Source organism: Alsobacter metallidurans, from assembly GCF_014636935.1.
GTDB lineage: Bacteria > Pseudomonadota > Alphaproteobacteria > Rhizobiales > Beijerinckiaceae > Alsobacter > Alsobacter metallidurans.
Genome location: NZ_BMES01000002.1, coordinates 1,817,733 through 1,873,478 on the forward strand (window position 1 = coordinate 1,817,733; position 55,746 = coordinate 1,873,478).

General features: G+C 68.2%; 55 protein-coding genes (1 of these 55 cut by a window edge). 27 read left to right on the forward strand and 28 right to left on the reverse strand.

The window, feature by feature from the left end; all coding sequences use genetic code 11:
- The 9 genes from IEV99_RS18870 to IEV99_RS18910 all read left to right on the forward strand — a co-directional run.
- Positions 1 to 500, forward strand: partial view of a DUF1285 domain-containing protein gene (locus IEV99_RS18870; RefSeq protein WP_188519255.1) — the 3' portion only. 88 nt of this gene lie to the left of the window's left edge; the window shows 500 of its 588 coding nt (coding positions 89–588); its start codon lies beyond the left edge, outside the window; its stop codon occupies positions 498 to 500.
- A 23-nt stretch (positions 501 to 523) separates the two neighbouring features.
- Entirely contained in the window at positions 524 to 1,180 is a 657-nt protein-coding gene (locus IEV99_RS18875; protein WP_188519256.1) for a CoA pyrophosphatase, read from the forward strand.
- The gene (locus IEV99_RS18880; protein ID WP_188519257.1) at positions 1,177 to 1,434 is read left to right on the forward strand and encodes a DUF6111 family protein; all 258 of its coding nucleotides are present in this window, start codon (positions 1,177 to 1,179) and stop codon (positions 1,432 to 1,434) included. The genes IEV99_RS18875 and IEV99_RS18880 overlap by 4 nt, the downstream gene beginning before the upstream one ends.
- Positions 1,431 to 2,663, forward strand: a complete 1,233-nt coding sequence (locus IEV99_RS18885) for a CCA tRNA nucleotidyltransferase (RefSeq protein ID WP_188519258.1) — start codon at positions 1,431 to 1,433, stop codon at positions 2,661 to 2,663. The genes IEV99_RS18880 and IEV99_RS18885 overlap by 4 nt, the downstream gene beginning before the upstream one ends.
- Before the next feature lie 110 nt (positions 2,664 to 2,773).
- The gene (locus IEV99_RS18890) at positions 2,774 to 3,040 is read left to right on the forward strand and encodes a hypothetical protein (protein ID WP_188519259.1); all 267 of its coding nucleotides are present in this window, start codon (positions 2,774 to 2,776) and stop codon (positions 3,038 to 3,040) included.
- 329 nt (positions 3,041 to 3,369) lie between these two features.
- Positions 3,370 to 4,374, forward strand: coding sequence for an AAA family ATPase (locus IEV99_RS18895; RefSeq protein WP_188519260.1), 1,005 nt, complete (start codon positions 3,370 to 3,372; stop codon positions 4,372 to 4,374).
- A gap of 10 nt (positions 4,375 to 4,384) precedes the next feature.
- Positions 4,385 to 5,326 carry a DUF58 domain-containing protein gene (locus IEV99_RS18900; RefSeq protein ID WP_188519261.1) on the forward strand — a complete coding sequence of 314 codons (942 nt, stop codon included), beginning with the start codon at positions 4,385 to 4,387 and terminating at the stop codon, positions 5,324 to 5,326.
- 3 nt (positions 5,327 to 5,329) lie between these two features.
- Complete coding sequence (locus tag IEV99_RS18905; RefSeq protein WP_188519262.1) at positions 5,330 to 8,140, forward strand: DUF4159 domain-containing protein; 2,811 nt, start codon at positions 5,330 to 5,332, stop codon at positions 8,138 to 8,140.
- 7 nt (positions 8,141 to 8,147) lie between these two features.
- Positions 8,148 to 10,232 carry a hypothetical protein gene (locus tag IEV99_RS18910; protein WP_188519263.1) on the forward strand — a complete coding sequence of 695 codons (2,085 nt, stop codon included), beginning with the start codon at positions 8,148 to 8,150 and terminating at the stop codon, positions 10,230 to 10,232.
- Here the strand turns inward: IEV99_RS18910 and IEV99_RS18915 are convergent.
- Together IEV99_RS18915 and IEV99_RS18920 are read right to left on the reverse strand one after the other, a co-directional pair.
- On the reverse strand, positions 10,229 to 10,729 hold the full coding sequence (locus tag IEV99_RS18915) for a GNAT family N-acetyltransferase (protein WP_188519264.1): 501 nt from the start codon (positions 10,727 to 10,729) through the stop codon (positions 10,229 to 10,231). The two genes, IEV99_RS18910 and IEV99_RS18915, sit on opposite strands and share 4 nt — an antisense overlap.
- Before the next feature lie 179 nt (positions 10,730 to 10,908).
- On the reverse strand, positions 10,909 to 11,310 hold the full coding sequence (locus IEV99_RS18920) for an NUDIX domain-containing protein (protein ID WP_244643985.1): 402 nt from the start codon (positions 11,308 to 11,310) through the stop codon (positions 10,909 to 10,911).
- 231 nt (positions 11,311 to 11,541) lie between these two features.
- Here IEV99_RS18920 and mbfA point away from each other — a divergent pair, with 231 nt between their 5' ends.
- Together mbfA and IEV99_RS18930 are read left to right on the forward strand one after the other, a co-directional pair.
- Positions 11,542 to 12,513 carry an iron exporter MbfA gene (mbfA, locus tag IEV99_RS18925; RefSeq protein ID WP_188519746.1) on the forward strand — a complete coding sequence of 324 codons (972 nt, stop codon included), beginning with the start codon at positions 11,542 to 11,544 and terminating at the stop codon, positions 12,511 to 12,513.
- A 34-nt stretch (positions 12,514 to 12,547) separates the two neighbouring features.
- Complete coding sequence (locus IEV99_RS18930; RefSeq protein ID WP_188519266.1) at positions 12,548 to 13,432, forward strand: metallophosphoesterase family protein; 885 nt, start codon at positions 12,548 to 12,550, stop codon at positions 13,430 to 13,432.
- A 17-nt stretch (positions 13,433 to 13,449) separates the two neighbouring features.
- Here the strand turns inward: IEV99_RS18930 and IEV99_RS18935 are convergent, their stop codons facing one another.
- The 11 genes from IEV99_RS18935 to IEV99_RS18985 all read right to left on the reverse strand — a co-directional run bounded on the left by IEV99_RS18935 (position 13,450) and on the right by IEV99_RS18985 (position 27,273).
- A complete protein-coding gene (locus tag IEV99_RS18935; protein WP_188519267.1) occupies positions 13,450 to 14,082 on the reverse strand; it encodes a hypothetical protein in 633 nt (210 codons plus the stop codon).
- A 286-nt stretch (positions 14,083 to 14,368) separates the two neighbouring features.
- On the reverse strand, positions 14,369 to 16,093 hold the full coding sequence (locus IEV99_RS18940; protein WP_188519268.1) for a hypothetical protein: 1,725 nt from the start codon (positions 16,091 to 16,093) through the stop codon (positions 14,369 to 14,371).
- Positions 16,094 to 16,203: 110 nt separating this feature from the next.
- Complete coding sequence (gene ccoS / locus IEV99_RS18945) at positions 16,204 to 16,356, reverse strand: cbb3-type cytochrome oxidase assembly protein CcoS (protein ID WP_188519269.1); 153 nt, start codon at positions 16,354 to 16,356, stop codon at positions 16,204 to 16,206.
- Entirely contained in the window at positions 16,353 to 18,629 is a 2,277-nt protein-coding gene (locus IEV99_RS18950) for a heavy metal translocating P-type ATPase (RefSeq protein WP_244643933.1), read from the reverse strand. The genes ccoS and IEV99_RS18950 overlap by 4 nt, the downstream gene beginning before the upstream one ends.
- Before the next feature lie 23 nt (positions 18,630 to 18,652).
- Positions 18,653 to 19,159, reverse strand: coding sequence for a FixH family protein (locus IEV99_RS18955; RefSeq protein ID WP_210318675.1), 507 nt, complete (start codon positions 19,157 to 19,159; stop codon positions 18,653 to 18,655).
- Entirely contained in the window at positions 19,156 to 20,643 is a 1,488-nt protein-coding gene (gene ccoG / locus IEV99_RS18960) for a cytochrome c oxidase accessory protein CcoG (RefSeq protein ID WP_188519271.1), read from the reverse strand. Before ccoG ends, IEV99_RS18955 begins: the two co-directional genes overlap by 4 nt.
- Before the next feature lie 104 nt (positions 20,644 to 20,747).
- Positions 20,748 to 21,620, reverse strand: coding sequence for a cytochrome-c oxidase, cbb3-type subunit III (ccoP, locus tag IEV99_RS18965; protein ID WP_188519272.1), 873 nt, complete (start codon positions 21,618 to 21,620; stop codon positions 20,748 to 20,750).
- 4 nt (positions 21,621 to 21,624) lie between these two features.
- The gene (locus IEV99_RS18970) at positions 21,625 to 21,774 is read right to left on the reverse strand and encodes a cbb3-type cytochrome c oxidase subunit 3 (RefSeq protein WP_188519273.1); all 150 of its coding nucleotides are present in this window, start codon (positions 21,772 to 21,774) and stop codon (positions 21,625 to 21,627) included.
- Positions 21,775 to 21,784: 10 nt separating this feature from the next.
- On the reverse strand, positions 21,785 to 22,519 hold the full coding sequence (gene ccoO, locus IEV99_RS18975; protein WP_188519274.1) for a cytochrome-c oxidase, cbb3-type subunit II: 735 nt from the start codon (positions 22,517 to 22,519) through the stop codon (positions 21,785 to 21,787).
- A gap of 11 nt (positions 22,520 to 22,530) precedes the next feature.
- Positions 22,531 to 24,189 carry a cytochrome-c oxidase, cbb3-type subunit I gene (ccoN, locus tag IEV99_RS18980; protein ID WP_188519275.1) on the reverse strand — a complete coding sequence of 553 codons (1,659 nt, stop codon included), beginning with the start codon at positions 24,187 to 24,189 and terminating at the stop codon, positions 22,531 to 22,533.
- A gap of 303 nt (positions 24,190 to 24,492) precedes the next feature.
- A complete protein-coding gene (locus IEV99_RS18985) occupies positions 24,493 to 27,273 on the reverse strand; it encodes an ATP-binding protein (RefSeq protein WP_188519276.1) in 2,781 nt (926 codons plus the stop codon).
- A 217-nt stretch (positions 27,274 to 27,490) separates the two neighbouring features.
- Between IEV99_RS18985 and IEV99_RS18990 the strand changes: the two genes are divergently transcribed.
- The 3 genes from IEV99_RS18990 to IEV99_RS19000 all read left to right on the forward strand — a co-directional run bounded on the left by IEV99_RS18990 (position 27,491) and on the right by IEV99_RS19000 (position 30,507).
- Positions 27,491 to 27,937: a response regulator gene (locus IEV99_RS18990; protein WP_188519277.1), complete on the forward strand. Its 447-nt coding sequence runs from the start codon at positions 27,491 to 27,493 to the stop codon at positions 27,935 to 27,937.
- Positions 27,934 to 29,343, forward strand: a complete 1,410-nt coding sequence (locus tag IEV99_RS18995) for a pilus assembly protein TadG-related protein (RefSeq protein WP_188519278.1) — start codon at positions 27,934 to 27,936, stop codon at positions 29,341 to 29,343. Before IEV99_RS18990 ends, IEV99_RS18995 begins: the two co-directional genes overlap by 4 nt.
- Positions 29,344 to 29,409: 66 nt before the next feature.
- A complete protein-coding gene (locus IEV99_RS19000; RefSeq protein ID WP_188519279.1) occupies positions 29,410 to 30,507 on the forward strand; it encodes an ATP-dependent DNA helicase in 1,098 nt (365 codons plus the stop codon).
- Positions 30,508 to 30,545: 38 nt separating this feature from the next.
- Here IEV99_RS19000 and IEV99_RS19005 read toward each other — a convergent pair whose 3' ends face one another.
- The 4 genes from IEV99_RS19005 to IEV99_RS19020 all read right to left on the reverse strand — a co-directional run bounded on the left by IEV99_RS19005 (position 30,546) and on the right by IEV99_RS19020 (position 34,532).
- A complete protein-coding gene (locus tag IEV99_RS19005; protein WP_188519280.1) occupies positions 30,546 to 31,520 on the reverse strand; it encodes a D-2-hydroxyacid dehydrogenase in 975 nt (324 codons plus the stop codon).
- Between the two features lie 109 nt (positions 31,521 to 31,629).
- Positions 31,630 to 32,544 carry a LysR family transcriptional regulator gene (locus IEV99_RS19010; protein WP_188519281.1) on the reverse strand — a complete coding sequence of 305 codons (915 nt, stop codon included), beginning with the start codon at positions 32,542 to 32,544 and terminating at the stop codon, positions 31,630 to 31,632.
- A complete protein-coding gene (gene trxB, locus IEV99_RS19015) occupies positions 32,544 to 33,506 on the reverse strand; it encodes a thioredoxin-disulfide reductase (protein ID WP_188519282.1) in 963 nt (320 codons plus the stop codon). Before trxB ends, IEV99_RS19010 begins: the two co-directional genes overlap by 1 nt.
- A gap of 39 nt (positions 33,507 to 33,545) precedes the next feature.
- Positions 33,546 to 34,532, reverse strand: coding sequence for a mitochondrial fission ELM1 family protein (locus tag IEV99_RS19020; RefSeq protein ID WP_188519283.1), 987 nt, complete (start codon positions 34,530 to 34,532; stop codon positions 33,546 to 33,548).
- Positions 34,533 to 34,640: 108 nt separating this feature from the next.
- On the opposite strand from IEV99_RS19020, the gene IEV99_RS19025 reads away from it, so the two are divergent.
- The 7 genes from IEV99_RS19025 (at position 34,641) to IEV99_RS19055 (ending at position 42,581) form a co-directional block, all read left to right on the forward strand.
- On the forward strand, positions 34,641 to 35,102 hold the full coding sequence (locus IEV99_RS19025) for an Lrp/AsnC family transcriptional regulator (RefSeq protein WP_188519284.1): 462 nt from the start codon (positions 34,641 to 34,643) through the stop codon (positions 35,100 to 35,102).
- Positions 35,103 to 35,212: 110 nt separating this feature from the next.
- The gene (locus IEV99_RS19030) at positions 35,213 to 36,304 is read left to right on the forward strand and encodes an ABC transporter substrate-binding protein (protein WP_188519285.1); all 1,092 of its coding nucleotides are present in this window, start codon (positions 35,213 to 35,215) and stop codon (positions 36,302 to 36,304) included.
- A gap of 266 nt (positions 36,305 to 36,570) precedes the next feature.
- Positions 36,571 to 38,244, forward strand: a complete 1,674-nt coding sequence (locus IEV99_RS19035) for an ABC transporter permease (protein ID WP_210318676.1) — start codon at positions 36,571 to 36,573, stop codon at positions 38,242 to 38,244.
- Complete coding sequence (locus IEV99_RS19040) at positions 38,237 to 39,298, forward strand: ABC transporter ATP-binding protein (RefSeq protein WP_188519287.1); 1,062 nt, start codon at positions 38,237 to 38,239, stop codon at positions 39,296 to 39,298. The genes IEV99_RS19035 and IEV99_RS19040 overlap by 8 nt, the downstream gene beginning before the upstream one ends.
- 101 nt (positions 39,299 to 39,399) lie before the next feature.
- The gene (locus IEV99_RS19045) at positions 39,400 to 41,166 is read left to right on the forward strand and encodes a M14 family metallopeptidase (RefSeq protein WP_210318677.1); all 1,767 of its coding nucleotides are present in this window, start codon (positions 39,400 to 39,402) and stop codon (positions 41,164 to 41,166) included.
- Between the two features lie 96 nt (positions 41,167 to 41,262).
- Positions 41,263 to 42,009 (forward strand): RodZ family helix-turn-helix domain-containing protein, encoded by a 747-nt coding sequence (locus tag IEV99_RS19050; RefSeq protein ID WP_188519289.1) that lies wholly within the window; start codon positions 41,263 to 41,265, stop codon positions 42,007 to 42,009.
- A gap of 119 nt (positions 42,010 to 42,128) precedes the next feature.
- On the forward strand, positions 42,129 to 42,581 hold the full coding sequence (locus IEV99_RS19055) for a BLUF domain-containing protein (protein WP_188519290.1): 453 nt from the start codon (positions 42,129 to 42,131) through the stop codon (positions 42,579 to 42,581).
- Positions 42,582 to 42,587: 6 nt separating this feature from the next.
- Here IEV99_RS19055 and flbD read toward each other — a convergent pair whose 3' ends face one another.
- The 7 genes from flbD to IEV99_RS19090 form a co-directional block, all read right to left on the reverse strand.
- On the reverse strand, positions 42,588 to 43,949 hold the full coding sequence (gene flbD / locus IEV99_RS19060; protein ID WP_188519291.1) for a sigma-54-dependent transcriptional regulator FlbD: 1,362 nt from the start codon (positions 43,947 to 43,949) through the stop codon (positions 42,588 to 42,590).
- 11 nt (positions 43,950 to 43,960) lie between these two features.
- The gene (fliN, locus tag IEV99_RS19065; protein WP_188519292.1) at positions 43,961 to 44,311 is read right to left on the reverse strand and encodes a flagellar motor switch protein FliN; all 351 of its coding nucleotides are present in this window, start codon (positions 44,309 to 44,311) and stop codon (positions 43,961 to 43,963) included.
- Positions 44,312 to 44,326: 15 nt separating this feature from the next.
- Positions 44,327 to 44,944, reverse strand: coding sequence for a FliH/SctL family protein (locus IEV99_RS19070; protein WP_188519293.1), 618 nt, complete (start codon positions 44,942 to 44,944; stop codon positions 44,327 to 44,329).
- Positions 44,945 to 44,981: 37 nt separating this feature from the next.
- The gene (gene fliF / locus IEV99_RS19075) at positions 44,982 to 46,631 is read right to left on the reverse strand and encodes a flagellar basal-body MS-ring/collar protein FliF (RefSeq protein WP_188519294.1); all 1,650 of its coding nucleotides are present in this window, start codon (positions 46,629 to 46,631) and stop codon (positions 44,982 to 44,984) included.
- Positions 46,632 to 46,795: 164 nt separating this feature from the next.
- Positions 46,796 to 47,071, reverse strand: a complete 276-nt coding sequence (sciP, locus tag IEV99_RS19080) for a CtrA inhibitor SciP (RefSeq protein ID WP_188519295.1) — start codon at positions 47,069 to 47,071, stop codon at positions 46,796 to 46,798.
- A 111-nt stretch (positions 47,072 to 47,182) separates the two neighbouring features.
- Complete coding sequence (locus IEV99_RS19085) at positions 47,183 to 47,854, reverse strand: flagellar hook assembly protein FlgD (RefSeq protein WP_188519296.1); 672 nt, start codon at positions 47,852 to 47,854, stop codon at positions 47,183 to 47,185.
- 17 nt (positions 47,855 to 47,871) lie between these two features.
- Positions 47,872 to 49,053, reverse strand: a complete 1,182-nt coding sequence (locus tag IEV99_RS19090; protein WP_188519297.1) for a flagellar hook-length control protein FliK — start codon at positions 49,051 to 49,053, stop codon at positions 47,872 to 47,874.
- 726 nt (positions 49,054 to 49,779) lie between these two features.
- On the opposite strand from IEV99_RS19090, the gene mnmA reads away from it, so the two are divergent.
- Genes mnmA through spdA form a run of 3 tightly spaced genes read left to right on the forward strand, consistent with a single transcriptional unit; the run spans position 49,780 to position 52,392 of the window.
- On the forward strand, positions 49,780 to 50,961 hold the full coding sequence (gene mnmA, locus IEV99_RS19095) for a tRNA 2-thiouridine(34) synthase MnmA (RefSeq protein WP_188519298.1): 1,182 nt from the start codon (positions 49,780 to 49,782) through the stop codon (positions 50,959 to 50,961).
- Between the two features lies 1 nt (position 50,962).
- Positions 50,963 to 51,607 (forward strand): class I SAM-dependent methyltransferase, encoded by a 645-nt coding sequence (locus IEV99_RS19100; RefSeq protein ID WP_244643934.1) that lies wholly within the window; start codon positions 50,963 to 50,965, stop codon positions 51,605 to 51,607.
- Positions 51,604 to 52,392, forward strand: a complete 789-nt coding sequence (gene spdA / locus IEV99_RS19105) for a 2', 3'cyclic nucleotide phosphodiesterase SpdA (protein WP_188519299.1) — start codon at positions 51,604 to 51,606, stop codon at positions 52,390 to 52,392. Before IEV99_RS19100 ends, spdA begins: the two co-directional genes overlap by 4 nt.
- Here the strand turns inward: spdA and IEV99_RS19110 are convergent.
- Positions 52,389 to 52,667 (reverse strand): hypothetical protein, encoded by a 279-nt coding sequence (locus tag IEV99_RS19110; protein ID WP_194483080.1) that lies wholly within the window; start codon positions 52,665 to 52,667, stop codon positions 52,389 to 52,391. The genes spdA and IEV99_RS19110 overlap by 4 nt on opposite strands.
- Before the next feature lie 147 nt (positions 52,668 to 52,814).
- Here IEV99_RS19110 and IEV99_RS19115 point away from each other — a divergent pair, with 147 nt between their 5' ends.
- Positions 52,815 to 53,060 (forward strand): hypothetical protein, encoded by a 246-nt coding sequence (locus tag IEV99_RS19115; protein ID WP_188519301.1) that lies wholly within the window; start codon positions 52,815 to 52,817, stop codon positions 53,058 to 53,060.
- Positions 53,061 to 53,063: 3 nt separating this feature from the next.
- On the opposite strand, the gene IEV99_RS19120 is transcribed toward IEV99_RS19115, so the two are convergent.
- Positions 53,064 to 53,471 (reverse strand): (R)-mandelonitrile lyase, encoded by a 408-nt coding sequence (locus tag IEV99_RS19120; RefSeq protein ID WP_188519302.1) that lies wholly within the window; start codon positions 53,469 to 53,471, stop codon positions 53,064 to 53,066.
- A gap of 122 nt (positions 53,472 to 53,593) precedes the next feature.
- Positions 53,594 to 54,106: a response regulator gene (locus tag IEV99_RS19125; protein WP_188519303.1), complete on the reverse strand. Its 513-nt coding sequence runs from the start codon at positions 54,104 to 54,106 to the stop codon at positions 53,594 to 53,596.
- A gap of 155 nt (positions 54,107 to 54,261) precedes the next feature.
- Here IEV99_RS19125 and IEV99_RS19130 point away from each other — a divergent pair, with 155 nt between their 5' ends.
- Positions 54,262 to 54,492: a hypothetical protein gene (locus IEV99_RS19130; RefSeq protein ID WP_188519776.1), complete on the forward strand. Its 231-nt coding sequence runs from the start codon at positions 54,262 to 54,264 to the stop codon at positions 54,490 to 54,492.
- Between the two features lie 45 nt (positions 54,493 to 54,537).
- On the opposite strand, the gene IEV99_RS19135 is transcribed toward IEV99_RS19130, so the two are convergent.
- On the reverse strand, positions 54,538 to 54,822 hold the full coding sequence (locus IEV99_RS19135) for a hypothetical protein (protein ID WP_188519304.1): 285 nt from the start codon (positions 54,820 to 54,822) through the stop codon (positions 54,538 to 54,540).
- Positions 54,823 to 55,011: 189 nt separating this feature from the next.
- Here IEV99_RS19135 and minC point away from each other — a divergent pair, with 189 nt between their 5' ends.
- A complete protein-coding gene (gene minC, locus IEV99_RS19140) occupies positions 55,012 to 55,719 on the forward strand; it encodes a septum site-determining protein MinC (protein WP_188519305.1) in 708 nt (235 codons plus the stop codon).
- Positions 55,720 to 55,746: the final 27 nt, after the last annotated feature.

A 55,746-nucleotide genomic window follows, 5' to 3' on the forward strand; every position in this document is an offset into this window, starting at 1 on the left:
GGAACCCGCCCTACTGCGGCGAGATCGACATGCGCATCGCCGCCGACGGAACCTGGTTCTATGGCGGCACGCCGATCGGCCGCCCTGCCCTGGTGAGGCTCTTCGCTTCCGTGCTGCGGCGTGATCCCGAACGCTTCGTGCTGGTGACGCCCGTCGAGATGGTCGGCATCACGGTCGAGGACGCGCCATTCATGGCGGTCGAAATGACTGCGGAAGGCGACGGCGACGCCCGGCGCATCGGGCTGCGCACCAATGTGGACGACTGGGTGACGGTGGACGCCGAGCACCCGCTGCGCTTCGTGCGCGAGGCCACGGACGGGCTGCGTCCGTACGTGCGCGTGCGCGGGGGCCTGGAAGCGCGCCTCACCCGAACGCTGTTCTACGATCTCGTCGCGCTCGGCGAAGAGCGTGTGATCGACGGCGTCGCCAAGTTCGGCGTCGCAGCAGGCGGCTCGTTCTTCGCAATGGCGGACGCGTCCGAGATCGAGGGTTTGGCGTGACCCGGGCAAGCCAGGAGCCCGGCATGCCCGTGATCGCGACGCCGTTTGCACCCGAGGCGCTCGAAACGCGCGCGCGCCAGCGTCTGAGCATGGAGCCGCCCCTGCACGCCTTCGACCCCGGCCGCACGCCGGAGCGGGGCGACCACCAGCTCGCGCCCTCGTTGGCCCCGGCCGATGGCGCGCTTCATCGCCCCGCGGCGGTGCTGATCCCCGTGATCGCCCATCCCGAGAACGCCAGCATCCTGTTGACCCGTCGGGCTTCGCACCTGCGCGACCACTCGGGCCAGGTCGCCTTCCCGGGCGGCAAGATCGACGCCGCCGACGCGTCCCCGATGGCGGCGGCCATTCGCGAGGCGCGCGAGGAGATCGGGTTGACCGCCGATCGCATCAAGCCGCTCGGCTACCTGGACGCCTATCTCACCTCCACGGGCTTTCGCGTCGTGCCCGTGCTGGCCGTGGTCGAGCCCGGTTTCGAGCTGGCGCTCAACGCCGACGAGGTTGATGCGGTGTTCGAGACCCCCCTGTCGTTCCTTATGGATCCCGCCAACCACGAGCAGCACGCAAGGGAGTGGAAAGGAGCCCTGCGCCATTATTATGCGATGCCGTATGGGGATCACTACATCTGGGGCGTGACCGCAGGCATCCTGCGGAACATGTACGAGAGGCTTTACGCCGAATGACGCGCGCCTTCGTTGAAGAGTTTCTGCTCTTCCTGGTCCCGTTCGCACTCTACGCGCTCTGGCTCGTGGCACGCCGCCGCACGCCGCTCGCCAAGGTGCACTGGGAAGGGAGCCTGTCCTGGCTGGTCCTCGCCGGCCTCGCGCTCGCAAGCGCGTCGCTCGTGCTGACCGGCTTCGAGGCCCCGCGCGGCGCCGGAGCCTATGTGCCCGCCCATATGGAGAACGGGCGCTTCGTGCCCGGCAAGCTGGAATGAGCCAGAGCCGGCCGGCCCTCGCAACGGCGCGGATCGATAGCGCCGGGGTTCTCGACAGGCCGGAGCTTCAGCGCCTGCTTGCCGTTCTCGATTGCGACGGCGAGGAAGCGCGCGTGGTTGGCGGCGCCGTGCGCAACGCGCTGCTGGGCTTGCCGCCCGGCGACATCGACATCGCCACCACGGCGCTCCCGGCCGAAACGACCCGCCGGGCCGAGGAGGCCGGATTCCGGGCGGCCCCCACCGGCATCGAGCACGGCACCGTAACGGTGGTGGTCGACCACCATCCCTTCGAGGTGACGACGCTGCGCGAGGATGTCGAGACCGACGGCCGCCGCGCCGTGGTCGCCTTCGGCCGCGACTTCGCGCGCGATGCCGAACGGCGGGATTTCACCATCAACGCGCTCTATGCGGCCGCCGATGGAACCGTGATCGACCTCGTCGGCGGCCTCGACGACCTCGCGGCGCGGCGCGTGCGCTTCATCGGCTCGGCCCATACCCGCATTCGCGAGGATTATCTGCGCATCCTCCGCCTGTTTCGCTTCCACTCCGAATATGGCGAGGGGCCGCTCGACAGGGACGCGCTTTCGGCCGCGATCGCGCTCCGCGGCGGTTTGGCCCAATTGTCGCACGAGCGCGTCCGCGTCGAGCTGCTGAAGCTCCTCGCCAGCCGCCGGGCGCCCGAGACTGTCGAGGCCATCGCGGAATGCGGGTTCCTGGACCGGCTGCTAGGCCTCGTTCCCGATGTGAGGGCCTTTCAGGCGGTTGCGAGACCAGATCCGATCCTGCGCCTCGCTGCCCTGGCTCTTCGCGTGCGCGAGGACGCGGGGCTGCTTGCCGAACGTCTCCGGCTATCCAACGCGGAAGCGCTGCGGCTCTCAAAGGCCGCGACGCTGCTCGAAATGCTGCACGGGGCCCAGGCGCCCCGATCGGCGCACGACTGGCGCTTGCTCGCCTATCGAAACGGCGCTTCGGCGCTGGGCGACGCGGTCGCGATTGAGGCAGTCCGCGGCGCCGACGCGGCGTCCCTGGCGGTGGCTGCGGCGGCGCTGGCCGAACCCGTTCCCCGGCTCCCCTGGAGCGGACGCGACGTGGTGGCCCTCGGGTTGGCCCCGGGACGCGCCATCGGCGAAGCGCTGGCGCGCGCCGAAGCCCTCTGGATCGAGGCGGATTTCCCATCAGATGATGCGACCCTTTCCATGATCATTCGGAAAGCAGTCCCGCAGGCGTGAGCGCGACAGGTCCGGACGGCTACGGCGTTGAATTGACTCCCGTTTCGGCCGTTTCCGGTCTAGATTGCCGGCGGGAGCGACGGCGCGCTCTCGTGTGAGGCGTGCATCCGATGAGCCGACTGCCTCTTCGACCTGCGGACGTGGCCCATCGGCTCTCCCAGCGAGCGGCCGATCCTGCGCGTTCTGGCCGAACTGCGCAAAGCGACGCCTGGAAGCGAGAAACCTTCACGCTGCCGCGCGACGAGGCCCGCGCCAAGGCGCGCGAGGCGTTCTCACGTTTTCCCAAGGCTGCTTACATGACCGAGATCGAGTGGTGGCGCGAACTCGACGATGGTCAGATCGAGTTCACGATCCGGCGCCTTCCGACAGCCGACTAGGGCATCGTCCCAGGACACTAATAGCGGTTCGTGGACGTGGATCGCGGCCCTCCGACGACAATACTGAACCAGACCGGCGGACCTGGCGGCATGAGGCCGGACCGCGCATGGCGAGCCTTCTCCGGAACAACACCGAACCTTCTTGCCTGTCGCCACGTTTTCGCCTCAGGACGCCGTGAGCCTGCTTGCCGGCGGCTACGCGCACGCAAACGTGCGGGGAACAATCGCGCCGCGGCATCGTGTCGGGCTTGAACCCAACGCCATTCGCGCGCGATGCTGGCCGCCAGTTGTGTGACGCCGTGGCGTCAGACCCGCACCGAGGGCCATCGATGACCGACGCCAACGCCGCCGCCAGCCTCGACACGATGATCGTGCGCTCCGCCGATGCGGCGCTCGAGCAGATCACCCGGGCCCGGGAGGCGATCGGAACCGTCGTGTTCGGCCAGGCGCAGGTGGTTGAGAACACGCTGATCACCGTGCTGTCGGGCGGCCACGGCCTGCTTGTCGGCGTGCCGGGCCTCGCCAAGACCAAGCTCGTCGACACCATGGGCACGGTGCTCGGCCTCGACAACCGTCGCATCCAGTTCACGCCGGACCTGATGCCGTCCGACATCCTTGGCTCCGAGGTGCTGGAGGAAACCACCGACAAGCGCCGCGCTTTCCGCTTCGTGCGCGGCCCGATCTTCGCGCAGCTGCTGCTGGCCGACGAGATCAACCGCGCCAGCCCACGCACGCAGTCGGCGCTACTGCAGGCGATGCAGGAATACCACGTCACCGTGGCGGGCGAACCGCATGACCTGCCCCGCCCCTTCCACGTGCTCGCGACCCAGAACCCTATCGAGCAGGAGGGCACCTATCCGCTGCCGGAAGCCCAGCTCGACCGCTTCGTCATGCAGATCGACGTCGGCTACCCGGACGCCGCCACCGAGCGCCGCATTCTCCTGGAGACCACCGGCGACGCGCCCGCCCGGCCGAAAGCCGCCATGACGGCCGACGACCTGCTGGCCGCCCAGCGCCTCTTGCGCCGCCTGCCGGTTGGCGAGAGCGTTGTGGAGGCCATCTTGCACCTTGTGCGCTCCGCCCGTCCGGGCGAGGGCGACCCCGCCATCGCGGGCCACCTCGCGTGGGGCCCAGGCCCGCGCGCCGGCCAGTCGCTGATGCTGGCCGTGCGCGCCCGCGCGCTGGTGCAGGGCCGGCTGGCTCCGTCGCTGGACGACGTGGCGGCGCTCGCCGAGCCGGTGCTGAAGCACCGCATGGCGCTGACCTTCGCGGCGCGGGCCGAGGGCGAAAGCATCAGCGGCCTGATCCGACGCCTCGCCGAACGCGTCGGCTAGGGCGCACCGCATGGTCAAGGTCCGGGTTCTCGACACGACGGAACGGGCGGTCGGGAACCGGCACGCCACAGGCGCGCTGGACCTCGCCCGCCGCCTGCCGCGGCTCGCCATCGAGGCTCGCCGCATCGCCGCCACGGCGGCGCACGGCATCCACGGACGAAGGCAGGCCGGTTCGGGCGAAGCCTTCTGGCAGTTCCGGGCCTTCATGCCGGGCGAACCGGCGCATCGCGTCGACTGGCGTCGCTCGGCCCGCGACGACGAGCGCTACTACGTCCGCGAGCGCGAGTGGGAAGCCGCCCACACGGTGTGGCTCTGGATCGACCGCTCCGCCTCCATGGGATTCAGCTCGGCGCTCGCGCAGGCGCCCAAGGTGGACCGCGCCGTCGTGCTCGGCCTCGCGCTGGCCGACCTGCTCGTTCGCGGCGGCGAACGCGTCGGCCATATCGGCCTCACCAACCCGCAGGCGTCGCGCTCCATCGTGGACCGCGTGGCCGAAGCGCTGGCGGCCGACAAGGGCGCGCCCGCGGACCTGCCTCCGCCCTTGCCTCTTGCGCCGCTTACCGAGGCCGTGCTGATCAGCGATTTTCTGACCCCCGCCCCGCGCATCAAGGACGCCATCGAGCGCATGGCGGCGCGTGGCGCCGGCGGCCATCTCGTGATGGTTCTGGACCCCGTGGAGGAGACATTCCCGTTCGAAGGGCAGGCCGTGCTCGCCGAGCTCGAAGGCCCGCAGACCCTGCGCGTCGGCGACGCCGGCAGTTTCGGCGCGCTGGTGCGCGAGCGCATGGCGGCGCATCGCGACGCCATCCGGGAAGCCTGCGCGCGCCGCGGTTGGACCTTCGCGGTGCATCGCACCGACCGGCCGGCCTCCGAGGCGCTGCTGTCGCTGGCCGCGCGCATCGCCGAACGCGACGCCGGCATGGCGGGCGCGCGCATCGGCGCGGGGACCTGAGCCATGTTCGAGTCCCTGTCCCTCGGCTTCACGGCTCCGGCGGTTCTGCTGGCCCTCACGGCGCTGCCCGCGCTCTGGCTGCTGCTGCGCGTCACCCCGCCACAACCGCGCCGGATCGACTTCCCACCCCTGCGCCTGATCCTGGACCTCATTCCCCAGCAGGAAAGCCCGGCCCGCACGCCGTGGTGGCTGCTGTTGCTGCGCCTCGTAGTCGCCGGGTTGGTGATCGTCGCCATGGCGGGCCCGGTCTGGAACGCATTGAAGCAGGCGATTGGCCGCACGGGCCCGATTGCGCTGGTGATCGACGCCGGCTGGGCGGCCGCCCCGGACTGGCGCGAGCGCATGAACGCCGCCGAGGAGATCGTACGCGGAGCCGCCCGCGATGACCGGCCCGTGGCGGTGATCGCGACCGGCGCGCCGCTCGCGGACGTGCAACTCGGCGACGCCGGCGCGGCGCTGGAAAAGCTACGGGCCCTGAAGCCGGCCCCGCACGCGCCGGACCGCGCCGCCATCCTCCCCCCGCTGGGACGTTTCCTGGATCGCGAGAAAGCCGCCGAGGTCGTCTGGATCGCAGACGGCGTCGCGACCGGCGACCAGGCCGCCTTCCGGGACGGCTTCCGCAAGCTCACGGACGGCCGGCCGCTCACCGTCGTGGCGGGCCCGGCCGCACGGCCGCTGGCGCTGGCCAATGTCGAGAACGCGGCCGCCGGCATGAGCGTCCGCGTGCTCCGGGCCGAGCCGAACGGCCGCGACTCCGGCGTCGTGCGGGCGCTGGACAAGCGCGGCCTGCCGCTCGGCGAGGCGCCGTTCAGCTTCGGCGGCGGCGAAACCGAGACCCGCGCCAACGTGACCCTGCCGGTCGACCTGCGCAACGAGATCGCCCGCCTCGACATCGCCGAGGAGCGCACCGCCGGCGCGGTGGCGCTCGTGGACGAATCGAGCCGCCGGCGCCGCATCGGGCTCGTGTCCGGCGCTACGGCGGACACGGCCCAGCCGCTGCTGTCCCCGACCTATTACGTGTCGCGCGCCCTCACCCCCTATGCGGACGTGCGCGAACCCCGCATGGGCCCCAACGAGGCGATCAGCGCGCTAATCGACGAAAAGGTCTCGATGATCGTGATGGCGGATGTGGGCGCGCCGCCTCCGGACATCCGGCAAAAGCTCGCCGCATTCGTGGAAAAGGGCGGCCTGCTGTTGCGCTTCGCAGGCTCGCGCCTCGCGTCCGCGACCGGCGACGAGTTGTCGCCCGTCAGGCTGCGTCGCGGAGGCCGGGCTCTTGGCGGCGCGCTCTCATGGGAAAGCCCGCGCACGCTGGCGCCGTTTGACCAGGCGAGCCCCTTCTTCGGGCTGACACTGCCCAGGGACGTCGCGATCACGCGGCAACTGTTGGCCGAACCCGACGCCGAGCTCAGCCGCAAGACCTGGGCCGCGCTGGCCGACGGCACGCCCATCATTACGGCCGAACGCCGGGGCCAGGGCCTCCTCGTCCTTGTCCACGTCACTGCCGACACGACCTGGTCGAACCTGCCGCTTTCGGGCCTTTTCGTCGACATGCTCCGCCGCATGGCCGCGCTGGCCGGAACCGCAGACGCGCCGACGCAGGCTTCTGCAGGGGGTCAGGCCGTGACGGTCTCGCCGCTGCGCACGCTCGATGGGTTCGGGACTTTCCAGGCCCCGCCCGCGACGGCCCGGCCCATTGCGGTGACGGGCGCGCTCGTGGCGTCGCTCGACCATCCACCCGGCTTCTACGGCGCGCCGGATACTCCCGTGGCCGTCAACACGCTCGCGCCTGACGCGACCCTGAGCCGGCTCGACACCACCGGCCTCGGCGCAAGCTTCCAGCCGCTCACCCGCGAGCCGCCGGTCGACCTCCGCCCCTGGATGATCGCGCTCGCGCTGCTGGGTTTCGCGCTCGACACCCTGGCGGTGCTCTGGCTCAGCGGGCGCCTCACCTTCGGCCGCGCCCGCCGGGCTTCGTCCGCGGCCGCGATCCTGGCCCTGGCGGTCGTCTCGATCCTGGCTGCAGGCGCTCCCGTCGTTCAAGCGGCCGAGCCGCGCCCTCCTGTGAGCCCCAAGGAGCTTGACGCCGCGCTGACGACCCGCTTCGCCTATGTGCTGTCCGGAGACGCCAATGTCGACGAGATCAGCCGCGCCGGCCTCGCCGGCCTGAGCAGCTTCCTGGGCGCGCGCACGGCGCTTTCGCCCGGCGAACCGGCCGGCGTCGACCCCACGCGGGACGAGCTCGCCGTCTACCCGGTGATCTACTGGCCCATTGTGGCCGGCCGCCCCGCCCCGGGCGACGCCGCCGTGCGCAAGCTCGACGACTTCATGAAAGGGGGCGGCACCGTGATCTTCGACACGCGCGACGCGCTGTCGAACCGCCCCGGCGCGCCGCCGACCCCCGAGACGCAGACGCTCCGGCAGATATTGGCCGGCGTCGCGGTGCCGCAGCTCGAAACCGTGCCGCGCGACCACGTCGTGACCAAAGCCTTCTACCTGATCGACACGTTCCCGGGCCGCTACGCCGACGGCCAGACCTGGATCGAGGCGCTGCCCCGCGAAGGCCCGGACGCCGAGCGGCCGGCCCGCGCCGGCGACGGCGTGTCGCCCATCATCATCACGTCCAACGACCTCGCGGCCGCCTGGGCCACCGGCCGGCGCGGCGAGCCGCTCTACCCGCTCACCCCTGGGGGCGCGCGTCAGCGCGAGCTGTCGTTCCGCGCCGGCGTGAACATCGTGATGTACGCCCTCACGGGCAACTACAAGGCCGACCAGGTGCACGTGCCCGCGCTGCTCGAGCGCCTCGGCCAATGAGGACAGCATGACGAGCGTCGACTGGTCTCCCCTGCTGCCGCTGCCAGTGCTGGTTCTGCTCGCCATCGTGGCGGGCGGCGCCGCCGTACTGGCGTTGCTGCTGCGCCAGCGCGGATCGGTGCTGCGCGCGCTGGCCGTGGCGTTCTTTCTCGCCGCCCTGGTCAACCCCTCGTTCGTGCGCGAGGACCGCGAGCGCCTGAAGGACGTGGCCGCCGTGGTGGTGGACCGCTCCGCCTCGCAGGGCCTCGCCGACCGAGCCGCGCAGACGACCGCCGTGGTGGACGCCCTGCGCAAGCGTCTTGACGCACTGGGCGACGTCGAGACCCGCATCATCGACGTCGCCGAGGCAGGCGGCGGCGCCGACGGCACACGCCTGTTCTCGGCGCTGGAGTCCGGCCTCTCGGACGTTCCGCCCGACCGCGTTGCGGGCGCTGTCATGGTGACGGATGGCGTGGTCCACGACATTCCCGAGCAGGTCGCCGCCATGGGCTTCCGCGCGCCCCTGCACGCGCTGGTGACCGGCCACCCGGGCGAGCGCGACCGGCGCATCGCTCTCCTCGACACGCCGCGCTTTGGCATCGTCGGCAAGGACGCGGTGATCCGTCTGCGGGTGGACGATCCCGGCCAGAGCGAGCCGGTCCGCGTCGTGGTGCGCCGCGACGGCGTCGTCGTCACGGAGCGTCGCGCCGCCCCCGGCGAGGTGCTGCGGCTGCCGATCCGCATCGAGCATGGCGGCCAGAATGTCGTTGAGATCGAGGCCGATGAAGCCGCTGGCGAGCTTACGGCCTACAACAACAAGGCCGTGGTCCCGATCGAGGGCATCCGCGAGAAGCTGCGGGTGCTGCTGGTCTCCGGGCAGCCGAACGCGGGCGAGCGTACCTGGCGCAACATCCTGAAGTCGGACGCCAATGTCGACCTCGTCCACTTCACCATCCTGCGCCCGCCCGAGAAGCAGGATGGCACGCCCATCAACGAGCTGTCGCTGATCGCCTTTCCGACGCGCGAGCTGTTCGAGACCAAGATCAACGAGTTCGACCTGATCATCTTCGATCGCTACGCCAATCAGTCGATCCTGCCCGGCGTCTATTTCGCCAATATGGTCCGCTATGTCCGTGACGGCGGCGCCGTGCTGGTGGCGGCCGGCCCGGAATTCGCCGGCCGCGCCGGCCTCGCCGGCACGCCTCTCGCCGCCGCCATCCCGGCGACGCCGGACGGCAAGCTGATCGAGCGGCCGTTCCTCGCCCATGTGACGCCTACCGGCGCCAAGCACCCCGTCACCCGCAACCTGCCGGGCTCCGACACCGAGCCGCCGAGCTGGGGCGAGTGGCTGCGGCTGATCTCGGCCGACGTCCGCTCCGGCTCGGCCGTGATGGCGGGCGCGGATGAAAAGCCCCTGCTCGTGCTCTCGCGCGAAGGGAAGGGCCGCGTGGCGTTGCTCCTCTCCGACCACTCCTGGCTCTGGGCCCGCAACTTTCGCGGCGGCGGCCCGCATCAGGATCTGCTGCGCCGTCTCGGCCACTGGCTCATGAAGGAGCCCGACCTCGAGGAAGAAGCCCTGCGCGCCACCGCACGCGGCAATGTGGTGACGGTCGAGCGCCAGACGCTTGCGGATGCGGTCGAGCCCGTCCAACTCACCGGGCCGACGGGCGAAACCCGCACCACCACTCTTGCGGCCGCCAGCCCCGGCCTTTGGCGCTCGACGGTGGAGATTGCCCAGCCGGGCCTCTACCGCCTCACGGACGGCAAGCTCACGGCCTTCGTGAGCGTTGGCCCGCCAAACCCGCGCGAATTCCAGGAGGTCATGTCCACGACCGAGAAGCTCGCCGCCATCACGGCCGCGACCGGCGGCTCTGTGCGCCGCGTTTCCGACCGCGCCGGAGACGCGCCGCGCATTCCCACCGTGTTGACGCTTGCCTCCGGCGCGCGATTCTCCGGCAGCGACTACATCGCGCTGCGCAACACCGAGGCGCATGCGGTGCGCGGCGTGTCCGTCTTCCCTGTGTTCCTGGGCTTCGTCGGCCTGGTGTTGCTGCTCGCCAGCCTGCTCAGCACATGGCTGGGCGAATCTCGCCTGGGACGGCCGGCGCGCTAGGCGCGCCGCGTCACAGGGCCGCTGACGCCTTCGAAGGCGCCGGGTTCAAGCTCAAGGATCAGCACCCGGGCCGGGTCGACCGGTCCCGGCAGGCTCAGCCGACCGTACGGGACGCGGCGAAAGCCGGCCCGCGCATAGAACGGTTCGTCGCCGACCAGCAGCACCAGCCGGTGACCCTCAGACTTCGCGGCCTCGATCGAGCGGCGCACCAACGCCATGCCGATGCCGCGGCCCATGAAGGCCGGCTCGACGGTGACCGGACCCAGAAGCAAACCGTCCGCACCGCCGATGCAGATGCGGGTCAAGCGGATCGATCCCACCACCAGCGTGCCCACCAGCGCCGTGAAGGACAGCGTGGGCTCGTGCGGCTGGCCTTCCCGCAGCCGAAAGGCTGTACGCGCGAAGCGGCCGGGCCCGAACGCGCGCTCGTGCAGCTTGTCGATGGTGGAAGCTTCGCTGGCGACTTCGGGCCGAATGGCGAGAGACAGATCGGTCATGTCGAGAGAACTCGGCGAAAAGGTGCGCCGGGCGGCGCGGGACGGACGGAACGGCCGCTCAAGGGCGGGCCAGCGTCTCTCGTCGTCGATCCCGCCTCAGCGGCATGTCGCCTCTCCGGCCGCGTGGCGCAGCGTCGGAACCCGTACAGGATTTTGGCGCGCGCGCAACCGCTCACGGCTCACCAGAATGGCGAAGCGGGCGCCCCGTCGACGATCTCGGCCAACCGCGCGCGCGTGCCGCGGGTGATTTCGGTGGGAAGCGCGTCGAGGGCGAAGAACCGCCCTTCCCGGATCTCGGCGTTTGGCGCGCGTGGCGCCCCCTCCCGAAACGTACGCACCACGTACACGGCGACGTGGTCCCGGTTGGAGACGTAGCGGTTGAAGAAGAGGCCATGCAGCGCCGCCGGCCCGACCGGCTCGATGTGGGTCTCTTCCGACAATTCCCGCACCATCGCGTCGTAGATCGTCTCGCCCGCATCGACGCCGCCGCCCGGCATCTGCCAGCCCGACACGTAGCCATGGCGCACCAGGAACACCCCCCGGTCGGGGTGCAGCACCGCCGCGCGGACGCCAAGCGTCATCGGTCGTGTGAATCGCCAATACAGGTGCAGCAGGCGGCGCAGGCCACCAGGCCCGCGCAGCGCTTCCTCGGCCGCGGCGTGCGGGCCTCCGGTAGTCTGGGGCGCGGGGTTCTGGTCCGGAATCATGCCCGAACATAGCAGATCCGACCGAAACGCTCTTGTGCCAGCGCTCACATAGATTAGAAGCATTCCAATCTGGAAAGCGCCGCCTGCGGGAGCCACGCCATGCCGATGAAGACCTTCGCCGAACTCACCGAACGTGAGGTGCTCACCTTGGCGATCACCGGCGAGGAAGAGGACTCCCGCATCTACCAGACATTCGCGGACTCGGTTCGCGACGCGTATCCCCATTCGGCCGCGCTGTTTGACGGCATGGCCGAGGAGGAACGCAGCCATCGCGGCATGCTGTACGACCTCTACCGCAAGAAGTTCGGCGAGCACCTGCCGCCGATCCGGCGCGAAGACGTCAAGGGCTTCCTGAAACGCCGCCCGATCTGGCTCACCAAGAACCTCTCCGTCGAGAAGATGCGGCAGGAAGCCGAGATCATGGAGATGCAGGCCTACCGCTTCTACGACAAGGCGGCCGCCCAGACGCTGGACGTCTCGGTGCGCGAACTGCTGCACACCCTCGCGGAAGCCGAGCGCGGTCATGAGCGGCGGGCCGGCGAGCTCGCTGACGCCAACCTGGGCGGCGACGCCAAGGCCGAGGAGGAGAAGACCCGCCGGCGCATGTTCGTGCTGCAATATGTCCAGCCCGGCCTGGCGGGCCTCATGGACGGATCGGTCTCGACCCTGGCGCCGCTTTTCGCCGCGGCTTTCGCCACCCAAAATAATTGGGAGACGTTTCTGGTGGGCCTGGCGGCCTCCATCGGCGCCGGCATCAGCATGGGGTTCGCCGAGGCGCTCTCCGATGACGGCTCGCTGACAGGCCGCGGAACGCCGTGGATGCGCGGCCTGATCTGCGGGCTCATGACCACGGTCGGAGGCATCGGCCATACGATGCCTTATCTCGTTCCCGACAGCATGCCCAACGCCTTTATGGTCGCCACGTCCATCGCGGCCGTGATCGTCTTGATCGAGCTGTGGGCGATCGCGTGGATACGGGCGCGCTTCATGGATACGCCCTTCCTGCAGGCGGCTTTCCAGGTCGTGCTTGGCGGCGTCCTCGTGTTCCTGACGGGAATTCTCATCGGCAGCGCTTGACCGGCGGGCGCGCGCGGGGGAGAGGTGTCGCCCGATGTTCAGGCTCGCCCACCTCTCCGACCCCCATCTCGGCCCGATCCCCAAGCCTCGCCTGCGTGAACTCGCCGGCAAGCGCATGACCGGCTACATGAACTGGCGTCGTGGACGCGACCGCATTCACGACATGGGCGTGATGGAGCGGCTCATCGCCGACATGAAGAGCTTCGAGCCGGACCACATCGCGTGTACGGGCGACCTCATCAACATTGGTCTGCACGGGGAATTCCAGGTCGCCCGCGAGTTCCTGGAGGATCTCGGGGCGCCCGACAAGGTCAGCTTCGTGCCGGGCAACCACGACGCCTATGTGCGCACCACCCTGCGCGACATCGAGCGCTTCCTGTCACCCTGGATGACCTCCGACAACGGCAAGTTCGAGGGCTTTCCGTATGTGCGGCTGGTCGGTCCCATCGCGATCGTCGGCCTATCGTCAGCCGTTCCCACGGGTCCGTTCGTGGCCTCGGGCACGCTCGGGCGTGAGCAGCGCGAGAAGGTCGCCAATGTGCTCGCCTTTCTGGCCCAGCAGCCGCTCGCGCGCGTTGTGCTGATCCACCACCCGCCCCATCGCAGCGGCAGCCTCACGGGGCGCGGCCTCACGGATGCGAGCGCCCTCGAGGAGATTCTCGGCCAGACCGGAGCAGATCTGATCCTGCATGGGCATAATCACGTCACCTCGGTGAACCGCATCGCGGGCCCTGGCGGCAAGCCCATTCCGGTCGTCGGCGTTCCGTCCTGCTCGGCCATCCGCGGCGCTCTCACGCACCGCGCGGGCTACCACCTCTTCGACATCGATCTCACCGAGAGCGGCCCCACCATCACGGGACGCACCCGGGGGCTGACATCCGCCGGCGAGATCGTAGACCTGGGCGAATTGCCACTTTAGCGCCTCAATCCACTCAATCACCCCAGGCCTGGCATGCCCAGCCAGGCGAAGCCGCCGCGCGACTTCCACCAGGCGGCCAACAGCAGCAGGTTCGCGCCCACGATCGCGCCGAGCACGAAGGCGAACACGAGGTCGCCGACGACATAGCGGCGATCTCCGGCTGGCGAAGCGCCGCGCGCCGCATGGGCCGGCTGGGGCGTCGGGACCGCGATCTCGCCCGCTTGCGCGCGTTCGCGCTCTACGAGCCTGCGCCCCAGATACGCCGTGACGGCTTCGACCAGCGGCTCCACCCGCTCACTCTCAGCGAGCACGAGGCGGCCGCCGCGCGTGTCCTGGATGAAGCGGAAAGTCCGGCGGTCCCGTCCCATCTCGACGAAAGCCACCATGTCGACAAATAGGCGCGGCTTTTCGGTTCCCACTAGGCCGAAGTCGAACATGTCGACGTCGTCGGGCAATTGCGAGAAAACCGGCGCCAATTCGTCCTTCAGGAGCTCGAGCCGCGCCAATTCGGCTCCGCGCAGTTCAGCCACCGCGGAGGATCTCTCCGCCTCTTCGATGCGCGCTTTGCGCATCGCGCCTTTCAGATCGGCTGTTTTCAGGTCGGATCCGGCATGCCGTCTCGTCGGAAACGCGAAAACGGGATCTTCCATGGCCGGCCTCAAACGCTGTCACACAGTGAACAGAGAGTAAACGGTCTGCGCTAAACCCGTAAAGCACGCTGAGGTTGCCGCCTTCAATCATCCCGCCCATTGGAGGTGCACCATGAGCAGCCGGGATTCCGGCGCTTTCCGGGCGCGAGTGTGAACTACTTCACACATTGCAACCCAGGCTGCCGGTTAGATTGCGGCGGGCGGCCTTGACCAGCCGCTCATGTGCTCGAATAACCACCTTCGGCCGGCCCTGTTGGGGCCGGCCGCTTTTGTTTGTGCGGGACGTTCAACGGAGGACGAAAAGGCGCGCCGCAGTTCCGGTCTCGATGGCGCTGAGCCAGGGCGGAACGACATCGTTTTCGAGCGCCCGCGCGAGTGAACCGGGCGCCCGGACATTCGGCACGGGGCCGCACATCACCACGGCCACGACGCCGCGCGCACGCAGAAGCGCTTCAGCCTTGTCGACGCCAGCGCTCAGGAGCGTGTACGACGCCAGGATGCCGTCCACGTTGCGGTGATAGGGAGCGCCGAGCACGGAGTGCGTCGGCGAGGATGCGAGCAGGAACGGTCCGAGGTCGATGCCGGCGAGCACGACGCCGGGCGCAACGTTTCGAATGGCCTTGTAGGTGGCGGGCTCGGCGCATCCGAGAAGCCCCGAGCTGTCAGCGGCCGCCGAAGCTGGCCGAGAGCTGGCTTGCGCGGGATCGGGAGTGATCGCCTTGGCGATGAAGCTGCAGCTTGAAATCACGATGATGGCCGCAAGGGTGAGCGCGTTGCGATGGCCGGACGGAACGCGAAGCATGCCCTGCAGGGCGACCACGCCGGCCGCGATCAACGGCGCCGCGAACGCATTGGCGTAGTACACGCCGCGGATCTGCCCGAGCGCGACCAGGAACGCCACGGCCTGCAACGTCGCGACGAGCGCCAGGGCGTTCCGACGCCGGGCGTCAGCGAAGCGCCAGGCCAAGACGACTGCAACGAGGCCCAGGCCCAGGTAGCCGACGCTCCCCACCGCCAGTCTGTCGCCTCTGGCGAACGCCGGCCACAGCGGCTCCATCTCCTGAACCCCGTTCAGCCAGATCGGCAGGAGCCGGGGATCGATCTCGGAGACCGGGCCTCGCAGGCAGGCGGGCCCGAAGAAAGCTACCGCGGCGGCCACCGCGGCCCCGACGGCGGCCAGCGTGATCCAGCGCCCGATCGCCGGAAAGCCGGCGCCCAGGAGCGCCATCCCGGCGAGCCCAAGGCCGCCCACGATCGCGGCGGCCAGATACGGCGCCGAGATTGCGTCGCAATGGGCGGCGGCGATCTGTGCTGACGGAATCGTCAAGGCCGTGAGGGCCACCGATCCAAGAGCGATCCACAAGCCGAACGCCATTGCGCCGGCACGATATCTCACCGGGTCTCCGGCCAGCAGCAGGCCCACAGCGGCGCACAGAACAACGAGCACGGGCAGGGTCTCGATGCCGACAGAGAGCATAACCGCCGCCCCCAACCCGGCGACGACGCCGCCGGCGCGCCCGCCGTCCAGCCGCAACATAGCGGCGGCCGTGACCAGGCAGGCGAGCAATTGGACGTTATGGTGGTCGATGCGACCGGGATAGAACTGCGCCCCCGCAGGCCCGATCAGGCAGAACAGGATCACGCCGAGCGGCATCGCGCGCCGACCGCCCAGACGCTCGGCGATGGCCGCGACCGCCACCAGGGCGGGGCCCAGCAGCAGCGTCGGCCAGAGAGCTCCCGCCGCACGTTCGGCGAGGTCCGGCGGGAATACCGTTCCGAAGAAGAGGATGAGGGATGCAATGCCGAGGTCGACGATCCGCGACCAGTGCATGATCAGCCCGTCGGGAGCGACGCGATGCTGCACGAGGTCGAACCATCCCTGGCCGCCCAGCAGATCGCGCACCTGCACGAGCCGCATCACGTCGTCGGAGTCCAGATTGCGAACGCCGAACAGAGCTTCGGACTTGGCCGCGAAGACGATCGTCGCCACCGCCCAGACAACTAAGACCATGCTGCGGACGGAGGTCCGCCCAGTCAGGAAATGTGTGAGTGAAAACATGCCGCACCCGGGAACAACTGCGCCCAGTGTGCGTCGGGTGCCCTTAACAAAGGGCGCTAGACCTAGTTCCGGCGCACGTCGTCGTCGTCGAGGATGCGCACGGCGGCGCCGTCCAGGTCATCGTACTGACCGCTCTTGAGCGACCACAGGAATGCGCCCAGGCCAAGCAGGCCGAGGCTAAGCGCGATGGGGAGCAGATAGACCAGGACGTTCATGGCGCGGCTCTGGCCGGACGCTGTGTCGAAACGAAGGGCCGCGTCGGCGTGGCGGAAACCGGCGAGCCCTGCTCGGGTTCCCTGCCCGGCAGTCGCGCCCTGAGCGCATTCAGCGTGACGATGATGGACGAGCCGGACATGGCCGCCGCCGCGATCAGCGGCGTGACATGCCCCATGATGGCCAGCGGCACCGCGATCAGGTTGTAGACGACCGCAATGCCGAGGTTCTGGCGCATCACCGCATGCGCCGTACGGGCGAGCACGACCGCGTCCGCGACCGGCCTGAGGCGCTCGCCCAGAAACAGCGCGTCCGCGGACGACTGCGCGAGGTGAGCGGCGGTGACGGGCGAAATGGACGCGTGCGCGGCCGCGAGCGCCGGCGCGTCGTTCAGGCCGTCGCCCACCATCAGGACCCGCCGCCCTTGCGCCGCCATGGCGGCCAGAGCGTCGATCTTGCCGCCCGGCTTCAGACCTGAGCGCCATTCATCCACGCCGAGCGCCTGGGCGGCGTCCGCCACCGGCTGCTCACGATCGCCCGACAAAATCGCGATCCGGAAGCCGCGGCGCCTGAGATCGGCGACGACCGCCGCGGCGTCCGGGCGCAGCACCTGATGCATCAGCATCACGGCCCGCCGCTCGCCTACCCGCACGGCGATCACGGTCGCGTCCGGGGCGCCCGCCAGAGCGGCCGTGGCTTGCGCCTCCGCGCCGCAAAAGGTCGGGCTGCCCAGCCTGGCCTCGATGGCGCCAGGCTCCGGCCCGAGCTGCGCGACGACGCCATGCCCGGCCTCTTCGCGCGCGCCCGGGAACGGCGAGCGGCCAAGCGCCTGGCCGGCCAGCGCGGCCGCAAGCGGGTGCCGGCTCGACAGGGCGAGCCTGCAGGCCGCTTCCAGCAGGTCGGGCGCGATCTCGCCGGCGTTGACGACGCGCGGCTCCGGCGTGGTGAGCGTGCCGGTCTTGTCGAACACGATGGTGTCGCAAGCCGCCATGCGCTCGATGGCGTCGCCGGTCTGAAGCAGCACGCCGGCGCGGAACAGCGACCCGGACGCGACCACCTGGGTCGCCGGGACCGCCAGCGCCAGCGCGCACGGGCAGGTGATGATCAGCACCGCGATGGCGGTGATCAGGGCGTCGTGCAGGCCCGCGCCCAGCAGCATCCAGCCGATCGCGGTTGCGAGCGCGGTGACGTGCACGATCGGCGAATAGATCCGCGCCGCCCGGTCGGCGAGCCGCAAATAGCGCGACCGCGCGTTGGCGGCCGTCTCCACCAGCCGGTTGACCTCGTCCAGCAGCGTGCCCTCGGCCGCGGCCGTCACTTGGACGGTCAGCGCGCCATCGAGGTTCACCGCGCCGGCATAAACCAGCGCGCCTGGCCCAACGGGCGCGTGCGCGGTCTCGCCCGTCACCAGGCTGGCGTCAACGCTGGAAGAGCCGTCCAGCACGATCCCGTCCACAGACACGCGGTCGCCCGGCAGCACGAGGACGCGATCGCCAGGCCGTACGGCCTTGAGAGGAACCTCGCGCGCAGCCCCGCCATCGCCCAGCACGACGGCAGTCTCGCCCCGCAAGGCCAGCAGATTGCCGGCGACGGCGCGCGTCTTGCGCCGCATCACCTGGTCCAGCACGCGGCCGAGCAGCAGAAAGAACAGCAGCATTACGGCGGAATCGAAATAGGCGTGGTGAGCGTGATGGATTGTCTCGTAGAGCGACATGCCAAGCGCGAGCGTGACCCCCAGCGAGATCGGCACGTCCATCGTCATGCTGCGGGCCCGGATGGCCCGAAACGCGTTGCGGAAGAACGGCTGCCCCGCATAGGCGGCGGTCGGCAGCGCGATCAGGGCCGAGATCCAGTGAAAGAAATCCCGCGTCTCTTCCGTGATGTCGCTGGCGTTGCCGGACCACACCGAGACGGACAGCAGCATGATGTTCATGGCCGCGAAGCCCGCCACCGCGAGGCAGCGCAGCAGGAAGCGCATCTCGGCCGCCTCGATCTCCTCCTCGCGCGAGGGCTCGAACGGGTGCGCCTTGTAGCCGAGCTCCGCCAGGCGGGAGATCACCCGCATTGGATCGAAATCGGCGACGCGCCACTCGGCCGCGAGGCGGCGATTCGTGTAGTTCAGCCGCGCCTTCTCGAGTTCGGGCAGGCAGGCCAAGCCCCGCTCGATGTCGCCGATGCAGGCCGCGCAGGTGATCCCCTCGATCACGAGGTCGAGGTGACGCACGCCGTCGGGGCGGGTTTCAACAAGGGCGGAGTAGTCGAACGCGGGGGACACGTTGTTCTCCTCGGGAGGCCGAGCTAGCGCAGCACGATCCGGCTGCGGGACTTGAACACGCGCTCGTCCGCGCGCGTCATCTCGATCACGAGGTCCCATTGGCCGGCGGCGACATCCTCGAGCTCTGCGGCGAAGCGCCCGCCGCCCAGCTCGCGCATCTCAGCGCCGCGATCGGCGCGCTTTTCGGCCGGACGCTCCAGCACGGCGTGAACCGTCACGTCCGAAACGCCCATCCCGCCCGCGTCGCGCGCGTCAACCGAAACGACCGCCCTGCCATCCGCGCCACGCGTCACATGGGCGTTCACGGTCCAGCCAAGCGCGGCCTGCCTTTTGCCGCCCGCGATTTCGGTGTTGTAGGCCAGGCCGTTCTTGTAAGGCGTCGCGCTCTCCACCCCGCTGAACGTCATGATGGCGACCCGCATCATGTAGGCGTTCACGGCGAAGACCACGGCGAAGAAGCCGATCAGCATCATGAGCACGTGGCGGCCCGTAAGGCGGAAACCGTTGTCGATCATGCTGGCGTCGCTCATGGGGCGCTCCCGGGGCCTTTAAAGAAATCGTCCGTGTAGGCGGTTGCGCCCGTCACCACGTCGGTGAGCCGGAAACGGATGGTCCGGGACGCCGCCGCGTCCCCCTTCGGCGCGGTGACGAGCACGCGGAGTTCCCGGGTCTGGTCGGGAAGCACCTCCAGCAGCGCCGATTGCTCGGCCGTGGACGGCATGCCGACGACGTCCAGGTGCGCCCCGGCCAACCCGATCAACTCGAGCCGGAAAGGCCGCGCCTCGAGGCTCTTGTTGGTGAGCCGCATCGTGAAGCCGTTGCGAATGGAGCCATCCGCAAGCGTTACGAACACGGGGTTGCGATCATGCAGCGCGCTGAGGCCTAGTGACGTGCGGGTCGCGAGCGTGAACGTCATCAACGCCCCGATGCCGACGATCAGGACCGAGTAGAGCACCGTCCGGGCGCGCACGAGCTTGTAGGTCGGCTCCTCGCGGGCGATGCGCCGCTGCACGTTCACATCCGTGTCGTAGCCGATCAGTCCTGTCGGGCGTCCGATCTTGGCCATCACGTTGTCACAGGCGTCGATGCACAAGCCGCACTGGATGCAGCCGAGCTGGAGCCCGTCGCGGATGTCCACTCCTGTGGGGCAGACGTTCACGCACTGGTGGCAATCGACGCAGTCGCCCGCGGGTTCGCCCCGCGCCCTCGCGGCCTCGGCCTTCTTCACCGACATGCGCTGCTCGCCGCGGTCGTACCGGTAGGTGACGTTCAGCGCGTACTCGTCCGTGAGCGCCGCCTGAATGCGCGGCCACGGGCACATGTACAGGCAGACCTGCTCGCGCATGAAGCCGGCGAGCACATAGGTCGTGAAGGTCAGGATGCCGATCCACACATAGGCGACGACAGGCGCCTGGAAGGTCACCAAATCGAGCACCAGCGTGGGCGCGTCAGCGAAATAGAGCACCCAGGCGCCGCCGGTCCACCACGCGATCAGAAGCCACAGGGAATGCTTCAGAATCTTCTGAGCGATCCGCTCCAGGTCCCAGGGTCCCTGCGCCTTCTTCATCTGCTCGCGGCGATCGCCCTCGATCAGGCGTTCAACCGCATAGAACAGGTCCGTCCAGACCGTCTGCGGGCAAAGGTAGCCGCACCACATGCGGCCCGCGACGGCGTTCATCAGGAACAGCCCCAGCGCGGCGATCACCATCAGGCCGGTAATGTAGTAGAGTTCCTGCGGCCAGATCTCGATCGGGAAGAAATAGAACCGCCCGTTGGCGAGGTCGATCAGCACGGCCTGATCGGGCGCATTCGGACCACGATCCCAGCGAACGAACGGCAGAAAATAATAGATGCCCAGCGTGACGAGGAGGATCGCCCACTTGATGGTCCTGAAACGACCCTGGACGGCCGCCGGATAGATCTCCTTGCGGGCCTCGTAGAGGGGAATGTCCTCGTCCAACCCGCCCACGACGGGGCTGAGGGGCGGACGGGCGCCGGATTCGGCGGTGCTCATGGCGGGACGCCTTGGTGAAATTCGGGGGATGTCCGGCCCGGCGCCGCAAGGCGTCGGGTCAATTCAGCGGCTGGAGCCGCCGGGCAAGGCTGATGGCGGCCGCCCTATTGTCCGCCGCCGAGCGAGTGCACGTACACGGTGAGCGCCTTGATGGTCGGCTCGTCGAGACGGCCGTTCCAGGCCGGCATCACGCCGCCGCGGCCATTGGTGATCGTGTCCTCGATGGTCGCCTGGTCCCCGCCATACAGCCAGATGTTGGCGGTCAGGTTGGGCGCGCCCATCTCCGGATTGCCCTTGCCGGCTTCGCCATGGCAGGCCGCGCAGTTCTCGGCGAACAGCGCCTTGCCCTTTGCGGCGTCGCCGCGCTCGGGCTTATTGCCCGCCAGCGTGCGCACGAAGGCGGCCAGGTGCGGGACATCGTCCTTCTTCAGGATGCCGTCTTTGACGAAAGCAGGCATGGGCCCGACGCGGGATTCGGCGTCCTCGTTGCGGATGCCGTGCGTGATGGTCTGCTTGATGGCGTCGAGGGAGCCGCCCCAGATCCACTGGTCGTCGTTGAGGTTGGGGTAGTTCTTCGCCCCCTGTGCGCCCTGGCCGTGGCAGGGAGCGCAGTTGTTGCCGAACGACGCCTTGCCGATCGCGCGGGCCACGGTGAGCAGCGCCGGGTCTTTCTCGATCTCGGCGAGTGGCTTGGCGGCGATCTTGGCCACATTGTCGCCGCGCAGGACCTGAAGGGCCGCCATGTCCTGCTCGATCGCTGTGCGGGTCTGGTAGCCCAGAACACCCTTGGTGTAGCTCGTGGCCAGCGGCCAAGCCGGGTAGGCGATCCAGTAGCCGAACGCCCAGACGATGCAGGCGTAGAAGCTCCACAGCCACCAGCGCGGCAGCGGCGTGTTCAGTTCCTGGATGCCGTCCCAGTCGTGGCCGGTGGTGGCGACGCCAGTGACGGCGTCCAGCTTGTTGTGATCGGGAGTCATGACGTCAGTCCTTTTCGAGCGGCATCTTTGCGGCCGCATCGAACTGGGTGCGGTTCTTCGGATTGAGCGCGTAGATGAGCGCCAGCGCGAACATCAGGACGAAAAAGACCGTCCCCCAGGTCTGCGCGATGGATGCGAGTGTTTCGTAGTTCACGGCCGCCTCCTCAGCGCACGTTCGCCTTGTCGTCGTAGGTCTTGAAGTCGACCATCGTGCCCAGCACCTGCAGGTACGCGACGAGCGCGTCCATTTCGGTCACCTCGCCGGGGTTGCCGTCGAAGTCGCGGGCGAGCGCCTTGGGGTAGCGCTTGGCCAGGTCGGCCGCGCCCGGGTCGTCCGTGGTCGCCTGCGTGACGATGTCGGACTTGGCCTTGGCGATCATGTCGGCCGTGTAGGGCACACCCACCACCGCCTGCGCCTGGAGCTCGTCCGCGATGTGCTCGTAGTCGAGCGGCGTCGTCGCCAGGAAGGGGTAGCCCGGCATGATCGAGACCGGCGCGACGGAGCGCGGGTTGATCAGATGCGCGCGCTGCCACTCGTCCGAATACTTGCCGCCCACGCGGGCGAGGTCCGGACCAGTGCGCTTGGAGCCCCACTGGAAGGGGTGGTCGTACATGCTCTCGGCCGCCAGCGAGTAGTGGCCGTAGCGCTCCACCTCGTCGCGCAGCGGACGGATCATCTGCGAGTGGCAGTTGTAGCAGCCCTCGCGGACGTAGATGTTGCGACCCGCGAGCTCGAGAGGCGTGTAGGGCCGCATGCCCTGCACGGTCTCGATGGTGCTCTTCAGGTAGTAGAGAGGGGCGACTTCCACGAGGCCGCCGATGGCGACCACGACGAGAATGCCCAGAAGAAGAACGATGGAGTTCTTCTCGAAGATTTGGTGCTTGGCCCAGACCGACATCGTTGGTCCCCTTACTCGGCCGGAACCAGCTGGGGACGGACGGCCGCGACCGTTTCGGTCTCAGGCGACGTGATCGTCTTCCAGATGTTGAAGGCCATGATGAGCGCGCCGGCGAGGAACAGGCCGCCGCCCAGAGCGCGAATGACGTAGAATGGGTGCATCGCCTCGACGGTCTCGATGAACGAGTATTCGAGGAAGCCCAGGCTGGTGTAGGCGCGCCACATCAGGCCCTGCAGGATGCCCGAGACCCACATCGCCGAGATGTACAGGACGATGCCGATCGTCGAGACCCAGAAGTGCCAGTTGACGAGCTTCAGCGAATACAGCCGCGACCGGTTGAACACCCATGGCACCAGGCAGTAGATCGCCCCGAAGGAGACGTAGCCGACCCAACCCAGCGCGCCCGAATGCACGTGGCCGATGGTCCAGTCCGTGTAGTGGCTGAGCGAGTTCACCGCCTTGATGGACATGAGCGGACCCTCGAAGGTCGACATGCCGTAGAAGGCGACCGAGACCACCATCATGCGCAGCACCGGGTCGGTGCGCAGCTTGTCCCAGGCGCCCTGCAGCGTCATGAGTCCGTTGATCATGCCGCCCCAGGAGGGCATCCACAGGATCACCGAGAAGGTCATGCCGAGCGTCTGCGCCCAGTCCGGCAGCGCCGTGTAGTGCAGGTGATGCGGGCCGGCCCAGATGTAGATGAAGATCAGCGCCCAGAAGTGGACGATGGAGAGCCGGTACGAATACACCGGGCGCTCGGCCCTTTTCGGGATGAAGTAGTACATGATGGCCAGGAAGCCGGCGGTCAGGAAGAACCCGACTGCGTTATGGCCGTACCACCACTGCACCATGGCGTCCTGAACGCCCGACCAGGCGATGTAGGACTTCGGCGAGTAGATCGACACCGGCACGGCGGCGTTGTTGCCAAGGTGCAGCAGCGCGATGGTGACGATGAAGGCGAGATAGAACCAGTTCGCCACGTAGATGTGGGGTTCCTTGCGCTTCCACAGCGTGGTGAGGAACACCAGCAGATACGCAACCCACACGACGGTCAGCCACAGGTCGGCGTACCACTCGGGCTCGGCGTATTCCTTACCCTGCGTGATGCCGAGCAGGTAGCCCGTGCCGGCGATGACGATAAAGAAGTTGTAGCCGAGGATTACGAACCAGGGCGCGATGTCGCCGGCGAGGCGCGCGTGGCAGGTGCGCTGGACCACGTAGAAGGAGGTCGCCAGAAGCACGTTGCCGCCGAACGCGAAGATCACCGCGGAGGTGTGCAGCGGCCGCAGCCGGCCGAAATTGATCAGGCCGAAATCGAAGTTCAGCGCCGGGAAGGCAAGTTCGAGCGCGGCGTACAGGCCGACCGTGAAGCCCGCGATGCCCCAGAACACCGACGCGATGGTGGCGAACTGGATCGGACCGTAGTTGTAGTTCGGCTTGCCGTCGATCTCCTGAGGCGGGGCCTCGGCCGGACGGTTGTAATACCGATTGAAGATCGCGAAGACCGACGCGACGCTGGCGGCCGCGAACAGGTAGGCGTGAAACGCGTAAGCCGGGGTCCACGCCTTGGCGGCGATCAGGATCGACAACGCCGCGAGGGCCGCGAAGGCGATCGCCGAGCCGCCTTCTCCGATCGTTAGATGCTTGTTGACCGACGCCGTCTGCGCCATGTGCTCCCCCTTGGGACCGCGATCCCCTGTCGGGCCTCGCCGCGCAGAGCTCCTGGCATGGGCCAAGCGCCGCGCGGTCCGGCTGAATTCGACGCACCATGGTGGCGCAGGGGGGTGGGAGCGTTGACCTGGATCAATGGGGCGGGGGCCGGGCGTGCCGCCGGCCGGCCGAGCGACGCCAGAAACTTCGCTAAGTGATTGAATTTACGGCCCGCGCGGTGCGGGTGCGAAGGAGTACGTAGGGTACAAGGCGGATATGCCCTTTTGGGCAGGCAGGCGCCCGTTGCGCCTGCTTGGCGGGCCCTAGGCGGCGGCGGTGGCTTGCGGGGGCAGCTTGCCCCGCAGCGCGATCGCGGTGGCGTCGACCAGCGCGCGCAGGCGGTCGGCGTCCGCTTGCACGAGCGCCTTACCGTGTTCGCGGACCTGCGCCTCGCAGGCGCCGGCGGCCTTTGCGACCTGAATCGCCCCGATGTTGTAGCTCATCGACTTCAGCGCATGGGCGGCCTTGGCTTGGTCCTCGGGATCGCCCGCCAGCGCCTCCTCGAGTTGGACCAGCGTCTTGGGCGCATGCTCGAGATAGAGCCCGACGACGCGTGCGAGGAACACGCCTCCATCCGCCTCCGCCATCATCTCCAGCTGGCCGAACGTGTCCATGTCGAGCAGACCGTCCGGCTCCGGCGCCGTCTCGGTTGACGCTTCCACGAATGTTGGCTCCTTCGGTGCGTCTACCGGTTCGTTGCCCACGCTCAGGTAAGGCGCGAGACAATCCGCCATCGAGGCGATCGTGAACGGCTTGTGCAGGATGCCGTCCATCCCGGCGGTCTTCCACAGGTCCGCGGCCGACCCGACCACATGCGCGGTCAGCGCCACGATGGGCAGGCGCGGAGCCCCGCGGCGCGCTTCCTCGTCGCGAATGAACCGCGCCGCCTCGAAGCCGTCCAGCTCCGGCATGCTGCCGTCCATCAAAATCAGGTCGTAGCCGCCGCGGCGCGCCGCCTCCACGGCCTCGCGGCCGTCCGCCGCCACATCCGCGCTTGCGCCAAGCCGCGACAAGGCCTCCACGGCGACTTCGCGATTCACCGCGCTGTCGTCCGCCACCAGCACGCGCCGGCCCGTGAAGCGCGGCAGCGAATCCTGGCGCGCACGCCTTTCGCCGTGGAAACCCGCGAGGTCGAGCCCGGCCGCCAGCCGCGCGCCAAGGCCGTCGAGCTCCGCCTGCGCGAGCGGGCGCACCAGCACGGCGTCAGCGCGCGAGCCCGCCGCCAGTTGACGCTCGGAGCCGTCGCCCATGGTGGTGAGCGCGATCACGCGCGCCGGCCGAGCGCCGCTGGACTGCGCCAGCACCGAGCCTTCCATGAACAGGAGATCACAGGCAGGCAAACCGGTGCGCGCGATGTCGTCGGGATCGCGGCGCTCGACGCCGTAGCCGCAGGCGGCGAAGTGATCGGCCGCGACGCGCGCGGTGGCGTCTCCACGCACCGCCACGATCGCGGTCGGAAGCCGGCTCGCGATAGGCTGCACGCGCGCAACGGGCCGGGCCTCGTCCGCGCCCGGGATCGGGATCGAGAACGCGAAGGTCGAGCCACGGTCGATCTCGCTGGTCACCCGGAACGAGCCGCCCATCGCTTCCACGAGCCGCTTGCAGATCGCGAGGCCAAGCCCCGTCCCGCCGAACTTGCGCGTGGTGGTCTGGTCGACCTGCGCGAAGGCCGAGAACAGCTTGTCGACCTTGTGCTCGGGAATGCCGATGCCCGTATCAGTCACGGCGAAGCGCAGGCGCGAGGGATCGTGCGGATCGCGCCCGATCGACACCAGCACGTGGCCCTTTTCGGTGAACTTGAGCGCGTTGTTGACCAGGTTGCCGATCACCTGGTTAAGCCGGACCGGGTCGGACATGATGTGGCGCGGCACGTCAGGGGCCACGTGGGCGGCGAGGTCCAGCCCCTTCTTTTGCGCCCTCTCCCAGAACAGGCTCAGCACCGTGTCGGCTGTCTCGGTCGGGTCCACCGGGATGTGCTCGATGTCCATCTTTCCGGCTTCGACCTTCGAGAAGTCGAGGATGTCGTTGATGATGGCGAGCAGGCTCTGCCCTGAGCGGGCGATCACCTCGGCGTAGCGGCGCTGCCGGGTGGGCAGCTCGCCGGCGGTCAGCAGCTCGGCCATCACCAGCATGCCGTTCATCGGCGTCCGGATTTCGTGGCTCATGGTGGCCAGGAAGTCGGACTTCGCCGCGTTGGCGTTCTCGGCCGCGAGCTTGGCGAGGTGCAGGTCCCGCGTCCTGTCCGCAACCTGATGCTCCAGGTTCTCACGGTGCTCCGCGAGCTTGTCGTCCCGCTCGCGGATGCCCGCGATCATGGTGTTGAAGCTGGTGACGAGCTCGCCGACCTCGTCGTTGCTGCTGACGTCGGCTTCCACGTGAAAGTCGTTGCCGACCCGCACCCGCGCCATCGTGGCCGCGAGGTCGACGACCGGGCGCGTGATCGCCCGTTCCAGGCGGGCTGCGGCCAGCAACCCGAGCGCCATGGCGGCGACCCCGGCCGCCACGCTGACCAGCAGGGTCTGCCTGAGCGCGTCCATCAGCCCGGTGATCTGCTTGATGATCACGATGCGGCCAATAGGCTCATGGCCGGGTAAGCCAACGGGCTCCACGGCTTCCAAAGTGTGGCTCGTCACCACGGTCCAGAACGAGGGCGCCTCGCCCCGGCCCACCGACGCGTCCGAAAGCAACCGGGGCGCGGCCCCGAGATCCGCCAGCGCCCGGCCGTTCAGGTCCTCCACGCCCACATAGTCGATCCGGTCGGCGGCCGTTCCCTCGAAGGCCCGCATCCCGATCAGCGCATTGTAGATCGCCGCCTCGTCCTTTTCGACGACGCCCTTGGTGACCGCAGCCGCAAAGACCCGCGCGGTGCTCACCAGGATGCTCCGCTCGCTGCTCACCACCATGTGGGTGGTATGCGCCAGCGCCAGAACAGTGCTAGCCAGCACCGCAGCCCCGATGGCCAAAGCAACCAGCAGGCTGATCTTGGTGCGGATCGACCGGAAGTTTCCGGCTGGCCGGAGCCGAGGATTGGATGCGTTTTCCATTCCTACAACTCTGGATTCGCCGCTGTTGAGATCGGGTTAACGACATGTATTTCTAGACAAAAATCAACTTTGGATACGTCGGCGAGTTGCGCTCTGTACGGTTTCATTACCTGGCTACGGCTAATCTGGGAAAGAAAAGCTTCATAGTTTGGCACTACTCTGCCGTTGAGAGCAAAAGGCGAAAACAATGCTTCTGGGGCAGAGAAATCCCCTCGGGATGGGTTTCATCGTTGATGACGGGGCGAAGATCCTGGTGGCGGATGATGATCCGATCATGCGGGAGTTCGCTGTCCTGCACATGTCGTCTCCGCAGGTGATTGTCGAAACCGCGGAAGATGGGCAGCAGGCCTGGGACATGCTCGAGCAGGGCGATTTCGACCTCGCCATGCTCGATCTGGATATGCCTCGCCTGGACGGCCTCGGCCTGATCATGCGCATCCGCGCCGACGAACGGCTCGCGGCCTTGCCGGTCGTCGTCGCCACGGGCCGCGACGACCTTTTCGCGATCGACCGCGCCTATGAGGTGGGGGCGACCTCCTACGTCACCAAGCCCATCAACTGGCGGCTCCTCACCTACCAGCTCCGGTTCGTCCTGCGCGCCGACCGCGCCGCCAAGGCCGCCGCGCTCGCGTCCCATTCGTCCTCCGGAGTGGCTGCGGCGTGACCGTGTGGAGTTGGTTAGAGACGAAAGTCCGCCGGTTTGCGGGCGATCCGAATGCGGGCGTCGGCATCGCCTTCGCCGTCGCGCTTCCAGCCTTGGCCAGCGCCGGCATGTTCGCCGTCGACATGAGCAAGATCTACCAGCAGCGCAGCATCCTGCAGGCGGCCGCCGATAGCGCCGCCATCGCGAGCGCCACCGAGTTGCGCATCGCCAGCGCCGACTCCCGCCGCGTGGCTGGCGTTGCGATCGCTTATGTGGCCAGCAAGCTGTCGATGGACGCGCCTCCGATCCAGCCGACCACGGCCTATTCGACGCCAACGAAAGCAGGCGATTCCGGGCCGCAGACCACCAGCGCGACGCTCTCCGGCAACGGCGACAGCGTGCTCGTGACGACGACCTACGACAGCTCAAACGCAACCGTGGAGGTGCGGGTCAAGGAGGCGGTCAGCACCTACATGGCCGGTATTCTCTCGCAGACCATGACGCAGATCGAAGTTGCGTCCACGGCGCGCATGATGGGCGCTTCGCCGCTCTGCATGGTGGCGCTCGACGAAGCCTCCAAAGATACGCTGCGTCTCGAGAAGTCGTCCCGCGTGACCGGAAACGGTTGCGCGGTCTACTCGAACTCATCTTCCCCGTCCGGCCTCGCCGTCGACGCCAGTTCGAGTCTCATGGCGAGCCGCATCTGCAGCGTCACGACCCCGGGCGGGAAGGTGAACTCCACCCCGGCTCCCATCGCGTGCCCGGCCCTGAAGCCGGATCCGCTGAGCTACCGCAAGGCGCTGTTCGCGACCTGCCCGCTCACGCTTCCGCCGCTGGTGATCCTGGGGTCGATGACCGTGGTGCTCCCGCCGGGATTGTATTGCGGTGGCATCGTCGTGAAGGACAACGCCACCGTCATTCTGAGCGGAACGTCGGGTGCGCCGGGTGGAATCTACGTCATGGGCGGCGATCTCGTCGTCAAGGACAAAGCCACGCTGAAGATGCTGGATTCTGGAGCGGGGGCCGCATTCTACTTCACGGGCCAGAAATCCCGGTTCGATTTCGACGACGAGGCCCAGGTCTCGCTCGTCGCGCCGCGCACCGGTGAACTTGCCGGATTTCTGTTCTTCGAAGATCCGGGCCGCGCCGATGCCGGACAAGCGCCGCTCACCTATGAGATCACAAGCAAGTCCGTAAGCCAATTACTCGGCACCGTGTACCTGAAGAACGGAATTCTGAAGATCGACCTCGACACGAAAGGCCCCGGCGCACTGGCGGACAAATCGGCATTCACGGTCGTGGTCACACGTCGCGTGCAACTCAAGGACGGCCCTAACCTCGTGCTGAACAGCAACTATGCAGGCTCGTCCGTGCCGGTGCCGCAGGGCGTCGGCCCCACCGGCGGCGTCATCGCGATGACGAAATAGCCCGGGCTGGCGCAATTCATCCAAAAATCGTCTAGTGTTCCTGTTTTGGACACGAGGATTCGTTGGATGGATTGGTCTCCCCAGCAGGAGGACGCGCTGCGCCAGGTGAACGCCTGGTTGAAGCGCGGCAGCCCGCAGGTGTTCAGGATGTTCGGCTACGCCGGCGCGGGCAAGACCACCCTCGCCCGCCATTTCGCCGAGGGCGTGGACGGCGAAGTCGCGTTCGGGGCCTACACGGGTAAGGCCGCGCATGTGCTGCGCCAGAAGGGCTGCCCCGACGCCGGCACCATCCACAGCCTGATCTACCGGCCCAAGGCCATGGAGGAGGAGGAAGCGCCCTCCTTCGTGATTAACCGCGAAAGCACGGCCAGCAAGGCCGACCTCATCATCATCGACGAATGCTCGATGGTGGACGAGGAGCTTGGCCGCGATCTGCTCTCCTTTGGCGTGCCCGTGCTGGTGCTGGGCGATCCGGCCCAGTTGCCGCCCGTGAAGGGCGGCGGCTTCTTCACCGAGCACGAGCCCGACGTGATGCTCACCGAGGTGCATCGCCAGGCCCAGGACAACCCGATCATCCGCCTCTCCATGCAGGTGCGCGAGGGCGTGGAAAGGCTGCCCGCCGGCGAGTACGGGGACAGCCGCGTGATCCGCCGCGGCGACATCAACGCCGACATGGTGATGGATTGCGACCAGGTGCTGGTCGGCCTCAACAAGACTCGTCGGCTCTACAACCGGCGCATGCGCGAGTTGAAGGGTTTTCGCGACCCCATGCCGGCCGTGGGCGAGAAGCTCGTCTGCCTGCGCAACGACAAGAAAAAAGGGCTGCTGAATGGCGGCATGTGGACCGTCAAGGCCTTGCGCGAGCCTCTGAAGGGCTTCATCCGCCTTGAAATTCTTCCCGAGGACGAGGGCCGCCGGAAAGCCGCCAAGGTGAAGATCTTGCGCGAGTTCTTTGACGGCGACGCCGACGCGATCCCGTTCATCATGCGACGCGAGTCGGACGAGTTCGACTACGGCTACGCCATGACGGTGCACAAGTCGCAGGGCTCGCAATGGGACGACGTCGTGCTCTTCGACGAGAGCTACGCCTTCCGAGAACACCGCTCACGCTGGCTGTACACCGGGCTGACCCGCGCCGCCAAGCGCGTCACGATCGTGGCCTAGAGCCATGGTCCGGGGACAAGGCCCGCCCTGGACGGATGTCAAGCCACCGCGTTGCGAAGCTCGCTCTCGCCGCGCCAGAGGCGGCCGAGATTGTCCATCAGGATGTCGAGCACGTTCGCTTCGTAGCGCCGGGTCTCGCCGGCGGAATGCGGCGTCACGATCACGTGCGGCATGGCCCAGAGCGGCGATCCGGCCGGCAGCGGCTCGTCGTGGAAACAATCCAGCGCAGCGCCGGCAATGCGGCCCTTCGAGAGGACGTCGATGAGCGCCGCCTCATCCACCACTTTACCGCGAGCCACGTTGATCAGGTAGGCGCCGGGCCGCATCGCCGCGATTGCGTCGGCCCCCATCAGGCCCTGCGTTTCGGGCGTGAGCGGGCACGTCAGGACCACAAAGTCCGCGTGTGCGACGGCCTCGCGAAGGCCCTCCGTGGCCACGACCTCGTCGGCCGCCTCCGCACCCGTGGATGGGTTCCGCTTCACGCCGATCACGCGCATGTCGAACGCCTTGGCGAGTCGCGCGAGTCGGCTGCCGATGCGCCCCATGCCGACGATCACGAGGGTCTTGCCTTCGAGTTCGTCCTCGCGGCGGGTGCGATCGCCGATCATCGGCCGCCAGTGACGCTTCGCTTGCTGGTCTCGCGCCAGGTGAAGATGCCGGGTGAGCGAAAGAAGCAACCCCATCGCGTGTTCGGCCACGGCGCGCTCGTTGCCGCCCTGCGCGCTGGCCAGGCGAATGCCGCGACTGCGCAGCAGATCCTTTGGGAATTGGTCCACGCCGGCGCTGATCGACTGCACGAACCGCAGCTTGGGCGCGTTCTCGAGCAGCGCGTCACGCCACTGGAACGACACCACCAGCACGTCGACCTCGGGCATCCGCGGCAGCAGCGCCTCGGGCGTCGACACCTGGAAGTGGCGGATGCCGGTGTCGCGCAACCCGAACGCGTCCGCGAACTGGTATGCGCCATGCGCGAACGCGACGGTGAGGGACGAACGATCGGGGATCAGGCTCATACGGGACTCGCTAGGGCAGGCGCGCCCCGATCCTAGCCGAGCGCTCCCCGAACCGCGAGCCTTCATGGGGCACGGCTGTCCTCGATAGACAGCCTCGCAGATGCTCCGCTTAATATGTCCAGCGTTGCGCCTTGCTGACCAGGAAGTCCCGGAAGACCTGAACGCGCGCAACGTTCTTCATTTCTTCCGGATACACGAGGTAGCTGTCGAGCGCCGGCATGTCGTCGCCGGTGAGCACCTGGACGAGACCCGACTCGGGCTCGATCAGGTAGTCCGGCAGAACCGCGATGCCGATGCCCTTCTCGCAGGCTCGCTTCAGGGCCGTGATGTTGTTCACGGTCAGCGCCGCCTGACGGGGATGCTTGGCGTCGCGCCCCACGGTTGTGAGCCAGTGCACGTCCTGCAGGTAGGACGGCGTCTCGCCCCCGTAGGTGAGGATCCGATGCTCCTCGAGGTCGGTGACGTCCTTGGGCTGCCCCCGGCCCTTGATGTAGTCCTGCGACGCATAGGCGTGGAAATGAACGGTGAAGAGCCGCCGCTGGATCAGGTCGCCCTGCACGGGCTGGCGCAGCCGGATCGCCACGTCCGCCTCGCGCATCGAGAGGTCGAGCTCGTCGTCGGTGAGCAGAACCTGCAGCTTCACCTCCGGATACAGGTCCAGGAACTCGCCGAGCCGGGGCGTCAGCCAATTGGCGCCGAGCCCGAGCGTGGTGGTGACGCGCAGGTCGCCGTTGGGCTTTTCGCGGCTGTCGGTGAGGCGTGCGCGCGTGGCCTCCAGCTTCAGCATCATCTCCTTGGCGGTGCGAAACAGCTGCTCGCCCTGCTCGGTGAGGATGAGGCCGCGCGCGTGGCGGTGAAACAGCGGCACCGCAAGGTCGCGCTCCAGCGCGCCGACCTGCCGGCTCACCGCCGACTGGCTCAGCCCCAGCGCGTCGCCCGCATGCGTGAAGCTGCCGGCGTCGGCCGCCGTGTAGAAGATCCGGACCTTGTCCCAGTCCAGCGAATTGTTCAGCGAAAAGGGCATCACTCCGCCGCCTCTCTGTCCAGGAGGACACCGGCGAGGAACTTTTCCGCCTCGAGCGCCGCCATGCACCCGAGGCCTGCGGCCGTAACGGCCTGCCGGTAGGTTTCGTCCGTGACGTCGCCTGCCGCGAACACGCCGTCGATGTTGGTGGTTGTGCGGCCAGGTGTCGTGTGGATGTAGCCCGTGGGGCGCATCTCGACCTGCCCGGCAAAGAGCTCCGTCGCCGGCTTATGGCCGATCGCCACGAAAACGCCGTCGGTCGGCACGTCCTGCAGAGCGCCGGTCTTCACGTTTTTGAGCCGCACATGCGTGACGCCGGGCGGGGTCGTGATCCCGCAGATCTCGTCGATCACGCTGTCCCACACGACCTTGACGTTGCCCAACTGGAACAGCCGCTGCTGCAGGATGCGCTCGGCCCGGAAGCCGTCGCGCCGGTGCACCACCGTGACGCTCTTGGCGATGTTGGCGAGATAAAGCGCTTCCTCGACGGCCGTATTGCCGCCGCCCACCACCACCACGTCCTTGTTGCGGAAAAAGAAGCCGTCGCAGGTGGCGCAAGCCGAAACGCCGTAGCCCTTGAAGGCCTCCTCGGAGGGCAGGCCCAGCCACTGCGCCTGCGCGCCCGTCGCGATGATCAGCGCGTCGCAGGTATAGACTTGCCCGCCGTCGCCTGTCAGGCGGAAGGGCCGGTTATTGAGCTCGGCCTTGACGATGTAGTCCGACACCAGCGTCGTGCCGACGTGCTCGGCCTGCTTGCGCATCTGCTCCATCAGCCAGGGCCCCTGGATGGGATCGGCAAAGCCCGGGTAGTTCTCCACGTCCGTGGTGATCATCAGCTGCCCGCCTTCCTGCAGGCCGGAGATCAGCACCGGCTCCAGCATGGCGCGCGCGGCGTAGATCGCGGCCGTATAGCCGGCGGGGCCCGAGCCGAGGATGATGAGCTTGGAATGCAGAGCGGACATGTGGCGTCTCATCGAGCGGGGAGCGACGCTCAGATCGATCTAGGCGGGGGTGCTCCGATGCCGCGCGAACGCGGAGGCGATCGCCGAGGCGATTTCCGGAGTGCTATCTAATGCCGGGTATGCATAGCTTTCAAGCCGCCCTTGAAAGGAACGCACAGCTCCAAGCGCTTTTAGCGCAACAATTTGACCCGAGACGCGGCTGGCCGACCCCGGCCTGCGCTCGGACGGTTCGAAGACCAGCACCGGCCGGCCTGTAGCGCAGGCCTCTCCGACCATGTTGGTGGAATCGGCCGTGGCCACAACGGCGTCGGCGAGCCCCAGCATGGCCACGTAGGGGTTGTCGCCCTCGCCATCCCAGAAGAACCCGCCCTTGCTGCGCACAATGCTCTTCACCCCCTCGCGCAACGCCCCCGGCGTGCGGCGCGACGCGGTCGCCATCAACCCCGCCCCGGTCTGCGCCAGTGCGGCGATCTGTGCGGTGAGCCGGACGATGTCCTCGCCGCTGAACCGGTGCCCCCGGCTGTCGCCGCCGAGCAGCAGCGCCACGCGCGGCCGCGGCAGGTCGGCGAGGCGCGGGTCCGGCTTGGCGCGCGCGGCCGCGATCCGCTCGGCCGTGATCCTGTGCGGCGACGTCACGGTGGCGAGCACGTTGGGCCCGCGCAGCCGGTCATGCGCCGGAACCCAGATGAAATCCGCCGCGCCCCGGCCCGTGCGCGGATCCTTCAGGAACACCGTGAAGGTGCGCCCGCCCGAAGCGCGCTTCACAGCCGCCAGCGCTGGAACCGCGCGCCTGCCGCTCGCGATGGCGATGTCCGGCAACGGCCCGGCCAGCGGCCCGCCCTCACGCCCCGGCGCTTCTCGGGGATCGACGGGCCCCCAGGGCGCCAGCCACGCCCAGGGCGCGCGCGGCGCGACGCGCCGCAGCTCGGGCGACAGGCCGAGCGCCTCGGCGACGCCCAGGCACTGGCCCTCGTCGCCGGCCTTGCCGTCCGTGATGATCCAGCAGGTGGTCGCGGGTGGAAGCATGGTGGGCGAGTGGCACGGAATAGCCGCCCCGGCAAGGCCCCGCCCTTCCCCACCGCCCGGTTCACGTCTAAACAGAAGCCCGATTTTGCGCCGCAGCGGAAACCGCCCTTGCCCACACGTCTCGACGACATCGACCTCAAAATCCTCCGCGAGCTGCAGGCCGATGGGCGCATGACCAATGTCGAGCTCGCCAGGCGCGTCGGCATGTCCGCGCCGCCCTGCCTGCGGCGCGTGCGGGCGCTGGAGGAGGCCGGGATCATCAAGGGCTATCGCGCGCTTGTGGACGAGAAGACGCTCGGCTTCGAGATTGTGTTCTTCGCGTTCGTGCATCTCTCCAGCCAGGCCGAAGGCGATCTCGCCGGCTTCCAGGCCCGCATCCGCGACTGGCCGGCTGTACGCGAGTGCTGGACGCTCTCGGGCGACATCGACTTCATGCTGAAATGCGTCGCTCCGGACCTGCGCGCCTTCCAGGCGCTGGTGGCCGAGCTCACGGCCCTCGCCAATGTCCGCACCATCCGCACCGCCGTGGCGCTGGACAACGTCAAGGACGAGGCCATCGCGCCGATTTAGCGCTCACGCCGACCTCGCGAGGGCCTGACAGGTTCACGACAGGTTCACGCGCTAATCCTTGCCGTAACGGGACAGCGATCCCGGAAACGGAAACCCAAGGAGATATCGCGATGAAGCTCGCCCTCCCGCTCGCATCGGGCCTCGCGCTCGTGATGACCGCCGGCCTCGCGGCCGCCCAGGTCCCGGCCGGCTACCCGGCCGACTATGCCCAGACCATCGAAGCGGCCAAGAAGGAAGGCAAGGTCGTGGTGTACGGCACCACCGACGCCGCCGCCGCCAACTTCCTGGTCAAGGATTTCGAGGCGCTCTACGGCCTCAAGGTCGAGTACAACGACCTCAACTCCACCGAGCTCTACAACCGCTTCATCGCCGAGGCCGCCGCCGGCCAGGGCACCGCGGACGTGACCTGGTCCTCCGCGCAGGATCTCCAGATCAAGCTCGCGAATGACGGCTACGCGGCCGCCTACAAGACGCCGGAAGCCGCCGCCATCCCGTCCTGGGCCAACTACAAGGACACGGCCTACGGGGTCACGTACGAGCCCGTCGCGATCGTGTACAATAAGCGTCTGGTGCCGGAAGGCGACGTTCCGAAGACGCACGCGGACCTGCTGAAGCTGCTGCAGACCAAGACCGACGCCTACAAGGGCAAGGTCACGGCCTATGACCCCGAGCGTTCGGGCGTCGGCTACCTGTTCTTCACGCAGGACGACCTCGCCTTCAAGCAGGCCTGGGACCTGTTCAAGGCCATGGGCAAGGCCGAGATGAAGCTCTACACGTCGGCCGGCGCCATGATCGAGCGCGTCACCTCGGGCGAGCACACCATCGGCTACGGCGTGTTCGGCTCCTACGCGCTGTCGCGCTCCAAAAAGGACGCGAACATCGGCATCGTCCTGCCGAAGGACTACACGCTGATCGCCTCGCGCGTGGCGTTCCTGTCCAACAAGGCCAAGAACCCGAACGCCGGCAAGCTGTTCCTCGACTACATGCTGTCGAAGCGCGGCCAGACCATCATCGCCAACCAGGCCGAGCTCTACTCGCTGCGCGACGACGTGCAGGGCGAGGCGACGGTCGCGAAGGTCAAGGAGCAGGTCGGCGACGCCATCCGGCCGATCAAGATCGACGCGGATCTTTCGGCCAACCTCGACACCATCAAGCGGCTGAAGTTCATCAAGCAGTGGCAGGCCGCCATGAAGGGCAACTGAGCGCACCTGCGCTTTGAAGCCCGGCTGAGCCTGTAGAGAGCCCTCATCCTGAAGAACATCGCCCCTTGGCGATGTGTCTCGAAGAACGAGGGACTCCTGCCGGCTCAAGCCGTGCAGCCTCCTGGACCCCTCGTCCTTCGAGACGCCATGTTGCGCATGGCTCCCCAGGATGAGGGCATTTGCAGGCTGCCCCCCTTTTGAACTCGAGACGCAGGCCCGCCATGGACCTGCGTCCTCTCCCCACCGGCCGCGCCGGGAGACCCGCCATGCTGCGTTTCGCGACATTCCGCTTCGCCGTGCTGGCCATCATGGCGTCCGCCGTGATCGCGCCCATCGGCCTCATCATCTACCAGAGCTTCCTGGACGGGCCGTTCTTCACCCCCAACGTGAAGTGGACCCTGGAAGCCTACCAGTTCGTGATCGAGGACGACGAGTTCTGGGACGCGCTGCGCACCTCCATCATCGTGGCGGGCGGCATGACGGCCATCGCGGTCCCGCTGGGCGTCATCCTGGCCTTCCTGCTGGCCCGCACGGACGTTCCCGGCAAATGGATCCTGGAGCCGCTGGTGCTGGTGCCGATCTTCATGTCGGCCGTGGTGCTGGCCTTCGGCTATGTGGTGGCGCTCGGTCCGGTGGGCATCTTCTCCACCTTCGTGAAGGGCATGATCGGCACGGTGCCGTGGAGCATCTACTCGGTCACGGCGATCACCATCATCGCCGGTCTCACGCACGTGCCGCATGTCTACCTCTACACGTCGGCGGCCCTGCAGAACCTTGGCGCCGACCTCGAGGAAGCCGCGCGCACCACCGGCGCCTCGCCGCTGCGCGTCGCCGTCACCGTCAGCCTGCCGATGGTCACCCCCGCCGTGCTCTACGCGGCCGTGCTGATCTTCTTCCTGGGCTTCGAGCTCTTCGGCCTGCCGCTCGTGCTGGGCGATCCCAAGGGCGTGCTGGTGCTGGCCACCTACCTCTACAAGCTCACAAACAAGCTCGGCGTGCCGTCCTACCAGCTCATGGCCGTGGTGGTGGTCGCCATCATCCTGATCGCGATCCCGCTCGTGTACCTGCAGCGCCTGCTGCTGTCGCAGAGCAACAAATACGTCTCGGTGCGCGGCAAGGCCGCCAAGCGCGCGCCGCTGCGCCTCGGCGCCCTGCGCTGGCCGGCCTTCGGGCTCATCATCCTGTGGTTCGTCGTCACGGTCGGCATCCCGGTGTTCGGCATCCTGCTGCGGTCCTTCGTGACGACCTGGGGCGAAGGCGTGCGGCTCTCGGAAGTGCTGACGCTGTCGCACTACCGTGACCTCGTCGACTATCCCAACGCCATGCACGCCATCGTCAACACGATCCTGATCGGCGTCATCGGCGGCGGCCTGGCGGTCGCCTGCTACACGGCCGTGTCGCTCGCCATGCACCGCTGGCGCTCGGGCTGGACGCGCCTCGCCGACTACCTGGTGATGATCCCGCGCGCCATGCCGGGCCTCGTCGCCGGCCTCGCGATGCTCTGGCTGTTCCTGTTCCTGCCGCCGTTGCAGCCGCTGCGCGCCACCCTGTTCTCGGTCTGGCTGGCCTACACGATCGTATGGCTCGCCTACGGGACGCGGCTGGTGGCCGGCACCATGCTGCAGATCGGCCCCGAACTGGAGGAAGCCGGGCGCTCCGTCGGCGCCACGGCCGGCCGGGTCGCCCGCGACGTCACGGTGCCGCTGGCGCGCTCCGGCATGATCGCCGCCTGGGTGCTGATCTTCCTGATCTTCGCCCGCGAATACTCCACCGGCATCTACCTGCTCGGCCCGGGCACGGAAGTGATCGGCTCGCTCATGGTGTCCTTGTGGGGCACCGGCGCGATCGACCTCGTCTCGGCTCTCGCGGTCATCAACATCGTGATCATCTCGGTGGGCCTCGGCCTCGCCCTGCGTCTGGGAGTGCGCCTCCATGGCTGACCTCGTCATCGACAACATCAAGCTGAGCTACGGATCCGTCGACATCCTGAAGGGCGTCTCGATGACGCTCGAGAAGGGCCAGATCGTCGCCCTGCTCGGCCCCTCGGGCTCCGGCAAAACCACCCTGCTGCGCTGCGTCGCCGGCCTTGAGGAGCCCTACGCGGGGCGCATCGTGATTGCCGGCAAGACGCTGTTCGACGGCGCCAAGGGCATCAACCTTCCGCCGGAGGAGCGCGGCCTCGGCCTCGTGTTCCAGTCCTATGCGCTGTGGCCGCACAAGACCGTGTTCGACAACGTCGCCTACCCCCTGAAGCTGCGCGGCGTCTCCGGCGCCGACGTCAAGACCCGCGTCGCCAAGGCGCTGGAAAGCATCGGCATCGGCCATCTCGGCGCCCGCTTCCCGCACCAGCTCTCGGGCGGCCAGCAGCAGCGCGTGGCGCTCGCCCGCGCGCTGGTCTACGAGCCGCCCGTGATCCTGCTCGACGAGCCGTTGTCGAACCTCGACGCGAAACTTCGCGAAGAGGCCCGCGTCTGGCTGCGCCAGCTCATCAGCGAGCTCGGCCTTTCGGCGCTGTGCGTGACCCACGACCAGGTCGAGGCCATGGCGATGGCCGACCGCATTCTCCTTCTCAACGGCGGCGTCGTGGAGCAGCAGGGCACGCCGGAGGAGATGTACGGCCGGCCGGCCACCCTGTTCGCGGCCGAGTTCATGGGCGCCAATAACCGCCTGCCCGGCAAGGCCGTGAGCGTATCGGGAGACGCTGCCACGCTGGTGGTGGGTGACACGCGCCTCGACGGTCTGCCCTGCGGGCCCGTGCAGGAGGGCGACAACGCGCTCGGCATCGTGCGCCTCGAGCAGGTGCGCGTCGCCGAAGGCCCCGGCCCCAACCGGCTGCGCATGACGCTGACGGCGGAGATGTACCTGGGCGAGCGCTACGAACTCCTGTTCAAGCGCGACGACGTGACGGTGCGGATCTTCTCGCCCACTCGCATCGCCGGCGGCGAGCACTGGCTGGAGTTCCCGCGCAGCGCGTTCTGGGTCTGCAAGGCGTAGCGCCAAGCCGCGGCACCGGAATGCGAGCCTGAAGCTCGCGGTCCGGCTCCGCGCGTTGCACTCTCCCCCGCCCCGGCTAGCTTGGGCCGGGGAGGATGCCCATGACGATTCTGCTCGATCTCGAAATCCCGCGCACGCTCGACCTTCTGGTGGAGCGCCTGTCCGCGCCCGGCCTGAAGGGCTCGGCCGTGGAAGCGTGGGTTTTCGAGAATGCGGAGAGCCGCGCCGCCGCCGAGGACGCGCTCTCGGCGCTGGGCGTCTCGGCGCGCATCGGGTCCGCCTACAAGCCATTGTTGCATGCGCTGCTGCCGGCCATCGAGGCTGGCGGGTTGGAAGTCGTTACGCTGCGCTATCCTGTCTGCGCAGGCGCAGCCGAGCGCCGCTTCCTCGCCGAGGCCTATCCGCTTGCGGCTCTGCTGCCCGAAGGCGGCTTCACGGCGCAAGCCGGCACATCCACGACCTTCTACGAAGCCGACCTCCGCTACGCGGACGGCCGTGCGGAAACGCGCCGCATCTTCGTCCCGAACGTCACCCGCCGCGACGCGCTTGGGCGCGAGACGCTCTCGCCATGCGCGTGGCTGCGGATATCCGGCGCGAGCCATCCCGAGCTCGACTGCGACGAGCCCGTCGGGTCGGATCTCGCTCTTGCGTATGACGCCGCCATGTCGGCTGTGACCGGGCGCGACTGGGGCAAGTCGGAGCCCTTCTTCGCCCGGCTGCGCATCGAAGTCTGGATTGGCGGCGTCGAGCGTCCACTGCCGTTCATGCATGAGCGCATGAGCACCCGGGAGGCGCTGCACGAAGACCTCTATTTCTCGCTTCTGGAGTGGTTCCAGCATCTCACAGGCCGCCCGGAAGGCGACCGGACCTTGCGGCCCGGCCAGATTATCCCGGACATCCGCCCGGCGGACGGACCCACGAGGGTGCGGGTGTCGGTCGAGCCTCATGAACCGGCCGCTGCGCTTGTCGCCGCGCGCGCGCCGACTTGGGATCGCTGCGAGGCCGCGCCTCCTTTGGCCGAAGCTTACGCCGGCCTGGCCGAGATCGCGGGCGCGCCCATTCTCGCGACATCGCGGCAGGGTCGCGAGGTTCGCGGCGTGGTCGTCGAGGGTTCAGGCCCGCCTGTTCTGCTCACCGGCGGTCAGCACGCCAACGAGACGTCTGGCGTGGTGGGGGCGCTGCGGGCAGGAGCCGCTCTCGCCAGCGCCGGCGCCGCCTTTGCGTTGATCGCCGTCGAAAACCCCGACGGCTATGCGCTGCACCAGAGTTTCATCGCCGAAAGCCCTGAGCACATGCACCACGCCGCGCGCTACACCGCGCTGGGAGACGACCTGGAATACCGCACCACGCCGCCGCTTTACGAGCAGGAGGCTCGCAACGCCGCGCTGGCGCAGACCGGCGCTCAGCTCCACATCAACCTGCATGGCTATCCGGCGCACGAGTGGACGCGCCCGCTGAACGGCTACCTGCCGCGCGGCTTCGACGCATGGGCGTTGCCCAAGGGCTTCTTCCTGATCCTGCGCCACCATGCCGGGATCGAAACCTATGCGCGCGCGCTTCTCGAACGGCTGACCGCGCAGCTCGCCCGAGATCCCGATCTCGTGGCCCTGAACCGCGCCCAGATCGCAGCCTACGAGGCCCACGCGGGCCCGATCGGCTTCCCGATCCTGAACGGGATCGCATGCGCGCTGGTGGAGCGCCCCGCCCAGCCGACGCCGTTGCAGCTCATCACCGAATATCCGGACGAGACGATCCACGGCGACGCTTTCAAGCTTGCGCATCGCGTGCAGATGAACGCCGCGCTTTTTGCCCGCGCGATCTTCGCCGGCGATGTCGAAGCAGGGCGCTGGCCTGTGGCAATCGCCTGATCGGCCGGAGCGCCTGCGGCGGATCGGCCGAAAGCCGCAACCGAGCCGCCACCGGAACGTTGAGGCTGCGAAACCTTGACTCTCCGGGAGGCCCTGATGGCCAGCCAACGCCGCACCGTCTCGTTCCGCCGCTCCACGGCGTCCCTCATGTTGGGCTGCGCCTTGTCGGTCGCCGCCGCCATTGCGCCGGGCTTCGCGCAGAGTTCGGGCGGGGGCAGCTCCTCGGGCGGCTCTTCCAGTTCGGGGTCCGCCTCGGGATCGTCTGGCGCGACCACGTCGGGGTCGATCGGCGGCGCCAATCCGGCCTCGCCCAGCACGGGCGGCCTGGGCAGCGCGCCGGGTTCGCTCGCGGCTCCTCCCGGAACCGCGTTGTCGGGACAAAATCAGCCCACCGGACCGGCCCCGATCCTCGGAGCAGGCCAGCCCACGACGTCAGGCGCCACTGCGCCGAGCACGGCGCAACCGGACGCCGGCGCGAGCCGGCAGGGTAGTACGCTGTCGAACAATCCTGCCAACGTGAACAGCGGCGCTTCGGCCGCCACGAGCGGCTCGTCGGGTCAGGCCCCCACGGCCCAGCGCGGTCCGGGCGTCGCCGGCGCGGCGCCGGGAACAGGCGAAGGCGCGTGCGGCGACGTGCTGGCCAACCCGAGCAACTTCACGGCTAAAATTATCGCCGACTGCAAGGCGCGCACCGGCAAGGAGGCCGCGCCGCGCTCGGCCGACATGCGCTCCAACGGCATCAACGCCGTGGATCGTCCGTCCGAAGTTCAGAAGGCGCGCGAGGCCAAGGACAAGAACGCAGTCGGAAGCATTTGCAGCGGATGTGGCGTGACGAAGCGCTAGAAGCCTCAGGGCATATACGTAGCATTCACGTTTGGCATGCATCGATCATCTGAATCGCGACAACCACAACCTTACGCGATGCGATCTCGCCTTGCCTTTCGTGAATGGACGCCCCCCGAATGCCGCTCACGCGCCTGACCTATTACTCGACCCGGAAGATCCCTCCGCAGGAGGGCTTCCGCACGATCAAGAGCATCCTCGACGCCTCGATCCGCAACAACGCGCGCGACGGCATTACGGGCTACATGATCTTCGACGACCGCATCTTCGCGCAGATCCTCGAAGGCGAAACCGCCGTGGTGTCGCGCACCTATGACCGGATCGGCGCCGATCCGCGCCATGGCGATCTCGTGCTGCTGGAGCGCCGGCCCCAGGCCACCCGGGCTTTCCCCAACTGGGCTATGGGCGCGACGCTTTTCCTTGACGAAATGAAGGACGTCATGAGCAAGCGCGGCATGACCACGCTCGACCCGAGCAAGCTCGGGCCGGCCGGCGTGCTCGGGCTGGCGCAGGCGCTCCATGCGCGCGAGCAAGCCCGTAAGCCTGCCCAGCGGATGCCGACGGCGCGCTGAACGAGCCTAGAGGCTCGCCACGCGAGCCTCGCCCGGCCCGGGCACGGCCACGCCGTCTGCCGTGTATTCGTTCAGCTTGTTGCGCAGCGTGCGGATGCTGATGCCGAGGATCTTGGCCGCGTGGGTGCGGTTGCCCAGGCAGTGGTCCAGGGTGTCCAGGATGAGCTCGCGCTCGACATCCGCCACCGTGCGCCCCACCAGCGCCCGCGCGGTCGCCTCGGCGGTTTCCAGCGCCCGTGCGGCGGGATCGCGAGGGCCGGCCCCGAAGGCCTCGCCGTCCGGCGTCAGGATCGCGTCGACTCCGATTTCCTCCCCCACCGCCAGCAGCACCGCCCGGTGCAGGGTGTTTTCCAGCTCGCGCACATTGCCACGCCACGGATTGGCGAGCAGCGCGCGGCGCGCATCAGGCGACAGCGCCCGCACGGGCACGCCGTTCACGTCGGCGTATTTGCGCACGAAATGGCCGGCGAGCTCCAGGATGTCCTGCGTGCGCTCGCGCAGCGGCGGCACCTTCAGGTTCACGACGTTCAGGCGGTAGAGCAGGTCCTCGCGGAACGTGCCCTTGCGGACCTCGTCGGCCAGGTTGCGGTTGGACGTCGCGATCACACGGATGTCCACTGGCACCGGCTTGCCGCCGCCGACACGGTCGATCACGCGCTCCTGCAGGGCCCGCAGCAGCTTGGCCTGCAGCCGCACGTCCATTTCGGAGATCTCGTCCAGCAGCAGCGTGCCGCCGCTGGCCTCCTCGAACTTGCCGATGCGCCGCGCCACCGCGCCCGTGAACGCGCCTTTCTCGTGGCCAAACAGCTCGGACTCCAGCAGCGCGTCCGGGATGGCCGCGCAGTTCACTGAGATGAACGCCTTGTCCTTGCGGTTGGAGCGGCCGTGCAGGAAGCGGGCGACCACCTCCTTGCCGACGCCGCTCTCGCCCGTGATCAGGATCGAGGCTTCCGACTTCGCCACCTGCTCCGCCAAGCGGACGACGCGCGCCATAGCCTCGTCGCGGAACACGAACGAACGCGTGTCGCGGGACACGGCCTCCAGCACGGCCGCGATCATCTCGGGGTCGGGCGGCAGCGGGATGTACTCGCGCGCGCCCGCCTGGATGGCGGCCACGGCCGCGCGCGCATCCGTGCCGGTGCCGCAGGCCGCTACGGGCGTGCGGATACGCTCCAGCTCAAACGAAGTCACGAGGTCGCGCACCGAGAGCACGACGTCGATCATCACGAGGTCCGCGCCCTTGCTGCGCATCACCATGAGCGCCTGCTCGACGCTCTCGGCGTTGGTGACGCTCGCGCCGCGGTCGATGGCGATCTTCGTGGCCTGGGCCAGGGGCCCCTTCATGACGCCGACGATAAGAAGCCGCATGGTCAGATCTCCTACCGGTCGGACTTGATGATTTCGGTCATGGTCACGCCGAGGCGGTCTTCCACCAGCACGACCTCGCCGCGTGCGACCAGGCGGTCGTTGACGAAGATGTCGATCGCCTCGCCCACGCGCCGGTCAAGTTCCAGCACCGCGCCGGGTCCGAGCCGCAACAGCTCGCCGACCTCGAGGCGGGTGCGGCCGAGCACGGCGGACACATTTACGGGCACGTCGAACACGTGCTCGAGATCCTCCGCGACCTTGCCGGTCGGATGCTCGTCCTGAGCCCCCCCTGCCCCATCGTCTGCAAAGTCGAGGTCGCCGCCCTTGAGATTGGGGAGCGGAATGTCGTCGGGTCCCGCCATGGCGGTCGTCTCCGATCAGGACTGGTGGAAGCCGGCGCCGAGATGGCGCTGGATGGCTCCCGAGATGTTGCGTTGCAAAGCGTCGGAATCGCGGCGCATGCCGCCATCCGCCCACTCGATGACAAAGTCGCCTTGCGCCATGCCGTCCTCGCCGAGCACGACCAAACGGCCGGCGAAGCCGCGCTCGATGGCCTTGCGCTCCAGCACCTCTTTGGCGCTGTCGACGCATTCCGGCGGAACGCGCACGGCCAGATGCGGCGCGCCGGCCATCTCGCGGAAGCATTCCTGCGCGGCGGCTTCCAGCGGCCCCAGCGGCTCGCGCGCCAATAGGTCGCCGGCGAGTTTGCGGGCGAAAACGATCGCGAGCTCCGCCGCTTCCAGCTCCAGGCGCTCGGTCTGGTGTTCGAGATGGGCGATCACGGCCGCGGCGGCGCCGGCCACCTGCTCGATCGCGAGCGCCATCCGCATGGCGGCTTCCTGCTCGGCTTCGCGGCGGCCCTCCATCCGGCCCCGCTCCCAGCCTTCCTGCTCGGCCTGCTGCAGCCGCTCGACATCGGCCTGGCGGCGCATGCTCTGGCTGCGCCGGTCCGAACCGAAGTCGTTGTCGAAGGAAAATTTCTGGGCGTTGCTCATGAGGCTCGGTCAGCGCTGAAGGGGGATGGGGGCTGGATCACGCGGCTTCCTCGTTGATCCATTGCCGGAGGATGGTCGCGGTGCCGGCCGGGTTCTCCTTGACGATCTCGCCGATGCGCTCCACCGAGCGGGCCTGCACCTGGCCCTGGACGCGCGCGATGTCGAGCATGCGGCTGGCCTCGGTCTCCTCCACGACAGGCGGCTCGCGTTTGGCCGGCCCCGCAATGGCGCCCTGCCGCACGCCGTCCGGTCCGACGCCGGCTCCGGCCAGAGCCTCGACCAGCCGGGTCTGCGGCCCCAGCGGGGCGAGGATGGTGCGCACCAGCGGCCGGACCACCACGAGGGTGACGATCAGCACCAGCAACGCCAGAACGGTCAACTCGACGCCGCGCATCATGTCGTCGCGCGTGGGCGTCAGCAGGGCCATGAAGCCGGTCGGAGCGGCGGGCGTCTCGGCCAGCGGCGGCGCCTCGGCGAAGCGCAGGTTGACGACCTCGATCTGGTCGCCGCGCTTCCCGTCGAACCCGATGGAGGAGCGGACCAGGGCGGCGATGCGATCCAGCTCATCCTGCGGCCGCGGCTGGTAGGTGACCTCGCCGGCGGCGGACTTCGTGTAGACGCCGTCCACCAGAACCGCGACGGACAGGCGCTTCACGCGTCCGCCCTCCACCACTTCGGTGCGCGTCGTGCGGGAGATCTCGTAATTGACGATCTCCTCCGACTTCTGCGACTGGTCCTTCTGCTGGCCGTTGGCGTCGGACTTCGCGCCGGGCAGTTCGTTCCCGACCGTGACCTGGCCGTCCTTGGCTTCCGTGCTCGCCTGGCTTTCGTTGCGCGTCTGGGTGGAGCGCACCACGCGGCTCTCGGGATCGAAGCTCTCGGAAGTCTGCTGGACGCGGTTGACGTCGATCTCGGCCGCGACCTGGACCCGCGTCCGCCCCTGTCCGACGATGCTCGCCACGATCTCCTCGACCTGGGTCCGCATGCGCCGCTCGTAGCTGAGCTGCTTTTCCTCGGCGGCCGCCGCGCCGGTGTTCTCGCCGCGCGCGCCATCGGCGAGCAGCCGGCCCCGATCGTCGACGATGGAGATGCGCTCGGGCTTCATGCCGTCCACGGCGGACGCCACCAGATGGCGAATCGCCCGCACCTGGCCCGAGTCGAGTTCGCCCGAAACCTTCAGGGCGATGGAGGCGCTGGCTGGCTCCCGATCCCGCTCGAAGAGCTTGCGCTCGGGGATGACGAGGTGGACCCGTGCCGATTGCACCTTGCTGAGCGACCGGATCGTGCGGGCGAGCTCGCCCTCCAGCGCCCGGAGCTGGTTCACGCCTTGCACGAAGCTCGTGGACGAGAAGGCGTCGCCCTTATCGAAGATCTCGTAGCCCACGCTTCCGCCGGCGGGCATGCCCTTGCTGGCCAGATCCATGCGCAGGCGGGCGATGTCGCTGCGCGGAACCGAAATCGCGCGTCCATCCTCCCGCAGTTCGAACTTGATGGCGCGTTGCTCGAGATCCTTGACGATCGCGCTGGAATCCTCGGGGCCGAGGTCGGCATAGAGCACGCCCATGGCGGGCTGCGTCACCCGCATGATCACGAAGGCGAAGAAGCCGACGAGCGCAAGCGTCACGGCCCCCATCGCGGCGATGCGCACAGGCCCCAGACGGTTCAGAAATTCAACGAGGCCGTTCAAGCCCTAGACCTCAACAAACACGCCTTACGGCGGATTGCCCGCCGGCTAGGCAATATTTGCCCGGTTCACGGTTATCAGTCAGTTAACGAGGCAAGCTTGAGCACCGCCGGAATGCAAAAAGCGCCGGCGGAGGCCAGCGCTTTTCGAGATCGATACGAAGACGGTCAGTGACGATATTGCTGGATTCGGGTGGTCCGAAGACCCGCAAGCCCATGCTCGTCGATGGACGCCTGCCAGGACAGGAACTCCTCCACGGTGAGGGTGTAGCGCGTACACGCTTCCTCAAGGCTGAGAAGCCCGCCGCGAACAGCGGCGACCACCTCGGCTTTGCGCCGGATCACCCAGCGTCTCGTGTTGGAGGGCGGAAGATCCGCAATCGTCAGCGGGCTTCCGTCCGGTCCGATTACGTATTTCGCCCTCGGGCGGTAGGTTTCGGTCATTTTACGCTCACACAACACAACCCGACTGACCAGTGTCTGGAAGGAAGATAGGGCCGTCTCACTTAAGATTTGCCTAAGCGCAACCTGTAGTTTTTCCACGGGGTCAAGCCTTCAGACGGCAGTGCGGCGCAGGGTCAAAACCTTGTCGACCGCAACCGAGATGTTGCCGATCTTGAGCACCGGGGTGGCGCCCGTGAAATCGACGCCATCCACCACGCCGGCCACCTGCGTCTTGACGTTGACGCCCGTGTTCGACGAGTCCTGCGCGGCCACCGAGATCGTGTAGTCGCCCGCCGGTTGCTGCTGGCCGGACATGTCCTTGCCGTCCCAGGTGAAGTCCTGTGCGCCGGCGCTCAAGCTGCGCGAACCCGTGTAGACCACCTGCCCGCTGCTGTTCTTGATTGTAACCGTGGACTGCGCCGAACGGGCGGCATCCAGCGACCACGTTGCTTTGCCGTTTGTCAGCGCCGTCGTGGCGCCATCGGCCGTGATCGTGGCGCCGAGGAACGTCGCCGCGCTGGTGGCCGTGCTCGCCTGGGTGGCCGAGAGCAAGCTGGTCAGCTGCGTGTTTGTCTTGATCTGCTGCTCAACCGAGGCGAACTGCACGAGCTGCTGGGTGAACTGATTGGTGTCGAGCGGATCGAGCGGGTTCTGGTTCTTCAGCTGCGTCGTCAGGAGCAGCAGAAACTGGTCGAAGTTGCTCGCAAGCGTGCTGCGATCCGTCGATCCCGCCGCTTTCGACGCGCCGGTTGTGGACGAGGTGGTTGATCCCACGGTGCTCATCTGCGTCTCCGGGGTGGTCAGATCTGGATGTCGAGGCCGGTCGCTCCGGTCCTGATGGACCGCAGCGCCGCCGCGAGATCGGCCGGGATGGCCTTGGGTTCAGGCGTCGGCGAAGCGGGCGAGCGCCGATGCTGCTGCTGCTCGCGGCCCGCCTGGTCTCGCGCGGCGTTCTCGCCGCCGCTGTTGTTCAGCGAGAACTGAAGGCTGTTCTCGTTGGTCTTGAGCCCGGCCTGCTCGAAGGCCCGCTCCAGCGTCTTGGCGTCGCGTTGCAGCATCGTGAGCGCCTCGACCCGGTCAGTCGAAATCTGCGCCGAGACAGAGCCGTCGTCGCTGATGTCGAGCTTCACGTCGACGCGCCCGTATTCCTCGGGATGAAGCCGGATCTGGAAGCTTTGGGCGCCGGCCAGCGCACGCATGCCGATCTCGATCGGCACGGCCGAGACCGGAATGGCCGGCGCCTGCTGCGCGGCGCGAAGGTCGGCGCCCGTTTGAGCCACGTCCTGCGGGGCGCCATGGGCCGCGACGCGTCCTGCGGACCCCATCTGGGCGACGTCGAACACCATGGCGTGGAATGTTTCGCCAGGCGCCGCCGCCTCGATCTTGTCGGTCCGCTTGGCCGCTTCGCGAAGTGTCTCGAACGCCGCCGCGTGCCCGCCATGGACAGCCGCCGTTTCGACGGGCGCGACGGGCGCCGCCGCCTGCGCGGTTCCGAACGGGGGCGCCTGAACCGCCGAATCGCGCAACGCGGCCGGCAGTCCGGCGCCGATCTGCGTCCAGGAAACGTCCGCTTGGGGGTTGGCGCCCGATGCAGCCTGGCCCGGCGCTTCGGCCGAACCCGTAGATTGGCCGGAAGCCGGATCCGCCGAAGCTGGCGGCGACGTGACGCCGTCGTCCGCCGCTTCAACGTCGGCCTCTCCCTTGGCGGCTGGCTTGGCTTCTCCCGGCGCGGCGCTGCTGGCCGCCGTTCTGCGTCCGGGTCCGCCCGAAACCATGCTGACCGTCGTGTCGGCAGCCCGCGAGCCGCCGGCGAGCTGGACCTGGTTGGTCACGGTCGGCTGCGCGACGGCGACGTTCCGGGAAGGTCCCGCGGCCGGAGCATCCTGGCTGGGGTCTGCCGGCGGGGATACGCCGCTTTCGGCTGCGACTTCCGGCGATTGCGGAGCGGGCTGCGGCTGTTCCGCGACAACCGCTGGCGCCACGTCCATCTCCTTCGTCGTGGCGTTCGATTGATCTTCCTTCTCGGCCGCGGTCAGGTCGTCTTCAGCCCGCGCCTCGTCGGCGGGCGCATCACGTTCGGCATGCGCCGAGCTGTCGAGCGAGTTGGCCTTCGCCGTCTGGGACGCGCCGGGCCCCCGATCATCACGCGCGGTCGCGGGAGCATCGTTGTCCCTCTGGTCCTTGCCGCGGGGAGCATCGGCCTTCTTGGGGGCCTCGCGCCTCGCATCGGCGCTGGTCGGAGTGGGCGTGTCACGTCCGGACGTCGCCCGGCTTTCCCTGGCCGCATCCGGCCGCCCTCGCTCAACCCGAGGCGGGACCGGAGCGTCTGCGCGTCGGTCGCGCTCGCGTGGAGCTTTCGCGAGCGTGGAGCCGAAGTCATCGGCGTTAGACGCCGGGCGACGCGTCGCCCGGCTTGGCGCAGCCTGAGGCGTCGTGAAGAGCGGGGAAGTAGGCGACGAAACGGACATGCCACACGCGCTTGTTGATCCAGCTGCCCTTCCTGCAAAGCGCGCGCCACCGGCGTCGCCTTGAATTCGCCAGTCTTCGCCTACACTTGAGCGTTCCGGGACGACGCGGCGGCGCGGTCATCCTTGCCGTGACGGCAGATTCTGCCGAGTTCACCCGGCAGGCTGGTTCCATGCCGCGCCTCCCTGTAGAATGAGAGCACACAGCCGGGCTCTCCACCGGCCATCAACGCAGGACTGCACATGCTCAACAGCCTCGATCTTCCGGGACGTCCGGAAGACACGCGGGTCGTCGTCGCCATGTCGGGCGGCGTCGATTCCTCCGTCGTGGCCGCGCTGCTGAAGCGCGAGGGCTACGACGTGGTGGGCGTGACCCTGCAGCTCTACGACCATGGCGACGCCGTTCACCGCGCCGGCTCCTGCTGCGCGGGCCAGGACATCCACGACGCGCGCCGGGTCGCCGAGCGGCTCGACATCCCGCACTACGTGCTCGATTACGAGAGCCGCTTCCGGCACGAGGTGATCGACCGTTTCGTTGAAAGCTACTTGGCTGGCGAGACCCCGGTGCCGTGCATCGAGTGCAATCGCAAGATCAAGTTCCGCGACCTGCTCGACACCGCCCGCGAGCTCGGCGCACAGGCGCTCGCCACCGGCCACTACGTGGCGAGCCAGCGCCTGCCGGACGGCCGCCGTGGCCTGTTCCGCGCCGTGGACCCGGATCGGGACCAGAGCTACTTCCTCTACGCCACCACGCCTGAGCAGCTCTCGCTGCTGCGGTTCCCGCTGGGCGGCATGGAGAAGCCGCAGGTGCGCGAACTGGCCAGGGAGTTCGGCCTTTCCGTCGCCGACAAGCACGACAGCCAGGATATCTGCTTCGTGCCGACCGGCCGCTACACGGACGTGATCGAGAAGCTGAAGCCGGAAGCCTCCGCTCCGGGCGAGATCGTACACGTGGACGGCCGCGTGCTCGGCGCCCACGAGGGCGTGATCCGCTACACGATTGGGCAGCGCCGCGGGCTGGGCGTCGCTGCGGGCGAGCCGCTCTATGTTGTCCGGCTGGACGCCGAGCGCGCGCGCGTTGTCGTCGGCCCGCGCGAGGCGCTCGCCACGCATGCGGTGCGCTTGCGCGAGGTGAACTGGCTCGGCGACATGCCCGTGGACGAGGTTCCGGCCGAAGGGCTCGAGATCGCCGTGCGGGTTCGCTCCACCCGGGCGCCGCAGGCGGCGATGTTGCACCGGCGCGATGGCAGGCTCGAGGTCGAGCTCTTCGTTGGCGAATACGGCGTCTCGCCTGGCCAGGCCTGTGTGTTCTACGACAGCGCGGAGCCCTGCGCCCGGGTGCTGGGCGGCGGCGTGATCAGCGCGGCCCGGCCCGACCGGGCCTTGGAGGCAGTCGATCGCCCTCTGGCCATCGCGAGCCGCTGAATTGGGTGAGCTCGACAACAAGGCGGTCGAGGCCGCCTATGCGCGCTGGGCCCCGGTCTACGATCTTGCCTTCACGGCCGTGATGGGCCCGGGCCGGCGCGCCGCCGTGGCGGCGTCCGAGCGGCCCGGCGGAATGATCCTCGACGTGGGCGTCGGCACCGGCCTCGAACTGCCGATGTGGAGCGGTCAGACTCGCATCGTCGGCGTCGACCTCTCCGAGCCCATGCTCCGCAAGGCGCAGGAGCGCGTCGGCCGTGACCGGCTCGCCAACGTGGCCGGCCTGTGCGTCATGGACGCGACCCGTCTCGCCTTCCCGGATTGCTGCTTCGACGCCGTGGTAGCCCCCTATGTGATGACGGTGGTCCCCGATCCGCAAGCCACCCTGGACGAACTCGCCCGCGTGTTGAAGCCGGGCGGCGAGATCGTGCTGGTCAACCATGTCGGCGCCGACAGGGGATTGCGCGCCCGTGCGGAAGCGTGGCTGGGGCGCCATGGCGCGCGCCTGGGCTGGCGGCCGGAGTTCCCGTTCGCGGTAATTGGCGACTGGATCGACGCCCGGCCGGACATGACGCTGGCCGAGCGCCGCGCCCTCCCCCCGCTAGAGCTCTTCACGCTGACGCGGATCCGCAAGGCAGCTGCAGCATGACGCGCCCGTCGAAAGTGATCGTCCTCACCGATCTGCACCTCCTGCCGGAGGGTGGCCGGATCATCGGGCTCGACCCCTTCGGGCGGGTCGCGGCCGCTATCGCGCACATCAACGCCCACCACCCGGACGCTGAGCGCGTGATCGTGACCGGCGACCTCACGCATCGGGGCGACGCGGCGTCCTACGAGAGGGTCCGCGAGCTGCTCGGGAGGCTGGTGGTCCCCTGCAGCATCATGCTCGGCAATCACGACGACCGGGACGCGTTCTTCACCGCCTTCCCCGGGGCCCCGCGCGACCGAAACGGCTTCGCGCAGCATGTCACGACGGTGGGCGGCTACCGCCTCGTGATGCTCGACACCATAAAGGACCGGAGCCCCGCCGGAACCCTGTGCGACCGCCGGCTCGCATGGCTCGACGAAGCGCTGGCGGACCGCGCTCCCGCCATCGTGTTCATGCATCATCCGCCGCACCCGACCGGCTTCGCCGGCATGGACGCCATCGCGCTCGACAACGGCGACGCTTTTCACGCCCTCGCGGCCCGCGCTGGCAACGTGCGCCTGGTGGTCGCCGGCCACGTGCATCGCACGATCTCGGGCGTCTATAACGGACTACCCTTCGCGGTGTTCAAGAGCCCGGTTCACCAGCAACCCATGGTGCTGGACGCCGGCGACACCTCGTTATCGGTCGACGAGCCGGGCGCTTACGGCATCCTGCTGCTCGGCGAGCGCGGCGTCACCGTCCACACGGACGACTTCGCTCTGACGACGGCGGCGGCGACCTACTAGACCAGGGCGTTTTCAGGCTCCGCCGGCGTCACGGAAGCGTTGGCGCCATAGAGCGCGTCGACGATCCGAGCAGCGAGCGCGATGAAGCTGTGGCGCTCGCGCTCTGAAAAGTCCGCGTCGATGTCGAACTGCATGTCGCTGGGACATGTCTCGTATCCGGCGAACGCTTCAGGAACCGTATTCGCCAACACGGTTGCGACGACTTTGACGTCGTCGGGTTTGCACGCGATCATGGCCCCTCCCATGTGTCGTTTGCGAAAACGGATCCGGAGCATGCCCTTTTGCGTGCAGGTCTCTGCTGGATCCAAGCCACACCATACTGCTACTTATTTATTGAAATATTTTCAACCATAAATTGAAAAGTATCTAGAGAATTTGTATATTCAGTGGACTTATCCACATACCTAGTCATGGAGTTGGACTTGAAAGCATTCATTATCCGCGCGTCGCTTTCGGGAGCGCAATCGCCCGTCGTTACCTACCATCTGTCGGTGGCCGACACTGCGGATGACGCTGTACGTTACGTCCAGGAAGAACTCGCTCTATTCGACGATTCAGTGTCGCTGATGGACGAGTTGCCCGCCGCCGAAGCCGAAAGCGCTCGCGTCGACATAGGCAGCCGCGGCTACAAGCGCCGTTGGACGCTGGCGAGCCGCGGCGAGCGTTGATCGTCAGGCCGATGGGGCCTGCGCGTAGTCCGGGTCTGTCACCTGCTCGAGCCAGTCCACGTGGACGCCGTCGAGCGCCTCCTGCATGGCCAGATGCACCATTCCGGTGGACGGCGCGGCCCCGTGCCAGTGCTTTTCGCCCGGCGGAATCCAGACCGTGTCCCCGGCCTTGATCTCGCGGACGGGCCCGCCCCAGACCTGCGCGCGGCCGACGCCCGACAGCACGTGCAGCGTCTGGCCCAGCGGGTGCGTGTGCCACGCCGTGCGCGCTCCGGGCTCGAAAGACACCCGGGCGGCGCGAATGCGAGCCGGCGCGGGAGCTTCGATCACGGGGTCTTGCCAGACCACGCCCGTGAAGGCGTCGGCTGGCGCGCGCTTGGTGGGAACGGAACCTGCGGGACGAATATCCATTCGGCGAACTCCTGTTGGAAACAGGATCATGCACCGAACGTCAGCTCATCGCACCAGCAAGACGAAATGATCGCGCTATCCCGCCGAGCGAAGCGGCCAGGATAACGCTGCGGCGGTCTGCCTCAGCGCGAGCCCGTGAACGTCCGGACCCGGCGGTCAACGGTCTGCGGCTCGATCGCGATGATCTCGGGAGCGTCGACGTGGCAGCCCATCGGCAGAACCTCCTCCATCTTGCGACGCAAGGCGTCGGCGCTGAAGGGCTTCAGGATGTAGGCGTCGGCCCCGCGATGGCGGGCGATGTCGACGTTCTTGGCGTCGAGGCTGGCCGTCATCATGATAAAGGGGGTCTCGGCGATCTCCAGCGTGTCGCGCACAGCGCGCAGGAGGTGGAAGCCGCTATGCGGCTCCATCTGCACGTCGCAAATGACGATCCCAAAGGCGCGTTCGTTCATGATCTTGAAAGCGCTGGTCGCATCTGGAGCGTCGAGCACGTTCTCGACCTCCAGCTGCCGTAAGATCCGGCGGACAACGGTGCGCATCGTCGCGCTGTCGTCGACGACCAGAACGGTGCCTGCTCTCTCGGCCAAGCTGAAGCTTGGCATGGTCGGCGATTGAGCGTCAGCGCGCGCGGCCATTCTCTCGTTCCTGCATCCACAGGTTGTATATGCGCGCTTAGGTTGAACGTCCGGTTAACGCCCCAAAATCTTAGCAGCCGACAAACGGCAATGATCAAGCCTGCATCTGGGAACCGACGACCTCGCAAACCCGTTGCGCCCCTGAGGAGGCCATCATGGCTGCACAGAACGATGCGCCGAAGGGCGCGGAAGCCCTTCCCGCGCAGCGCCCGGCCGATCGGCCGGAGGGCGCGCGCAAGGTCGAGGAGCAGGCCCGGGAGGACGGAAGGGTCGTTTCTCCGGCCGGACCGCACGCCAAGCCGTCGCTCACTGACAATGAGAAGACGCCGGGCGCCGGCACGCTGCCCGAGACCACCGCAAACGAATCGGATCCCGGCGCAGGCTGACGTCAGCTCGTTCGCGTCGACGCCGTTTCGGTGGGCGCCGGGCGATCAGCCATGCGCCAGTTTGGGCGCCTCTGCGACCTGGAGCCAACCTTCGACCACGAGCGCGTTCTCGATCATCTCGGTGGCGATCTGCACCGCCTTGGCGTGCCGCAGGCCCAGCGCGCGCGAAACCGCGCCCGCCGTCGCCATCCAATGCAGGCTTCGCCGCTCCGCCTCGTTCAGGGCGGAGAGCAACTCCACGGCGTCTCGAACCGTCCGGAGCAGGCGCGTCTGGCGGCTGTGCAGGAACCGGAATTCGAGAGACCAGGCGAGATCGACGTCCTTGAGCATAGGGAAGCTCCCTTCCGCAGTGACGCCGGACGCGATGCATCGCGCGTGCCAGCCCCGCCGGCGCGGGATTTACCCCCGATGGTGAAACGATGCTCCCGCACCCGTAAACAAGATCTCTCGCAGGACGCAGGCTCTTAACCCCGCGTTAACCATCCGGCGCTCAGATCATACGGAAAGGGAATCTTAACCGTGACGATCACAGCGCCCCCCCGCACATCGATCCGCTTCCGTGGCCGCTCCTTTCTGGCGCTCGTTCTTGCGCCGGAAGCGCCCGTCGAAGGCTGGCTCGAGCAATTCGACGCCTGGGCGGCGGAGTCGCCCGGCTTCTTCATTGGCCGGCCGGTTGTTCTGGATGTCACCGGCCTCGAGCTGGACAAGGCGGCCTTGGCCAAGCTCGTGAGCGACCTGAACGAGCGTACCGTCCGAATCATGGGCATCGAGGGCTCGGACCCGGGCACGTGCGGCCTCGGGCTGCCGCCCTCCCTGAGCGGCGGCCGCGAGAAGGCCGTGGCGGACGTGCTGGACGCGCAGTCGGCGATCGCCCAGAAGGCGCCGCCTCGCAAGAGCAACGATCCGCTTGTGATCGAAGGCGCGGTGCGCTCCGGCCAGGTGATCATCCACCCGGAGGGCGACGTCATCGTCACCGGCTCGGTGGGATCCGGCGCCGAGATTGTGGCCGGAGGCTCGATCCACGTCTATGGAACGCTGCGCGGCCGCGCCATCGCGGGAACCACCGGCGACGCCAAGGCGCGCATCTTCTGCCGTAAATTCGAAGCCGAACTCATGGCGATCGACGGGCTCTACAAGACCGCCGACAGCATGAGGCCAGAACTCCGCAGCCACGCCGTCCAGGCCTGGCTCGAAGGCGACGCCATCATCATGGCGGCGATGAACTGACCCTAACTGCAACCAACCGCCCGACGG

Coding starts and splice junctions, on each gene's coding strand:
- IEV99_RS18875 (WP_188519256.1), top strand. CDS start 524: ATGCCCGTGATCGCGACGCCGTTTGCACCCGAGGCGCTCGAAACGCGC.
- IEV99_RS18880 (WP_188519257.1), top strand. CDS start 1,177: ATGACGCGCGCCTTCGTTGAAGAGTTTCTGCTCTTCCTGGTCCCGTTC.
- IEV99_RS18885 (WP_188519258.1), top strand. CDS start 1,431: ATGAGCCAGAGCCGGCCGGCCCTCGCAACGGCGCGGATCGATAGCGCC.
- IEV99_RS18890 (WP_188519259.1), top strand. CDS start 2,774: ATGAGCCGACTGCCTCTTCGACCTGCGGACGTGGCCCATCGGCTCTCC.
- IEV99_RS18895 (WP_188519260.1), top strand. CDS start 3,370: ATGACCGACGCCAACGCCGCCGCCAGCCTCGACACGATGATCGTGCGC.
- IEV99_RS18900 (WP_188519261.1), top strand. CDS start 4,385: ATGGTCAAGGTCCGGGTTCTCGACACGACGGAACGGGCGGTCGGGAAC.
- IEV99_RS18905 (WP_188519262.1), top strand. CDS start 5,330: ATGTTCGAGTCCCTGTCCCTCGGCTTCACGGCTCCGGCGGTTCTGCTG.
- IEV99_RS18910 (WP_188519263.1), top strand. CDS start 8,148: ATGACGAGCGTCGACTGGTCTCCCCTGCTGCCGCTGCCAGTGCTGGTT.
- IEV99_RS18915 (WP_188519264.1), bottom strand. CDS start 10,729: ATGACCGATCTGTCTCTCGCCATTCGGCCCGAAGTCGCCAGCGAAGCT.
- IEV99_RS18920 (WP_244643985.1), bottom strand. CDS start 11,310: ATGACGCTTGGCGTCCGCGCGGCGGTGCTGCACCCCGACCGGGGGGTG.
- mbfA (WP_188519746.1), top strand. CDS start 11,542: ATGAAGACCTTCGCCGAACTCACCGAACGTGAGGTGCTCACCTTGGCG.
- IEV99_RS18930 (WP_188519266.1), top strand. CDS start 12,548: ATGTTCAGGCTCGCCCACCTCTCCGACCCCCATCTCGGCCCGATCCCC.
- IEV99_RS18935 (WP_188519267.1), bottom strand. CDS start 14,082: ATGGAAGATCCCGTTTTCGCGTTTCCGACGAGACGGCATGCCGGATCC.
- IEV99_RS18940 (WP_188519268.1), bottom strand. CDS start 16,093: ATGGTCTTAGTTGTCTGGGCGGTGGCGACGATCGTCTTCGCGGCCAAG.
- ccoS (WP_188519269.1), bottom strand. CDS start 16,356: ATGAACGTCCTGGTCTATCTGCTCCCCATCGCGCTTAGCCTCGGCCTG.
- IEV99_RS18955 (WP_210318675.1), bottom strand. CDS start 19,159: ATGAGCGACGCCAGCATGATCGACAACGGTTTCCGCCTTACGGGCCGC.
- ccoG (WP_188519271.1), bottom strand. CDS start 20,643: ATGAGCACCGCCGAATCCGGCGCCCGTCCGCCCCTCAGCCCCGTCGTG.
- ccoP (WP_188519272.1), bottom strand. CDS start 21,620: ATGACTCCCGATCACAACAAGCTGGACGCCGTCACTGGCGTCGCCACC.
- ccoO (WP_188519274.1), bottom strand. CDS start 22,519: ATGTCGGTCTGGGCCAAGCACCAAATCTTCGAGAAGAACTCCATCGTT.
- ccoN (WP_188519275.1), bottom strand. CDS start 24,189: ATGGCGCAGACGGCGTCGGTCAACAAGCATCTAACGATCGGAGAAGGC.
- IEV99_RS18985 (WP_188519276.1), bottom strand. CDS start 27,273: ATGGAAAACGCATCCAATCCTCGGCTCCGGCCAGCCGGAAACTTCCGG.
- IEV99_RS18990 (WP_188519277.1), top strand. CDS start 27,491: ATGGGTTTCATCGTTGATGACGGGGCGAAGATCCTGGTGGCGGATGAT.
- IEV99_RS19000 (WP_188519279.1), top strand. CDS start 29,410: ATGGATTGGTCTCCCCAGCAGGAGGACGCGCTGCGCCAGGTGAACGCC.
- IEV99_RS19005 (WP_188519280.1), bottom strand. CDS start 31,520: ATGAGCCTGATCCCCGATCGTTCGTCCCTCACCGTCGCGTTCGCGCAT.
- IEV99_RS19010 (WP_188519281.1), bottom strand. CDS start 32,544: ATGCCCTTTTCGCTGAACAATTCGCTGGACTGGGACAAGGTCCGGATC.
- trxB (WP_188519282.1), bottom strand. CDS start 33,506: ATGTCCGCTCTGCATTCCAAGCTCATCATCCTCGGCTCGGGCCCCGCC.
- IEV99_RS19020 (WP_188519283.1), bottom strand. CDS start 34,532: ATGCTTCCACCCGCGACCACCTGCTGGATCATCACGGACGGCAAGGCC.
- IEV99_RS19030 (WP_188519285.1), top strand. CDS start 35,213: ATGAAGCTCGCCCTCCCGCTCGCATCGGGCCTCGCGCTCGTGATGACC.
- IEV99_RS19035 (WP_210318676.1), top strand. CDS start 36,571: ATGCTGCGTTTCGCGACATTCCGCTTCGCCGTGCTGGCCATCATGGCG.
- IEV99_RS19040 (WP_188519287.1), top strand. CDS start 38,237: ATGGCTGACCTCGTCATCGACAACATCAAGCTGAGCTACGGATCCGTC.
- IEV99_RS19045 (WP_210318677.1), top strand. CDS start 39,400: ATGACGATTCTGCTCGATCTCGAAATCCCGCGCACGCTCGACCTTCTG.
- IEV99_RS19050 (WP_188519289.1), top strand. CDS start 41,263: ATGGCCAGCCAACGCCGCACCGTCTCGTTCCGCCGCTCCACGGCGTCC.
- IEV99_RS19055 (WP_188519290.1), top strand. CDS start 42,129: ATGCCGCTCACGCGCCTGACCTATTACTCGACCCGGAAGATCCCTCCG.
- flbD (WP_188519291.1), bottom strand. CDS start 43,949: ATGCGGCTTCTTATCGTCGGCGTCATGAAGGGGCCCCTGGCCCAGGCC.
- fliN (WP_188519292.1), bottom strand. CDS start 44,311: ATGGCGGGACCCGACGACATTCCGCTCCCCAATCTCAAGGGCGGCGAC.
- IEV99_RS19070 (WP_188519293.1), bottom strand. CDS start 44,944: ATGAGCAACGCCCAGAAATTTTCCTTCGACAACGACTTCGGTTCGGAC.
- sciP (WP_188519295.1), bottom strand. CDS start 47,071: ATGACCGAAACCTACCGCCCGAGGGCGAAATACGTAATCGGACCGGAC.
- IEV99_RS19085 (WP_188519296.1), bottom strand. CDS start 47,854: ATGAGCACCGTGGGATCAACCACCTCGTCCACAACCGGCGCGTCGAAA.
- mnmA (WP_188519298.1), top strand. CDS start 49,780: ATGCTCAACAGCCTCGATCTTCCGGGACGTCCGGAAGACACGCGGGTC.
- spdA (WP_188519299.1), top strand. CDS start 51,604: ATGACGCGCCCGTCGAAAGTGATCGTCCTCACCGATCTGCACCTCCTG.
- IEV99_RS19110 (WP_194483080.1), bottom strand. CDS start 52,667: ATGCTCCGGATCCGTTTTCGCAAACGACACATGGGAGGGGCCATGATC.
- IEV99_RS19120 (WP_188519302.1), bottom strand. CDS start 53,471: ATGGATATTCGTCCCGCAGGTTCCGTTCCCACCAAGCGCGCGCCAGCC.
- IEV99_RS19125 (WP_188519303.1), bottom strand. CDS start 54,106: ATGGCCGCGCGCGCTGACGCTCAATCGCCGACCATGCCAAGCTTCAGC.
- IEV99_RS19130 (WP_188519776.1), top strand. CDS start 54,262: ATGGCTGCACAGAACGATGCGCCGAAGGGCGCGGAAGCCCTTCCCGCG.
- IEV99_RS19135 (WP_188519304.1), bottom strand. CDS start 54,822: ATGCTCAAGGACGTCGATCTCGCCTGGTCTCTCGAATTCCGGTTCCTG.